The 56,441-nt window shown below is 60.1% G+C and carries 55 protein-coding genes and 2 pseudogenes (2 of these 57 cut by a window edge); 30 read left to right on the top strand and 27 right to left on the bottom strand.

The annotated features are described in order from the left end of the window. Nucleotides 1-844: the 3' portion of a dicarboxylate/amino acid:cation symporter gene (locus CKW21_RS20785; RefSeq protein ID WP_095195789.1), read on the top strand. It extends 488 nt beyond the left edge of the window; the window shows 844 of its 1,332 coding nt (coding positions 489-1,332); its start codon lies off the left edge, out of view; it ends in the stop codon at nt 842-844. A 143-nt stretch (nt 845-987) separates the two neighbouring features. Then, entirely contained in the window at nt 988-2,169 is a 1,182-nt protein-coding gene (locus CKW21_RS20780; protein ID WP_095195788.1) for a CaiB/BaiF CoA-transferase family protein, read from the top strand. 120 nt (nt 2,170-2,289) lie between these two features. Here the strand turns inward: CKW21_RS20780 and CKW21_RS20775 are convergent, their stop codons facing one another. Together CKW21_RS20775 and CKW21_RS20770 are read right to left on the bottom strand one after the other, a co-directional pair. Next, entirely contained in the window at nt 2,290-2,784 is a 495-nt protein-coding gene (locus tag CKW21_RS20775; RefSeq protein WP_095195787.1) for a SprT family zinc-dependent metalloprotease, read from the bottom strand. 159 nt (nt 2,785-2,943) lie between these two features. After that, nucleotides 2,944-3,546: a Yip1 family protein gene (locus tag CKW21_RS20770; protein WP_095195786.1), complete on the bottom strand. Its 603-nt coding sequence runs from the start codon at nt 3,544-3,546 to the stop codon at nt 2,944-2,946. 278 nt (nt 3,547-3,824) lie between these two features. Here CKW21_RS20770 and ttcA point away from each other — a divergent pair, with 278 nt between their 5' ends. Then, the gene (gene ttcA / locus CKW21_RS20765) at nt 3,825-4,649 is read left to right on the top strand and encodes a tRNA 2-thiocytidine(32) synthetase TtcA (RefSeq protein ID WP_047532261.1); all 825 of its coding nucleotides are present in this window, start codon (nt 3,825-3,827) and stop codon (nt 4,647-4,649) included. A gap of 147 nt (nt 4,650-4,796) precedes the next feature. Further along, on the top strand, nt 4,797-5,471 hold the full coding sequence (locus CKW21_RS20760) for a DNA-3-methyladenine glycosylase I (RefSeq protein ID WP_095195785.1): 675 nt from the start codon (nt 4,797-4,799) through the stop codon (nt 5,469-5,471). A gap of 99 nt (nt 5,472-5,570) precedes the next feature. Here CKW21_RS20760 and CKW21_RS20755 read toward each other — a convergent pair whose 3' ends face one another. From CKW21_RS20755 to arsC, 3 genes are read right to left on the bottom strand one after another with little or no spacing between them, the layout of a single operon-like run. Beyond that, complete coding sequence (locus CKW21_RS20755) at nt 5,571-5,996, bottom strand: DUF2069 domain-containing protein (RefSeq protein ID WP_095195784.1); 426 nt, start codon at nt 5,994-5,996, stop codon at nt 5,571-5,573. Between the two features lie 2 nt (nt 5,997-5,998). After that, nucleotides 5,999-6,595 (bottom strand): NAD(P)H:quinone oxidoreductase, encoded by a 597-nt coding sequence (wrbA, locus tag CKW21_RS20750; RefSeq protein WP_095195783.1) that lies wholly within the window; start codon nt 6,593-6,595, stop codon nt 5,999-6,001. Beyond that, nucleotides 6,592-6,945, bottom strand: coding sequence for an arsenate reductase (glutaredoxin) (gene arsC, locus CKW21_RS20745; RefSeq protein ID WP_095195782.1), 354 nt, complete (start codon nt 6,943-6,945; stop codon nt 6,592-6,594). Before arsC ends, wrbA begins: the two co-directional genes overlap by 4 nt. Before the next feature lie 114 nt (nt 6,946-7,059). Between arsC and CKW21_RS20740 the strand changes: the two genes are divergently transcribed. Beyond that, nucleotides 7,060-7,527 carry a TlpA disulfide reductase family protein gene (locus CKW21_RS20740; protein ID WP_095195781.1) on the top strand — a complete coding sequence of 156 codons (468 nt, stop codon included), beginning with the start codon at nt 7,060-7,062 and terminating at the stop codon, nt 7,525-7,527. 194 nt (nt 7,528-7,721) lie between these two features. Here CKW21_RS20740 and CKW21_RS20735 read toward each other — a convergent pair whose 3' ends face one another. The 4 genes from CKW21_RS20735 to CKW21_RS20720 form a co-directional block, all read right to left on the bottom strand. Beyond that, a complete protein-coding gene (locus CKW21_RS20735) occupies nt 7,722-8,126 on the bottom strand; it encodes an META domain-containing protein (RefSeq protein ID WP_095195780.1) in 405 nt (134 codons plus the stop codon). Continuing rightward, nucleotides 8,126-8,560 carry a hypothetical protein gene (locus CKW21_RS20730; RefSeq protein WP_095195779.1) on the bottom strand — a complete coding sequence of 145 codons (435 nt, stop codon included), beginning with the start codon at nt 8,558-8,560 and terminating at the stop codon, nt 8,126-8,128. The genes CKW21_RS20735 and CKW21_RS20730 overlap by 1 nt, the downstream gene beginning before the upstream one ends. A 77-nt stretch (nt 8,561-8,637) precedes the next feature. Further along, complete coding sequence (locus CKW21_RS20725) at nt 8,638-9,630, bottom strand: 2-hydroxyacid dehydrogenase (RefSeq protein WP_095195778.1); 993 nt, start codon at nt 9,628-9,630, stop codon at nt 8,638-8,640. A 178-nt stretch (nt 9,631-9,808) separates the two neighbouring features. Continuing rightward, nucleotides 9,809-12,562, bottom strand: a complete 2,754-nt coding sequence (locus CKW21_RS20720; protein ID WP_095195777.1) for a response regulator — start codon at nt 12,560-12,562, stop codon at nt 9,809-9,811. A 215-nt stretch (nt 12,563-12,777) separates the two neighbouring features. Here CKW21_RS20720 and CKW21_RS20715 point away from each other — a divergent pair, with 215 nt between their 5' ends. The 8 genes and pseudogenes from CKW21_RS20715 (at nt 12,778) to CKW21_RS20680 (ending at nt 21,948) form a co-directional block, all read left to right on the top strand. Beyond that, nucleotides 12,778-13,497, top strand: coding sequence for a response regulator transcription factor (locus CKW21_RS20715; protein WP_095195776.1), 720 nt, complete (start codon nt 12,778-12,780; stop codon nt 13,495-13,497). Then, complete coding sequence (locus CKW21_RS20710; RefSeq protein ID WP_095195775.1) at nt 13,487-14,890, top strand: sensor histidine kinase; 1,404 nt, start codon at nt 13,487-13,489, stop codon at nt 14,888-14,890. Before CKW21_RS20715 ends, CKW21_RS20710 begins: the two co-directional genes overlap by 11 nt. 177 nt (nt 14,891-15,067) lie before the next feature. After that, nucleotides 15,068-15,664, top strand: a pseudogene (locus CKW21_RS20705) (DUF1016 N-terminal domain-containing protein); the annotation flags it as partial. 125 nt (nt 15,665-15,789) lie between these two features. After that, nucleotides 15,790-16,692 carry a cysteine synthase CysM gene (cysM, locus tag CKW21_RS20700; protein WP_095195774.1) on the top strand — a complete coding sequence of 301 codons (903 nt, stop codon included), beginning with the start codon at nt 15,790-15,792 and terminating at the stop codon, nt 16,690-16,692. Beyond that, nucleotides 16,692-18,044, top strand: a complete 1,353-nt coding sequence (rlmD, locus tag CKW21_RS20695) for a 23S rRNA (uracil(1939)-C(5))-methyltransferase RlmD (RefSeq protein ID WP_095195773.1) — start codon at nt 16,692-16,694, stop codon at nt 18,042-18,044. Before cysM ends, rlmD begins: the two co-directional genes overlap by 1 nt. 123 nt (nt 18,045-18,167) lie before the next feature. Beyond that, complete coding sequence (gene relA, locus CKW21_RS20690) at nt 18,168-20,411, top strand: GTP diphosphokinase (protein ID WP_095195772.1); 2,244 nt, start codon at nt 18,168-18,170, stop codon at nt 20,409-20,411. Between the two features lie 132 nt (nt 20,412-20,543). Continuing rightward, the gene (gene mazG / locus CKW21_RS20685; RefSeq protein ID WP_095195771.1) at nt 20,544-21,377 is read left to right on the top strand and encodes a nucleoside triphosphate pyrophosphohydrolase; all 834 of its coding nucleotides are present in this window, start codon (nt 20,544-20,546) and stop codon (nt 21,375-21,377) included. A 28-nt stretch (nt 21,378-21,405) separates the two neighbouring features. After that, a complete protein-coding gene (locus tag CKW21_RS20680; RefSeq protein ID WP_095195770.1) occupies nt 21,406-21,948 on the top strand; it encodes a DUF2058 domain-containing protein in 543 nt (180 codons plus the stop codon). A 144-nt stretch (nt 21,949-22,092) separates the two neighbouring features. Here the strand turns inward: CKW21_RS20680 and CKW21_RS20675 are convergent, their stop codons facing one another. From CKW21_RS20675 to CKW21_RS20650, 6 genes are all read right to left on the bottom strand, one after another. Further along, complete coding sequence (locus CKW21_RS20675; protein WP_095195769.1) at nt 22,093-22,281, bottom strand: hypothetical protein; 189 nt, start codon at nt 22,279-22,281, stop codon at nt 22,093-22,095. Between the two features lie 386 nt (nt 22,282-22,667). Further along, a complete protein-coding gene (gene fabB / locus CKW21_RS20670; RefSeq protein WP_095195768.1) occupies nt 22,668-23,888 on the bottom strand; it encodes a beta-ketoacyl-ACP synthase I in 1,221 nt (406 codons plus the stop codon). Nucleotides 23,889-23,899: 11 nt separating this feature from the next. Continuing rightward, a complete protein-coding gene (fabA, locus tag CKW21_RS20665; RefSeq protein ID WP_095195767.1) occupies nt 23,900-24,415 on the bottom strand; it encodes a 3-hydroxyacyl-[acyl-carrier-protein] dehydratase FabA in 516 nt (171 codons plus the stop codon). 247 nt (nt 24,416-24,662) lie between these two features. Then, nucleotides 24,663-26,564 carry an ATP-binding protein gene (locus tag CKW21_RS20660; RefSeq protein WP_095195766.1) on the bottom strand — a complete coding sequence of 634 codons (1,902 nt, stop codon included), beginning with the start codon at nt 26,562-26,564 and terminating at the stop codon, nt 24,663-24,665. Further along, entirely contained in the window at nt 26,561-27,493 is a 933-nt protein-coding gene (locus tag CKW21_RS20655) for an ABC transporter substrate-binding protein (RefSeq protein WP_095195765.1), read from the bottom strand. The genes CKW21_RS20660 and CKW21_RS20655 overlap by 4 nt, the downstream gene beginning before the upstream one ends. Then, nucleotides 27,494-29,617, bottom strand: a complete 2,124-nt coding sequence (locus CKW21_RS20650; RefSeq protein ID WP_095195764.1) for a TonB-dependent siderophore receptor — start codon at nt 29,615-29,617, stop codon at nt 27,494-27,496. Between the two features lie 195 nt (nt 29,618-29,812). On the opposite strand from CKW21_RS20650, the gene CKW21_RS20645 reads away from it, so the two are divergent. The 10 genes from CKW21_RS20645 to CKW21_RS20600 all read left to right on the top strand — a co-directional run bounded on the left by CKW21_RS20645 (nt 29,813) and on the right by CKW21_RS20600 (nt 38,579). Then, the gene (locus CKW21_RS20645) at nt 29,813-30,838 is read left to right on the top strand and encodes an NAD(P)H-dependent glycerol-3-phosphate dehydrogenase (RefSeq protein WP_095195763.1); all 1,026 of its coding nucleotides are present in this window, start codon (nt 29,813-29,815) and stop codon (nt 30,836-30,838) included. 30 nt (nt 30,839-30,868) lie between these two features. Then, a complete protein-coding gene (locus CKW21_RS20640; protein ID WP_095195762.1) occupies nt 30,869-31,216 on the top strand; it encodes a DUF4389 domain-containing protein in 348 nt (115 codons plus the stop codon). Next, complete coding sequence (gene sixA / locus CKW21_RS20635; RefSeq protein ID WP_095195761.1) at nt 31,213-31,668, top strand: phosphohistidine phosphatase SixA; 456 nt, start codon at nt 31,213-31,215, stop codon at nt 31,666-31,668. Before CKW21_RS20640 ends, sixA begins: the two co-directional genes overlap by 4 nt. 233 nt (nt 31,669-31,901) lie before the next feature. Next, on the top strand, nt 31,902-33,569 hold the full coding sequence (locus tag CKW21_RS20630; protein ID WP_095195760.1) for an AMP-binding protein: 1,668 nt from the start codon (nt 31,902-31,904) through the stop codon (nt 33,567-33,569). 32 nt (nt 33,570-33,601) lie between these two features. Further along, nucleotides 33,602-34,045, top strand: coding sequence for a hotdog fold thioesterase (locus tag CKW21_RS20625; protein ID WP_095195759.1), 444 nt, complete (start codon nt 33,602-33,604; stop codon nt 34,043-34,045). A 231-nt stretch (nt 34,046-34,276) separates the two neighbouring features. Further along, nucleotides 34,277-35,080, top strand: a complete 804-nt coding sequence (locus tag CKW21_RS20620) for an alpha/beta fold hydrolase (RefSeq protein WP_095195758.1) — start codon at nt 34,277-34,279, stop codon at nt 35,078-35,080. Then, complete coding sequence (locus CKW21_RS20615; RefSeq protein ID WP_095195757.1) at nt 35,077-35,931, top strand: alpha/beta hydrolase; 855 nt, start codon at nt 35,077-35,079, stop codon at nt 35,929-35,931. Before CKW21_RS20620 ends, CKW21_RS20615 begins: the two co-directional genes overlap by 4 nt. Nucleotides 35,932-35,981: 50 nt before the next feature. Then, nucleotides 35,982-36,641: a glutathione S-transferase family protein gene (locus CKW21_RS20610; protein ID WP_095195756.1), complete on the top strand. Its 660-nt coding sequence runs from the start codon at nt 35,982-35,984 to the stop codon at nt 36,639-36,641. Between the two features lie 8 nt (nt 36,642-36,649). Beyond that, nucleotides 36,650-37,456, top strand: a complete 807-nt coding sequence (locus CKW21_RS20605; protein ID WP_095195755.1) for a DUF4892 domain-containing protein — start codon at nt 36,650-36,652, stop codon at nt 37,454-37,456. Between the two features lie 70 nt (nt 37,457-37,526). Further along, nucleotides 37,527-38,579 carry an AI-2E family transporter gene (locus CKW21_RS20600; RefSeq protein WP_095195754.1) on the top strand — a complete coding sequence of 351 codons (1,053 nt, stop codon included), beginning with the start codon at nt 37,527-37,529 and terminating at the stop codon, nt 38,577-38,579. 135 nt (nt 38,580-38,714) lie between these two features. Here CKW21_RS20600 and CKW21_RS20595 read toward each other — a convergent pair whose 3' ends face one another. After that, a complete protein-coding gene (locus CKW21_RS20595; protein ID WP_095195753.1) occupies nt 38,715-40,040 on the bottom strand; it encodes a putative porin in 1,326 nt (441 codons plus the stop codon). Between the two features lie 283 nt (nt 40,041-40,323). Here CKW21_RS20595 and CKW21_RS20590 point away from each other — a divergent pair, with 283 nt between their 5' ends. Beyond that, nucleotides 40,324-41,448, top strand: a complete 1,125-nt coding sequence (locus CKW21_RS20590; RefSeq protein WP_095195817.1) for a GNAT family N-acetyltransferase — start codon at nt 40,324-40,326, stop codon at nt 41,446-41,448. A 128-nt stretch (nt 41,449-41,576) separates the two neighbouring features. Here CKW21_RS20590 and CKW21_RS20585 read toward each other — a convergent pair whose 3' ends face one another. From CKW21_RS20585 to CKW21_RS20570, 4 genes and pseudogenes are all read right to left on the bottom strand, one after another. After that, nucleotides 41,577-43,409 (bottom strand): ABC transporter ATP-binding protein, encoded by a 1,833-nt coding sequence (locus CKW21_RS20585; protein WP_095195752.1) that lies wholly within the window; start codon nt 43,407-43,409, stop codon nt 41,577-41,579. Nucleotides 43,410-43,501: 92 nt separating this feature from the next. Then, entirely contained in the window at nt 43,502-44,059 is a 558-nt protein-coding gene (locus tag CKW21_RS20580; RefSeq protein WP_095195751.1) for a peptidylprolyl isomerase, read from the bottom strand. Between the two features lie 3 nt (nt 44,060-44,062). Beyond that, nucleotides 44,063-44,868, bottom strand: a pseudogene (locus tag CKW21_RS20575) (alpha/beta fold hydrolase). Nucleotides 44,869-44,882: 14 nt separating this feature from the next. Then, on the bottom strand, nt 44,883-45,806 hold the full coding sequence (locus CKW21_RS20570; RefSeq protein ID WP_095195749.1) for a LysR family transcriptional regulator: 924 nt from the start codon (nt 45,804-45,806) through the stop codon (nt 44,883-44,885). 50 nt (nt 45,807-45,856) lie between these two features. On the opposite strand from CKW21_RS20570, the gene CKW21_RS20565 reads away from it, so the two are divergent. From CKW21_RS20565 to CKW21_RS20555, 3 genes are all read left to right on the top strand, one after another. After that, nucleotides 45,857-46,171, top strand: coding sequence for a 3-phosphoglycerate kinase (locus CKW21_RS20565; RefSeq protein WP_095195748.1), 315 nt, complete (start codon nt 45,857-45,859; stop codon nt 46,169-46,171). Nucleotides 46,172-46,321: 150 nt separating this feature from the next. Continuing rightward, nucleotides 46,322-46,921 (top strand): FMN-dependent NADH-azoreductase, encoded by a 600-nt coding sequence (locus tag CKW21_RS20560; protein ID WP_095195747.1) that lies wholly within the window; start codon nt 46,322-46,324, stop codon nt 46,919-46,921. Nucleotides 46,922-47,267: 346 nt separating this feature from the next. Then, the gene (locus CKW21_RS20555) at nt 47,268-48,134 is read left to right on the top strand and encodes a carboxylate/amino acid/amine transporter (protein ID WP_095195746.1); all 867 of its coding nucleotides are present in this window, start codon (nt 47,268-47,270) and stop codon (nt 48,132-48,134) included. 108 nt (nt 48,135-48,242) lie between these two features. Here CKW21_RS20555 and CKW21_RS20550 read toward each other — a convergent pair whose 3' ends face one another. Further along, on the bottom strand, nt 48,243-49,541 hold the full coding sequence (locus CKW21_RS20550) for a mechanosensitive ion channel family protein (protein WP_095195745.1): 1,299 nt from the start codon (nt 49,539-49,541) through the stop codon (nt 48,243-48,245). Nucleotides 49,542-49,732: 191 nt separating this feature from the next. Between CKW21_RS20550 and CKW21_RS20545 the strand changes: the two genes are divergently transcribed. Together CKW21_RS20545 and arfB are read left to right on the top strand one after the other, a co-directional pair. Then, nucleotides 49,733-51,073 (top strand): DEAD/DEAH box helicase, encoded by a 1,341-nt coding sequence (locus CKW21_RS20545; protein ID WP_095195744.1) that lies wholly within the window; start codon nt 49,733-49,735, stop codon nt 51,071-51,073. Nucleotides 51,074-51,160: 87 nt separating this feature from the next. Next, entirely contained in the window at nt 51,161-51,574 is a 414-nt protein-coding gene (gene arfB / locus CKW21_RS20540; RefSeq protein WP_095195743.1) for an alternative ribosome rescue aminoacyl-tRNA hydrolase ArfB, read from the top strand. On the opposite strand, the gene CKW21_RS20535 is transcribed toward arfB, so the two are convergent. From CKW21_RS20535 to phhA, 6 genes are all read right to left on the bottom strand, one after another. Continuing rightward, a complete protein-coding gene (locus tag CKW21_RS20535) occupies nt 51,571-52,770 on the bottom strand; it encodes an MFS transporter (protein WP_095195742.1) in 1,200 nt (399 codons plus the stop codon). The two genes, arfB and CKW21_RS20535, sit on opposite strands and share 4 nt — an antisense overlap. A 103-nt stretch (nt 52,771-52,873) precedes the next feature. Beyond that, complete coding sequence (locus CKW21_RS20530; RefSeq protein ID WP_170948697.1) at nt 52,874-53,110, bottom strand: hypothetical protein; 237 nt, start codon at nt 53,108-53,110, stop codon at nt 52,874-52,876. Between the two features lie 36 nt (nt 53,111-53,146). Further along, complete coding sequence (locus CKW21_RS31900; RefSeq protein ID WP_256590294.1) at nt 53,147-53,278, bottom strand: hypothetical protein; 132 nt, start codon at nt 53,276-53,278, stop codon at nt 53,147-53,149. 275 nt (nt 53,279-53,553) lie between these two features. Further along, nucleotides 53,554-54,747 (bottom strand): amino acid aminotransferase, encoded by a 1,194-nt coding sequence (locus tag CKW21_RS20525; protein WP_095195741.1) that lies wholly within the window; start codon nt 54,745-54,747, stop codon nt 53,554-53,556. Then, complete coding sequence (locus CKW21_RS20520; protein ID WP_095195740.1) at nt 54,747-55,103, bottom strand: 4a-hydroxytetrahydrobiopterin dehydratase; 357 nt, start codon at nt 55,101-55,103, stop codon at nt 54,747-54,749. The genes CKW21_RS20525 and CKW21_RS20520 overlap by 1 nt, the downstream gene beginning before the upstream one ends. Nucleotides 55,104-55,207: 104 nt before the next feature. Further along, complete coding sequence (phhA, locus tag CKW21_RS20515) at nt 55,208-55,999, bottom strand: phenylalanine 4-monooxygenase (protein WP_095195739.1); 792 nt, start codon at nt 55,997-55,999, stop codon at nt 55,208-55,210. Nucleotides 56,000-56,370: 371 nt separating this feature from the next. Between phhA and CKW21_RS20510 the strand changes: the two genes are divergently transcribed. Continuing rightward, nucleotides 56,371-56,441, top strand: the start of a protein-coding gene (locus CKW21_RS20510) for a sigma-54-dependent transcriptional regulator (RefSeq protein ID WP_095195738.1). It continues 1,489 nt past the right edge of the window; only the first 71 of its 1,560 coding nucleotides appear in the window; the start codon lies at nt 56,371-56,373; its stop codon lies beyond the right edge, outside the window.

The following is a 56,441-nucleotide window of genomic DNA, read 5'->3' as shown; positions in this document are numbered from 1 at the left end:
TTTCGCCCTGCATCGCCTGGGTGCCTACGGCAAGCCGCTGCTGGACTTCATTGATCGCTTCGCCCACGTGATGTTCAACATCATCAACATGATCATGAAGCTCGCGCCGATCGGTGCCTTCGGTGCCATGGCCTTCACCATCGGTGCCTACGGTGTCGGCTCGCTGGTGCAACTGGGTCAGTTGATGGCCTGCTTCTACATCACTTGCCTGCTGTTCATCCTGATCGTGCTGGGCGGTATCGCTCGCGCTCACGGCTTCAGCGTACTGAAACTGATCCGTTACATCCGTGAAGAACTGCTGATCGTGCTGGGTACTTCTTCTTCGGAATCGGTACTGCCACGCATGCTGATCAAGATGGAGCGTCTGGGCGCGAAGAAATCCGTCGTGGGTCTGGTGATCCCGACCGGTTACTCGTTCAACCTCGACGGTACCGCGATCTACCTGACCATGGCGGCCGTGTTCATTGCCCAGGCAACTGACACTCACATGGACATCACGCACCAGCTCACTCTGTTGGTCGTGCTGCTGCTGTCGTCCAAAGGTGCCGCGGGTGTGACCGGTTCGGGCTTCATCGTACTGGCCGCCACCCTGTCCGCTGTTGGCCATCTGCCGGTTGCCGGCCTGGCGCTGATCCTCGGTATCGACCGCTTCATGTCCGAAGCACGTGCCCTGACCAACCTGATCGGTAACGCTGTTGCCACCGTGGTTGTTGCCAAGTGGGTCAAGGAACTGGACACCGACGTACTGCAAGCCGAGCTGGCCTCGGGCGGTCGTGGCATCTCTAACGAGCGTGAAGAAGACGACCTGGGTGTGGCCGAAGGCCAGGCCTCGAACGTCAAGTAAGACCTCGTGAAATGAAAAACCCGCTTCGGCGGGTTTTTTATTGCCTGCGACTTGAGCGTAACGGTCAGCGTCACTGGCGCATACGGTGATTGCTCCCGCGCGTTCGCCTGCCTAGTCTGGGGGCAACTTAGGGGGAGAATTTCATGCTCGGTCCACTGGCATCACTCAAGGTTCTGGATTTTTCGACACTGCTGCCGGGGCCGTTCGCCTCGTTGTTGCTGGCAGACATGGGCGCCGAGGTGCTGCGCATCGAATCGCCATCGCGCATGGACCTCGTTCGCGTGCTGCCACCCCACGATCAGGGCGTATCGGCCAGCCACGCCTATCTCAATCGCAACAAACGCAGCCTGGCCCTGGACCTCAAGCAGCCTGCGGCGCTGGAGGTGATCAAGCAGTTGCTCACGGAGTACGACATCGTGCTGGAGCAGTTCCGCCCCGGCGTCATGGAACGCCTGGGCCTGGGTTATGAAGCCTTGAAGGCGATCAATCCCAGGCTCATTTATGTGTCGATCACCGGCTACGGGCAGACCGGTCCTTACAAAGATCGCGCGGGCCATGACATCAACTACCTGGCGCTGGCCGGGCTGGCGAGCTACACCGGCCGCGTCGACAGTGGTCCGCTGCCCTTGGGCGCGCAGGTGGCGGATGTCGCCGGTGGTTCGCTGCATGGCGTCATCGGCCTGTTGGCGGCAGTGATTGCCCGGCAGCACACCGGACAGGGGCAGCATCTGGATGTGAGCATGACCGACTGCGCCTTTAGCTTGAACGCCATGGCCGGTGCCGGGTACCTGGCGTGCGGCGTCGAGCCGGGGCGGGAGGACCAGATGCTCAATGGCGGCAGCTTCTACGATTATTACCGTTCGCGGGATGGGCGCTGGTTGTCGGTGGGCAGCCTGGAGCCGGGCTTCATGAAACAGCTGTGTGCGGCGTTGGGCGTGGAAGAATTGGCGAGCCTGGGGCTGTCAGCCCAACCGGCACAGCAGAAAAAGCTCAAGGACGCGCTGAGGGTTGAGTTCGAGAAGCATGACTTCACCGAGCTGTGCGCCTTGTTCTCCGAGCTGGATGCCTGTGTCGAGCCGGTATTGAGTCTGGGGGAGGCGGTGCGGCATCCGCAGTTTCAGGCGCGCAAGCTGGTGACAGATGTGCCGCGCGGTGATGGCTCGACGCAGGCGCAGATGGCTTGCCCATTGAAGTTTTCCAATGGCTTGCCCGAGCCGAAGCATATTGGTTCGGCGCTGGGGGAGCATACGGATCAGGTGTTGGGGGCGTTGGGGTTCAGTGCTGAGCGGGTTGAAGAACTGCGGCGTGCCAAGGTAATTCTCTAGCGCCTGTCAGGCCGCCTTCGCGAGCAGGCTCGCTCCCACAAAGGATCCATGTCGCACTGGACAGCCCCTGTGGGAGCGAGCCTGCTCGCGAAGGGGCCAGCCCAAACACCACAAGTCCAACTACTCGACCCTCATCTCCCCACTGAATATCAACGTACTGCGACACCGCCGACACAAATATCGCCGCCCCTGTCGTACCAGGCCATGGCGCTGCGCTGAAAACGGGAAATCGCTGTCCGGGCAAGGGCATCTGTAGATATAGCGGGTCACGCTGCGGCGTTTGACGTCGTAGGTGTGGCATCGGTTGGGCGGCAGTTCGTACACGCCGCGCATGATCAATTGCCACTCTTCGCCATGGGGCTGGATACGGTCGCCGAACAGTTGATGGGCGATCAGGTGGGCGACTTCGTGAGCCACGGTTTGCTTGAGGAAGTCTTCGGTGTTTTCCCGGTACAACTGCGGGTTGAAGCGCAGCAGGTTCTCGTGCAAATGCGCGACACCGGCTTTTTGCCCGCGCAGCTTGAGGCTCACCACCGGGCGTTTGAAAGGTCGTTTGAAAAAGGATTCAGCTTGTTGGAAACAGTCTTCGACGCGGGTATTGAGTTGCTCGGGCATGCTTGATGGATCTCCAGAGACGTCGAGTATGCCGCAACCCTCGGGCCTTGCGAATCGCTCAAGTGCCGAATGGTCGTTGCCGTTCCAGTTGCTCAAGCATTGAAAGGCCGCCTTGCGGCGGCCTGTGTTGGCAGATCTAGTTTTTTGGGTGGTGAGTTGCTAATTGGTATAGACCGGCCCCACGCCGAGTCCCCAGACAATCACGGTAAACGCCATGATGGCCACCAGCACCACCAGGCCTACCGCGAGCACCGAGCTTGAAAACAGGAATCCCTCGTCCGATGGAATGTTCATGAATGTCGGTAGCCCGACGTACAGCAGGTAGACGGTGTAGCAGATCGCCGCGGTGCCGACGATCATCCCCAGCCACAAGTGCGGATACAGCGCCGCTATGCCGCCAATGAACAGCGGAGTCGCGGTATAAGTCGCAAACGCGACGCAGCGGGCCAGGCTCGGGTTGGCGTCATAGGTGCGGGCCATCCAGTGGATGAATGCGCCCATGACCGCAACGCCGCCGAGCATTGCCAGGTACGACATGATCGACATCCAGAGTGCGCTTTCCATGGTCAGCATCACGGGCGCTCGATTGCCGATGACCCAACCGACCTGGGTCGTGCCGATAAACGCCGACACTGCAGGGATCGCCGCCAGAATCAGCGTGTGAGTCAGGTACATGTGGCTGATGCTTTCCTCCTGGTCGCCACGGATTTCTTTCCATTCCTGGTCAGGGTGGGTGAAGAGCCCCACTACGTGATGGATCATGCCAGTCACTCCTCTTGTTTTTACCGTCGCCCCCCAGTGGAGCGCCTACGGGCCAAATTGGCCAAGTCAGTAATAGGTCTGGTTATGTCTGCGACCTTATGACGCAGTATAGGAAGGAGTTAACCCTACAGGTGGTAGGGCTTAGAGCAAATTGCGCTGTAAAGCGCTGGCTTAATCGCACTTGTGTCTGTAAGGCAGCAATCTGTCAGGACGCTTCGCCCCCGAAGGGTTTTTGCGTAAAATGCCCGCCTTTCGTCACACCTCACGGATTTCGCGTCATGGGCACTCTTACGGTCAACCAGAACAAACTGCAAAAGCGCCTTCGCCGCCAGGCCGGTGAGGCTGTCGCCGACTTCAACATGATTGAAGACGGCGATAAGGTCATGGTCTGCCTGTCCGGAGGCAAGGACAGCTACACCATGCTTGATGTGCTGATGCACTTGCAGAAGGTCGCACCGATCAAGTTCGAGATCGTGGCCGTGAACATGGACCAGAAACAGCCAGGCTTTCCGGAGCACGTGCTGCCGGCCTACCTCAAGGAACTGGGCATCGAGTACCACATCGTCGAGAAAGACACCTACTCGGTGGTCAAGGAACTGATTCCCGAAGGCAAGACCACCTGTTCGCTGTGCTCGCGCCTGCGTCGCGGTACGCTCTACACCTTCGCCGACGAAATCGGCGCGACCAAGATGGCGCTCGGTCACCATCGCGACGACATCGTCGAGACCTTCTTCCTGAACATGTTCTTCAACGGTTCGCTCAAGGCCATGCCGCCGAAACTGCGCGCCGACGATGGTCGCAACGTGGTGATCCGCCCGCTGGCCTACTGCAACGAGAAAGACATCCAGGCCTATTCGGACCTCAAGCAATTCCCGATCATCCCGTGCAACCTCTGCGGTTCCCAGGAAAACCTGCAACGTCAGGTGGTCAAGGAAATGCTGCAAGACTGGGAACGCAAGACCCCTGGCCGTACCGAGAGCATTTTCCGCAGCCTGCAGAATGTGATTCCGTCGCAATTGGCCGACCGCAATCTGTTCGACTTCACCAACCTGAAGATCGACGAGACGGCGGCTTCGCGCTTCGTCAACGTGGTGAACCTTTAAGCAAGATTAAATGTGGGAGCGAGCCTGCTCGCGAAGGCGTGGTGTCAGCCGACATCAATGTTGAATGACACACCGCCTTCGCGAGCAGGCTCGCTCCCACAGGTTTTTTGTTCACAGGTATAGGTTTTTAGTTTCCCGGGAGAGGGCATGCGCGACTACAAGTGGCTGAACGAATACTGCTTGAACCGCTTCGGTTCGGCGGCTGAACTGGAAGCCCATCTGCCCGTTCCCAAGACGGCGGCGCAATTGCGCGACATTACCGACGATCGCTACCTGTCGACCATGGCGCTGCGCGTGTTTCGCGCGGGTCTCAAGCACAGCCTGGTGGACGCCAAGTGGCCGGCTTTCGAGGAAGTGTTCTTCAAGTTCGACCCGGAGAAAGTCGTGCTGATGAGTGCCGAACACCTGGAGCGCCTGATGCAGGACGCGCGGATCATCCGCCATCTGGGAAAGCTCAAGAGCGTACCGCGTAACGCGCAGTTCGTGCTGGACGTGGCCCATGAACAGGGCAGCTTCGGCGCGATGATCGCCGATTGGCCGGTGACCGATATCGTCGGGTTGTGGACCTTGCTGAAGAAGCGTGGCCATCAATTGGGCGGCCTGTCGGCTCCGCGTTTTCTGCGGATGGTCGGCAAGGACACCTTCGTGCCGAGTTATGACGTGGTGGCGGCGTTGAATGCACAGGACATCATCGACAAGGTGCCGAGCAGTCTGCGCGACCTGGCGTTGGTGCAGGACGTGTTCAACCAGTGGCATGCAGAAAGTGGCGGACGGCCGATGAGCCAGATCTCGATGATGCTGGCTTACACTGTGAATCACTAAGACCGAGTCGCCCCATTCGCGAGCAGGCTCGCTCCCACAGGGGACTTGTGTACGGCACAGATCCAATGTGGGAGCCAGCCTGCTGGCGATTGCAATCTTTCAGGCGACTGAGGGGGCGCCCTCGCCAGCCAACCTGCGATTCAACTGATACCGCCACCGCACGTACAACAGCGCCGAGCAGAACACCGCCAGGCTTGCCCCCATTTCCAGCAAGCCGAACATCTGCCGGTTCGGGTCATACGCGGCCAGTGCGCCCTTGATGAAATACAGGTTCACCACAAAACACATCCACGAATGCCCGCGGGGGCTGCCGATGATCATGCCAGGTGCCAGCAACAGCAACGGCACCAACTCGATCAGCAAAATCACCCATGGCCGGGCGCCGTGCAGGTCGGCCAACAGCAGGTAGTAGATACACAGCAAGCCCACCAGGCCGAAAAAACACAGCAGACTGATGACGCGCATGGCCCGGACACGGGGTTCAAGCCATTCGATGGCGGGCAGGATCTTCGGCTTCTTGGCCACTCTCAACCCTCCAGTTTCTGCGCCGTTTTGGCCAGGCGCATGCCCAGTGCGCGGCACAGCGCCACTTCATGGGCATCCAGACCGCTTTTGCCATCGGCACCGGCGTGGTGGCTGGCGCCATAAGGCGTGCCGCCACCCTGGGTTTCCAGGAGCGCGGACTCACTGTAGGGCAGGCCGGTGATCAACATGCCGTGGTGCAGCAGCGGCAACATCATCGACAGCAACGTGGTCTCCTGGCCGCCGTGCAGGCTCGCGGTGGAAGTGAACACGCCGGCCGGTTTGCCCACCAGGGCGCCGGTCAGCCACAGGTTGCTGGTGCCGTCGAGGAAATACTTGAGTGGCGCCGCCATGTTGCCGAAGCGGGTCGGACTGCCCAGGGCCAGGCCAGCGCAGTTTTTCAGGTCGTCGAGGCTGGCGTAGAGCGCGCCTTCTTCCGGAATATCCGGCGCCACGGCTTCGCATTCAGTGGAAATCGCCGGCACGGTGCGCAAGCGCGCTTCAAGCCCCGCCTGTTCCACGCCACGGGCAATCTGCCGGGCCATTTCATTGGTTGCGCCGCTGCGGCTGTAATACAGCACCAGAATGTACGGCGCGCTCACGGCAACAGCTCCAGGATTTGCTCCGGTGGACGACCGATGACGGCTTTGTCGCCGACTTCGAGAATCGGTCGCTCCATGAGTTTCGGGTGAGCGGCGATGGCGGCGATCAATTGCGCCTCGCTCAGGCTGCTGTCGGCCAGGTTGAGGGTTTTGTACTCGTCCTCGCCAGTGCGCAGCAATTGTCGGGCGCTGATGCCCAGCTTGGTCAGCAGGCTCTGGATTTGCTTGGCGTCCAGCGGGGTTTCCAGGTAGCGGACCACGGTCGGCGTCAGGCCACGGACTTCGAGCAGTTCGAGCGCACCGCGGGATTTCGAGCAGCGCGGGTTGTGATAAAGCGTCAGATCGGTCATGAGCGGGTCGCATCTTGCGTAAGGTGGCGGCTATTCTAACTGTGCAGCGCGTAATCCAGAACCTCGGGAGGCGATGGGTCGCAGGCGCATTCAATTTTTGACAAGGAACACGACATGACTAGGCGACTGGCAGCGGCATTGACGATCATCGGGACGTTGATGCTGGGGGGCTGCGGTAACGACTACGGGATCGATCAGAGTGGACAGAAAGTCGCTGCCGAGCGTCTGGATAAACAATGGCTGGTGCTCAATTACTGGGCCGAATGGTGCGGCCCGTGCCGGACCGAGATCCCGGAATTGAACGCGTTGGCCGAGCAGCTCAAGGACAGGAAAATCGGTGTGTTCGGGGTTAACTTCGACAATGTGCAGGGCCAAGAGCTGAAAAGCGCCAGCGAGAAGCTCGGGATTAAGTTCACCGTGTTGGCGCAGGACCCTGCCGAGCTGTTCGAACTGCCGCGCAGTGAGGCGTTGCCGGTAACCTACATCATCGATAACAAGGGCAAGGTGCGGGAACAGTTGATGGGCGAGCAGACAGCGGCGGGGGTGATGGCGAAGCTGGAGGCGTTGCAGGCTAAAAACTGATCAGGATGCTGGTCTATGGCTTAGAGTTTTTTGTGGCGAGGGAGCTTGCTCCCGCTCGGTTGCGGAGCAATCGTAAAACCAGTGCATGTGGTGTATCTGTCGAAACGAGTTGGCCGGGTTTAGGGCTGCTTCGCAGCCCGGCGGGAGCAAGCTCCCTCGCCACAGTCATTTGCCAGGAGGCAGAGGAGGGTCAATCAACCCTCTTCAAGCCACCAGCGCAGCGGCTTGCCTTCAGCCGGCCAGAAGCGCATCTGGTCGATCGATGAAACGTCCCAGCGCTGCACGTTTTCCAGGGCCTGGAGGAAGCGTTTTTCCTGCTCCATCAGTGCTGGGGCGCAGAGTTTGCGGGTGCTGCCGATCTTGCCGAAGCTCAGCTTGTTACCTTCCAGGGTATATGGCGCAAACCAATGGTTGCAGCCGCCGCTACCGTAGGCGCGACCGTCCTCATCGAGCGTGATGGTCAGGTGGCTGTAATCCATCAACGGCCGTTCGCCGATCCACTCCAGGATGTAGCTGCGGTTTTGTTGCAATTGCACAGGCTCGGCGGCGCAACCCAGCAGGCTTGCACCGACCATGCCGGCCAGAGCGAGGCGTTTCATCACGCGGGCTCCTGGCATTTCGGGCACAGGTGTTTCTCGCCGACGGTGCTCCAGCCCAACTCGGTAATCCGCGCGGTGGCGGCAGGCTTTTCGGCCTTGTTGCCCAGTTTGGCGTCGACCGCGAACTCGAAGCTCAGCTCCTTGGCGCAGTTGTCGCAGTTCACTTTCCACGTATGGATCGCCAGTTCGCCGAACACCGGACCACTGGCCACCGCGACCCATTGGCCGGGCGGATTGATCAAGTGGCGAACCGTTTCGACGGTCAGGCGCATGGACAAGTCCTTGGCGCCCTTGAGGGTCACGACCAGCACGTCATTGTTGCGAATCGAGCCGCCGTTGCCGGTGACTTGATAACGCCCCGGTACCAGGGCGCGGCATTCGGTGAGGGTGTGTTGCGGGTTCATCAGGCTGTAGCGGAAATCGTGTTCGACCATGGGTCCTCCAAATATGCGCGATATGCTAGCACGGGCATACGCGCAGCATGGCGCGGGCAGATGACCTTCGATCAGGTTCAGTCGTCCGTTACACGATTCTCGGGGGTGCCCGCCATCCAGGCCGCGATATTGCGCAAGGTGGTGGTGGCAATCGCGCCGAGGGCTTCGCGGGTCAGGAAGGCCTGGTGTGCGGTGACGATCACGTTAGGAAAGGTCAGCAGGCGTGCCAGTACATCGTCCTGCAGCGGCAGGTCGGAACGGTCTTCAAAGAATAGCTGTGCTTCCTCTTCATACACATCCAGTCCCAGATAACCCAGCCGACCTTCCTTCAATGCGTCGATCAGCGCAGGCGTGTCCACCAGGCCGCCGCGGCCGGTGTTGATCAACATCGCACCCGGTTGCATGTGCGCCAGCGATTCGCGGTTGATCAAATGTTTGCTCTGTTCGTTGAGCGGACAGTGCAGGCTGATGATCTGCGATTCGGCCAGCAACTGCGGCAAGCTCAGATAGTGCGCACCCAGGGCTTCGACCTGCGGGTTCGGGTAAGGATCGTAGGCCAGCAACCGGCAACCGAATCCGTTCATGATTTTGGCGAAGGTCGCGCCGATCTGCCCGGTGCCGACCACGCCGACGGTCTTGCCCACCAAGTCGAAACCGGTCAGGCCATGCAAACTGAAATCGCCTTCGCGGGTACGGTTGTAGGCGCGGTGCAAACGGCGGTTCAGCGCCAGGATCAGCGCCACCGCGTGCTCGGCCACGGCATGGGGCGAGTAGGACGGGACGCGCACAACCGCCAGCCCCAGGCGTTTCGCCGCCGCCAGGTCGACATGGTTGTAACCGGCCGAGCGCAGGGCGATCAGGCGCGTGCCGCCGGCCGCCAGGCGTTCGAGTACCGGGGCGCCGAGGTCGTCATTGATGAAGGCGCAGACCACCTCGTGATGCTCCGCCAGCGCCGCCGTATCCAGGCTCAGTCGCGCCGTTTGAAAGTGCAGTTCAATGCCGGCCGGCAGGTCGGTGGCGAGGAAACTGTCGCGGTCGTAGCTCTGGCTGCTGAAAAGTATCGTGCGCATGCGGTCCTCCTGGCAATTAAATCTTCAAGGCTTTCCCCCAACCCTGTGGGAGCTGGCTTGCCAGCGAAGAGGCGCTTAAATCTTGTGTTGTTCTTGAGGGTGCCTTCGCTGGCAAGCCAGCTCCCACAGGGATGAGGGTGAGCTTAGCGCCTGGTACTCACAGCGTCATTGCGCCATATCAAGCATTGATACGTGCCTGCGCGGCGAGGCGATTGATCGCCCGGTCGAGTTCTTCGAGGGCGCCGAAGGCTTTCGGGTCCTGCTGCTTGAGCAGGGTTTCGCTGCGTTGGCAGGCAGCGCGCAATTGCGGTACGCCGCAATAGCGGGTGGCGCCATGCAGGCGATGAACCCGTTCGATCAGGGCATTGTGGTCGTGGCTTTCCTGCGCCTGGCGGATCGCTTCGCGGTCGGCCTCCAGCGATGCCAGCAACATCGCCAACATGTCCGCCGCCAGATCGGCCTTGCCGGCCGCCAGGCGCAAACCTTCTTCGTGATCCAGCACCTGCAGTTCGTAGGCGCCGCCGTGGCTTTCGCCGGAGCGCTCCGGACCCTGGTTGCGCAGCGCCAGGCCGCTCCATTTCAATACCACCTGGGCCAGTTGCCGCTCGCTGATCGGCTTGGTCAGGTAGTCGTCCATGCCACTCTGCAACAGCGCACGTTTTTCGTTGGCCATGGCGTGGGCGGTGAGGGCGACGATCGGCAGCGGCGTGCAATGCCGTTCGCTTTCCCACTGGCGGATGGCTTCGGTGCTCTGGCGTCCGTCCATACCGGGCATCTGCACGTCCATCAGCACCAGGTCGAAGGTCTCGCTCTGTACGGCCCTGACAGCTGCGTAACCGCTTTCCACTGCAAGTACTTTGGCCCCCATGTCTTCGAGCAGGGTTTGTACCAGCAGCAGGTTGGCCGGGTTGTCGTCGACGCACAGCACTTTCGGTGCGCGGCTCGAGACCGGTTCACCGGGTTCGTTGCGGGGCTGGCGCGGGTTGACCAGATCGGACAGCGCCCGCCGCAATTTGCGCGTGCAGGCCGGTTTCGCCTGGAGCTGGCTGTGAGGGTTGGGCACCGAAAGGTGGAACAGCGTCTGTTCCGTGGTCGGGCACAGCACCAGCACTTTGCAGCCCAGGTGTTCGAGGTCCCAGATGTACTGGTTGAGGCGCTCCGGCGGCATGTCGTTACTGGTGACACCCAGCACCGCGAGGTCGATCGCCTGATCGGTCTGATGGGCGACGGTCACGCCGTTGGTCAGGCTTTCCAGGTTAGTGAACGGGGTGACAGCCAGGCCGCAGTCCTCCAATTGGTGCTGCAGCGCCTGGCGCGCCAGTTCGTGGTTTTCCAGCACCGCCACGCGGCGCCCGGACAACGGCGGACCGGGCAGGTCTTCAGTATCGTCGCGGGTTTTGGGCAGGCTAAGGCTGATCCAGAACTCCGAACCTTCGCCCGGCGTGCTGTCGACACCAATCTCACCGCCCATTTGTTCGATCAACCGTTTGGAAATCACCAGCCCCAGACCTGTGCCGCCGGGTTGCCGGGACAGCGAGTTGTCGGCCTGGCTGAATGCCTGGAACAGCGCGCGCACGTCCTGGTTCGACAGGCCGATGCCGGTGTCCTGGATGCTGATGCGCAGTTGCACGCTGTCTTCGTGTTCTTCTTCGAGCATGGCACGGGCAACGATGGTGCCTTCGCGGGTGAACTTGATGGCGTTGCTGACCAGGTTGGTGAGGATCTGTTTGAGCCGCAGCGGATCACCCACCAGCGACAGTGGCGTGTCGCGGTAAACCAGGCTCACCAGTTCCAGCTGTTTGGCGTGAGCGGCCGGGGCGAGGATGGTCAGCGTGTCTTGCAGCAGGTCGCGCAGGTTGAACGGAATATGATCGAGCACCAGTTTGCCGGCCTCGATTTTCGAGAAGTCGAGAATCTCGTTGATGATTCCCAGCAGGCTGTCGGCGGACTTTTCGATGGTGCCCAGGTAGTCGAGCTGGCGCGGGGTCAGCTCGCTTTTCTGCAGCAGGTGGGTGAAGCCGAGAATGCCATTGAGCGGCGTGCGGATTTCGTGGCTCATGTTGGCGAGGAATTCGGACTTGATCCGGCTCGCCTCCAGGGCTTCCTTGCGCGCCAGATCGAGCTCGATGTTCTGGATCTCGATGGTTTCCAGGTTCTGGCGTACATCTTCAGTGGCCTGGTCGATGCTGTGCTGCAATTCTTCCTGGGCGTTCTGCAAGGTGCCAGCCATGCGGTTGATGCCGGACGCCAGTTCATCCAGTTCCTGGCTGCCGAGGGGCGGCAGGCGGGTTTCCAGATGGCCGTCCTTGAGCTGTGCCACGGCTTGTTTGATCTGGCTCAAGGGGCGATTGATCGTGCGACCCATGCGCAACGCCAGCAGCGCCGCGCCCCCCAAACCTGCGAAGATCATCAGCAGGCTGGCGAACAGGCTGCGGTAACCGCGCAGCAGCATGCCGTTGTGGGACAGTTCGAGTTCGACCCAGCCCAGCAGGCGGTCGGCCTCATCGGGAATCACATCGCCCGCCAGATTGCGGTGTTTACCGAACACCGGCAGCAAATAACGCGTTGCATCATTGCCACTGCGGCGCAGCATCTGCGAGCTATCGCCCAGTGGCGCCTGATTGAGCATGATGGGGCCGGCGTGGGCGAGCAGCGAGCGGTCCGGTGCGAGGAAGGTCACGGCACGCACGTCCTGTTGTTCCAGGGACTCGGTGGCAATCCGCTCCAGCAGCTCGTTATTTTTGTGCCCCATGGCCGGCGCCACCAGCGGCGCGAGCTGCTCGGCGATCATTTCGCCGCGTTGCATGAGTTGGGCTTGCAGGTCGGATTGCTGCATCCAGGTAAAATAGCCACCCAGGACCAACGCCATCAGGCTGGTCGGCAACAGGGTCAGCAACAGCACGCGGCCTTTAATTCCCAGTTTCTTGAGCACGCATCTCTCCTGCTTCCAGCGATCGATAGACCTGCACATGCGTCCCGCACGCGCCACTTGCGCAGTGTAGCGATTTGCAGGCAGGCAATCCTCGTAAAATTGAAGTCGTCATTCGTCGGTCGGTTCGACACTTTTGCGCGCAGGACACCCCCCCGGGTTGCCCTGTGCCGCGCAATCTTGAATAATTATCAACTGAGAATTATTTGCAGATACTCATGACTCCCATCACTGCCGACCATCCCCGTATCCTCTCCATCGAAGACGACCTCGTGCTCGGTGCCTATGTGCATGAGCATCTGGGGCGTAGCGGCTTTCAGGTGACCTGGTGCCAGAATGGACAGGAAGGCCTGGACGCTGCCCGTCGGCAAGCCTTCGATGTGGTGCTGATGGACATCCTGCTACCTGGCCTGGATGGGCTTTCTGTGTTGACGCAACTGCGCCAGAGCCATTCCACCCCGGTGCTTCTCATGTCGGCGCTTGGGGCCGAGGCGGATCGCATCAGCGGTTTTCGCCTGGGGGCCGATGATTACCTGCCCAAGCCTTTCAGCATGGTCGAGTTGCGGGTGCGCATCGAAGCGATTCTGCGTCGGGTGGCGCTGGATCGTCGGCCGACGCCGGTGGCCGTTGCTCCGGCGGCGGACAGTCTGCGTTTCGACGATGAGCTGTTCGAGGTTTTCTATGGCGAGCAGGCGGCCGGGATGACCCGCAGTGAGTATCGGCTGCTGGAAACCCTGAACCGCAACGGCGATGAAGTGTTGAGCAAAGCCTTCCTTTATCAGCATGTGTTGCAGCGTGGCTACGCGGCCCACGATCGTAGCCTGGACATGCACATCAGCCAGATCCGTCGCAAGCTCAAGGCCATCGGCTATACCGAGCGCGAAGTGCGCACGGTATGGGGCAAGGGTTACATCCTGAGTGCCGGCGATGAAATGTAAGCTGCCGGGGCGGCATTCGCTGTTCTGGAAGCTGGCCTGTCTGCTGGTGGCGTTCTGTCTGCTGATGATCTGGCTGAGCTGGTCCTGGGGGCGCTACATGGAGCAGCGCAACCAGTTCCTGTCGGATGAAGCGCGCGGCACCCTGACGCGCTATGCCGCCGAGGCCGAGCAAGCGTGGCGGCAGCGCCAGCAGGAGGGCGTCGATAACTGGCTGCAGAGCATGTACCAACGCGAAACGGGTTGGGTGGGTGTCATTGGTGGTGATTTACAGTCGTTGAGCAGCTATACGCTGACGGACAGGGAAATCGAGCGACTGACCTTTCTTCGGGGTCTGGATTGGCCCATCCACAAAAAAGGGCGGCCATGGATGCGTGTACCGTTTCCGGGTGACTCGTCTGCCGGCAGCCTGGTGATCGAGCTGCCCGAACGTTTTGTACCCGGGCGCTATCGGGTGTTCTGGCGAGTGATCACCAACGGTGTGATTCCAGGGCTGTTCACCTTGTTGCTCTGTGTCGGCCTCTATCGTTTGCTGGTGGTGCCGCTTAACCACCTGCGCGCCCAGGCCAATGCCTGGCGCGCCGATCAGTTGAATGTGCGGTTGTCGCGTCGCACCACCAACCGTTCCGATGAATTGGGTGAGCTGGGCAGGGCGTTCGATCACATGTCCGAACGCCTGCAAAGTACCGTGGCGTTGCAACAGCAACTGCTGCGCGACTTGTCCCACGAGTTGCGCACGCCGCTGAGTCGCCTGCGGGTGGCCAGTGAAAGCGAGCAGGGGCTGGACGCCTTGCGCGAACGTATTGGCCGTGAGGTCGATGGGATGCAGCGGCTCGTCGAAGACACGCTGCAACTGGCCTGGCTCGACACCGAGCGCACCCGTTTGCCCGACGAAGCGATCCAGGTCCAGGCCCTGTGGGAAATGCTCACCGAAAATGCGTGTTATGAAAGTTGCTGGCCGCAAGGGCAGTTGCAGTGCTCGGTGGATTCCTCCTGCTGGGTGCGCGGCCATCTCAATACCCTGGCCCAGGCCCTGGAAAACATGCTGCGCAACGCGATTCGACATTCACCCGAAGGTGGTGTGGTCACGCTGGGTGGTCGACGTGATGGCAAATACTGGCATTTATGGCTGGAGGATCAGGGTGGCGGTGTGGCGGAAGCTGATCTGGAGCGGATTTTCCTGCCCTTCACCCGTCTTGATGGCTCACGGCCGGGGGATGGTGGATTTGGCTTGGGCTTGAGCATTGCGAGGAATGCGGTGCAGCGTCAGGGCGGCAGGCTTTGGGCTGAAAACACCGGGAGCGGGTTGCGGATGAATATGCGGTTGGTGGCGCAGGGCGCCTTCGCGAGCAGGCTCGCTCCCACCCTGGACATTGATTGCCCGCAGATTACGTGACCGACCCCCATCCCGGCGGGAACGAGCCTGCTCGCGGCCCACCCAACAACGACCGTTCTGATTTTGCCAGAGCGTTCCCGAGATTCTGTACGACTTTTCCCAAAGGGTATCACCGGTCATTTCAAACATCCTTGGCGGTTTAAGCTCACGCTTTTACTCATGTTCAAGGAGTCATGCATGACTGTACCCCAGGCGCCCGGTAGCAGAACCGACGACCGTTTCAATGAAGTGCTTGCACTGATTCAAAGCGCCAGACGACAGGCCATGCAGGCGGTGAATACGCAACTGATCGAGTTGTACTGGCAGGTTGGTGCTTATATCAGCCGTAAGCTGGAGAAAGCCGAATGGGGCGATTCCGTGGTCGGTCAACTGGCCGAGCATCTGGCTCAGACTCAACCGGGGCTGCGTGGTTTTACCCGGCCTAATCTGTTTCGCATGCGTCAGTTCTACGAGACTTACCGGAGCCACGAGAAAGTCTCACCGCTGGTGAGACAATTACCCTGGACCCATAATCTGGTCATTTTCAGTCAAAGCAAACACCCGGAAGAGCGGGAATTTTACTTGCGAATGGCTATCCAGGAGAAATGGTCGAAGCGCGAGCTGGAACGCCAGTTCAAGGCTGCGCTCTTTGAACGCAGCGTGACCGAGCCGGCAAGAGTCTCCGCAGTTCTGAAACAGACTCACCCCTCAGCACTTGAGATATTCCGTGACGCCTACATGGTCGAGTTTCTCGACCTGCCCACCGCCCACGCCGAAACGGATCTGCATCGGGGACAGACAGAGAAGGCTGAATCAGTCGCTTATTCCCATAAACCATAAGCACCACACTTTGCGTGATATGGGCTTGCGAGGTTTGCCGGTATGATAGGCGCCCCCGCAGTCTGGATTGCGAATACGCCATGACCTTGCAGTACCCAACCATCGCCGATTGCGTCGGCAACACTCCGCTGGTCCGTTTGCAGCGCCTGCCCGGCGAAACCAGCAACACCCTTTTGCTCAAGCTCGAAGGGAACAACCCGGCGGGTTCGGTCAAGGACCGTCCGGCGCTGTCGATGATCACCCGTGCCGAGTTGCGCGGGCAGATCCACGCCGGCGATACGCTGATCGAAGCGACCTCGGGTAATACCGGGATCGCCCTGGCCATGGCTGCCGCGATCAAGGGTTACAAGATGATCCTGATCATGCCGGACAACTCCAGTGCCGAACGCAAGGCCGCCATGACCGCCTACGGTGCCGAGCTGATTCTGGTCAGCCAGGAACAAGGCATGGAAGGCGCCCGAGACCTCGCGCAGAAGATGGAAGCCGAAGGCCGCGGCAAGGTACTGGATCAGTTCGCCAACGGTGACAACCCGCAAGCGCACTACACCACCACCGGCCCGGAAATCTGGCGCCAGACCGAAGGCACCATTACCCATTTCGTCAGCTCCATGGGCACCACCGGTACCATCATGGGTGTTTCGCGCTACTTGAAAGAGCAGAACGAAAACGTGCAGATCATCGGTCTGCAACCCATGGAAGGTTCGGCGATTCCGGGTATCCGTCGCTGGCCTCAGGAATACCTGCCGAAGATTTACCAGGCCGATCGTGTGGATCGCATCGTCGACATGGCCCAGAGCGAAGCCGAAGACGTGACCCGTCGCCTGGCCCGCGAAGAAGGCATCTTCTGCGGCGTGTCGTCGGGTGGTGCAGTGGCCGCCATGCTGCGTCTTTCGAAGGAAGTTGAAAACGCGGTGATCGTCGCGATCATCTGCGACCGTGGCGACCGTTACCTGTCGACCGGCATTTTCGACGCGCCCAACTGATGGCCAAACATGAGAGAGGCTTGCGTTTCCAGCCCACGGGCGGCAGCAAGGCCCCGCAAGTCCCGACCGGCAAAAAGCAGCGCCTGACCATCGAGCGCCTGGCCAATGACGGTCGTGGTATCGCGTTTTTCGAAGGACGTACCTGGTTCGTCATCGGCGCATTGGCCGGTGAAGAAATCGAGGCGCGCGTGCTCGGTGCCCACGGCAAAGTGGTCGAGGCGCGTACCGAGCGGGTGTTCAAGGCCAGCGAACTGCGTCGCCCGGCGCCGTGTGCCCATGCCGGTCGCTGCGGCGGTTGCAGCGTGCAACATTTGCCTCACAGTGAACAGCTCGCCCTGAAACAGCGCATGCTCGCCGAGCAATTGACCCGGGTCGCCGGTGTAGAACCCGAAGAATGGGCGGCGCCTTTGAGCGGTCCGGAATTCGCTTACCGTCGCCGCGCCCGGGTAGCGGTGCGCTGGGACATGAAGGCGAAAAAACTCGAAGTCGGTTTCCGCGCGGCCGGCAGCCAGGACATCGTCGCCATCGATGAATGCCCGGTGCTGGTACAGCCCTTGCAACCCATCATGACCCGCTTGCCGGAGATGCTGCGGCGCTTGAGCAAACCCCAGGCGCTCGGGCACGTGGAGTTGTTCAGCGGTTCATCGCTGGCGGTCTTGCTGCGACACATGGCGCCGCTGTCGGAAAGTGACATGACCATCCTCAAGGATTTTTGCGCGTTCCATGAAGCCCAGTTGTGGCTGCACGGCGATGGCGAGCCGCATCCGGTCGAAGCCGATCAATCCTTGGGCTATCGTCTGGAACAGTGGAACCTGGAGTTGGCATATCGACCCGGAGATTTCGTCCAGGTCAATGCGGGGGTCAACGAAGCCATGGTGGCCCAGGCTCTGGACTGGTTGAAACCGACAGCGGATGAGCGAGTACTCGATTTGTTCTGTGGCCTGGGCAACTTTGCCTTGCCGCTGGCCCAGGCCGTTCGTGAAGTGGTGGCGGTGGAAGGCGTGGAGGTGATGGTCGAGCGGGCAGCCGCGAATGCCGTCAGCAACAATCTGAATAATGCGAAGTTTTTTCAGGCCGATTTATCCCAGCCTCTGACCGATGCCGAATGGGCGCGTGAAGGCTTTTCTGCGGTACTCTTGGACCCACCGCGTGACGGTGCTTTCGAGGTGGTGCGCAAGCTCAAGTCCCTGGGCGCCGAACGGTTGGTGTATGTGTCGTGCAACCCGGCAACTCTGGCGCGCGACACGGTCGAATTGATCAAGCAGGGCTACCGGTTAAAACGTGCCGGGATTCTCGATATGTTTCCTCAAACGGCGCATGTCGAAGCCATGGCGTTATTTGAAGCGAGCTAGGAAGGCTCGTCTGGTCCGACTGACCAGTCCGTGCAGCCGCGTACCAGTCCGGCGTGGGCTCACGGGCAATGAAGGTCAGCGATTCTGACGCATTGAATCTGCGTCGTAGGGAAGGTAAGCAAGATGGTACAGGTGAGAGCACACCAGCCGATCAACACCGACGGCAGTATCAATCTCGAGGCTTGGCTCGATCATGCGGTCAGTGTCGATCTGGCACTGGATCGCGAAGCCTTGAAGGAAGCCTGCGAGTACGCTCGCGAGGCGGAACAACAAGCCAATGCGGCAAAGAATTTGTGGTCCGAAGGCAACTCGAGTTTCCGCACCGGCCTTGAAATCGCCGAGATCCTCGCCGATCTCAAACTCGATCAGGATTCGCTGGTCGCCGCGGTCCTCTACCGGGGTGTGCGCGAAGGCCAGATCCAGTTGCCGGCGGTCAGCCAGCGCTTCGGTCCGGTGGTGGCCAAGCTCATCGACGGCGTGCAGCGCATGGCGGCGATCAGCGACAGCCTGAGCCCGCGTAAATCCCTGGTGCTGGGCACCCAGGGCCAGGTGGAAAACCTGCGCAAGATGCTGGTGGCCATGGTCGACGACGTGCGCGTCGCCCTGATCAAACTGGCCGAACGCACCTGCGCGATCCGTGCGGTGAAAACCGCCGATGACGAAAAGCGCAACCGCGTGGCCCGCGAAGTGTTCGACATTTACGCGCCACTGGCCCATCGCCTGGGTATCGGTCACATCAAATGGGAACTGGAGGACTTGTCCTTCCGTTACCTGGAGCCTGACCAGTACAAGCAGATCGCCAAGTTGCTCCACGAGCGGCGACTGGATCGCGAGCGCTTCATCAGCGACGTGATGAGCCAACTGAAAAACGAATTGCAGGCCACCGGCGTCGAGGCCGACATCAGCGGTCGGGCCAAACACATCTATTCGATCTGGCGCAAAATGCAGCGCAAGGGTCTGGAATTCAGCCAGATCTACGACGTGCGCGCCGTTCGCGTGCTGGTGCCGGAAATGCGCGACTGCTACACCGCGCTCGGCATCGTCCACACCTTGTGGCGGCACATCCCCAAAGAGTTCGACGACTACATCGCCAACCCGAAAGAGAACGGCTACCGCTCGCTGCACACGGCGGTGATCGGACCCGAGGGTAAGGTGCTGGAAGTGCAGATCCGTACCCACGCGATGCACGAGGAAGCGGAGCTGGGTGTTTGCGCGCACTGGCGCTACAAGGGCACCGACGTCAAGTCCGGCTCCAATCACTACGAAGAGAAAATTTCCTGGCTGCGCCAGGTGCTCGAGTGGCATGAAGAGCTGGGCGACATTGGTGGCCTGGCGGAACAGCTGCGAGTCGATATCGAACCTGATCGCGTCTACATCTTCACGCCGGACGGTCACGCCATCGACTTGCCGAAGGGCGCGACGCCGCTGGACTTCGCCTACCGCGTGCATACCGAAATCGGTCACAACTGCCGCGGCGCCAAGATCAACGGGCGCATCGTGCCGCTCAACTACAGCCTGCAAACCGGTGAACAGGTCGAGATCATCACCAGCAAGCACGGCACGCCGAGCCGCGACTGGCTGAACCCGAACCTGGGTTACGTCACCACCTCGCGGGCACGGGCGAAGATCGTTCACTGGTTCAAGTTGCAGGCGCGCGACCAGAACGTTGCTGCCGGTAAAACCCTGCTTGAGCGTGAGCTCAATCGCCTCGGTCTGCCGGCGGTGGATTTCGACAAGCTGGCCGACAAGGCCAACATGAAAACCGCCGAGGACATGTTTGCCGCGTTAGGTGCCGGCGACTTGCGCCTGGCGCAACTGGTCAATCTGGCGCAGCAACTGGTCGAACCGGAGCGCGGCAATGAACAGCTGGAACTGATTCCGCGCAAGGCCACCGGTTACAAGCCGGGCAAGCGTGGCGACATCCAGATCCAGGGCGTCGGCAACCTGATGACCCAGATGGCGGGCTGCTGCCAGCCGCTGCCGGGGGATGCGATCGTCGGTTACATCACCCAGGGCCGTGGCGTGAGCATTCACCGCCAGGATTGCGCCTCGGTGCTGCAACTGGCCGGGCGCGAGCCGGAGCGGATCATCCAGGTCAGTTGGGGACCGGTGCCGGTGCTCACCTATCCGGTGGACATCATCATCCGCGCCTACGACCGTTCGGGACTGCTGCGTGACGTTTCCCAAGTGCTGCTCAACGAGCGGATCAACGTGCTGGCGGTCAACACCCGCTCGAACAAGGAAGACAACACCGCGTTGATGTCCCTGACCATCGAGATTCCGGGGCTGGATGCGCTGGGGCGGTTGCTGGGGCGAATTTCCCAATTGCCGAACATCATCGAAACGCGGCGTAACCGTACCCCGTGATGATTGGCGCCGATCCAATGTGGGAGCGAGCCTGCTCGCGAAGAGGGAGTGCCAGCCGACATCAATGTTGTCTGACATACCGCTTTCGCGAGCAGGCTCGCTCCCACAAGGGTTTTGCAGTGAGAGTGACCGATGTACAGCCTTGAAGACCTGCTGCACCTGATGAACCGCCTGCGCGACCCGCAGTTCGGCTGCCCGTGGGACATCAAGCAAACCTACGCCACCATCGTCCCGCATACCCTTGAAGAAGCCTACGAAGTCGCCGACGCCATCGAGCGCGGTGACTTCGATCACCTGCAAGGTGAGCTGGGCGATCTGCTGTTCCAGGTGGTTTATTACAGCCAGCTGGCGCGGGAGGAAGGGCGCTTCGAATTCGACGGTGTGGTCGACAGCATCACCCGCAAGCTGATCCGTCGTCATCCCCATGTGTTCCCCACCGGCGATCTGTACGCGCCGCTGGATGTGCCGCGTCTGAGTGAAGAACAGGTCAAGCAGCGTTGGGAAGAGATCAAGGCCGAAGAGCGCGCGGAGAAATCCGACGCTCCGCAACAACTGTCCTTGCTCGATGACGTCCCCGCCGCGTTGCCGGCGTTGTCCCGCTCGGCCAAGTTACAAAAGCGTGCAGGGCAAGTCGGTTTCGACTGGCCCGATGCGCTGCCGGTGCTGGACAAGGTCCGTGAAGAGCTCGATGAAATACTCGAAGCGATGGCCGACAACGACCCGACGGCGATTGCCGATGAGGTCGGCGATCTGCTGTTTTCCGTGGTCAATCTGGCGCGACACCTCAAGGTCGACCCGGAAACTGCGCTGCGTGGCGCCAACAGCAAGTTCGAACGACGCTTCCGTTTTATCGAACAGGCATTGCGCGACACCCACCGTCCCATGGAAGATTGCACCCTCGAAGAGTTGGACGCCCTATGGGGCGAAGCCAAACGTCAGGAAAAGAATGTGCCCAGCTGCGGTTGAGCAGTTGCCTAAGTGAGTAATAAGCACCATGAGCATTTCCCTTCGCGACCAGTTGCTCAAAGCAGGGCTGGTCAACCAGAAGCAGGCCAAGCAGGTCAGCAAAGAAAAGCAGAAACAGCAGCGCCTGGCCCACAAAGGTCAGATCGAATTGGATGATTCCCAGCAGCGTGCCGCCCAGGAAGCCATGGCCGAGAAGGTCAAGCGCGATCAGGAGCTCAACCGCCAGCAGCAGGAAAAAGCCGAGGCCAAGGCCCGTGCCGCGCAGGTCAAGCAATTGATCGAAGCCACACGCCTGCCGAAGTTGACGACCGAGGACTACTACAACTTCGTCGACGACAAGAAGGTCAAGCGCCTCTCGGTCAACACGCTGATGCGCAACAAGCTCAGCAATGGATCATTGGCCATCGTGCATCACGCCGGCGGTTATGAAGTGATCCCGCGTGAAGCAGCCCTGAAGATCCAGGAGCGCGATCCGCAGCGCATCGTGCAGATGAACGTCAAGACCGAAGAGGTCAGCGCCGAGGACGATCCGTACGCGGCGTACCAGATCCCTGATGATCTGATGTGGTAAACCGCTGAGGACGGCTACAACGACAAACCCCGTCATGGATGTGGTTTTGTGTAGGAGCTAGCTTGCTCGCGATGGTCGTTAACGATTACGCGTGTTTACTGGCTAAGCGCAGCGCTCTTGAGTCCATCGCGAGCAAGCTCGCTCCTACGCGGAGCGTAGCGCTCGTTGCTGCTCCAGAACTTCCAGTTCGGCCTTGTAGTTGTGGGCGTCTTTCTCGGAATGGAACATCCCGACCAGCAGGTCCTGTTGGTACACATCCCAGATCCGTACACCGGCGGCTACGCCTTCATGGGACATGTGTGAATCGTCGCGTTCAGTTACTTTTACAGTCATCTGCTAGCTCCAATCTCTGTTATCTGCAGCAAGGCGTGTGCAGGACTCTGTTATAGGTTTTGTTAGCCTGCTAAGTAAACGACTGAGTTTGGATAGGGTTTTTTGCAAAAATGGAAACAGTCCTGCAGCCCGCGAAATCCGTGGCATTCAGTCGCAGGGCGTTTGGTTTCATGACAAAAGCTTCATGTTGAACAGACGATTTCAATCCTGTGGGAGCTGGCTTGCCAGCGATAGCGATGTGTCAGGCGACGCTGATACTGGCTGTGCCGACGTCATCGCTGGCGAGCCAGCTCCCACAGGTTTTGTGCTCAGTGGTAATTTCAGTGCGAAAAAAAAACGCCCCGAACCAGTCGGGGCGTTTTCATGTGCGGCTCAGCGGCGGGGTATTACTTACCCTGCCAGCGCTTCAGTACCAGGGTGGCGTTGGTGCCACCGAAACCGAAGCTGTTGCTCATCACGGTATCGATCTTGGCGTTTTCCTGGGTCTTGGTCAGTACCGGCAGGTCGGCCACTTCAGGGTCCAGCTCATCGATGTTGGCGGAGCCGGCAATGAAGTTACCTTCCATCATCAGCATGCAGTAGATCGCTTCGTGAACGCCGGCGGCGCCCAGGGAGTGACCCGACAGGCTCTTGGTGGAGCTGATGGCCGGAGCCTTGTCGCCGAACACTTCACGCACACCTTTCATTTCCGCGACGTCGCCGACCGGGGTCGAGGTGCCGTGGGTGTTCAGGTAGTCGATCGGGGTGTCGACGGTGGACAGCGCCTGCTGCATGCAGCGGATCGCGCCTTCGCCACTTGGGGCAACCATGTCGTAGCCGTCGGAGGTCGCGCCGTAGCCGACGATTTCCGCGTAGATCTTCGCGCCACGGGCCAGAGCGTGTTCCAGCTCCTCGACCACGACCATGCCGCCGCCGCCAGCGATGACGAAACCGTCACGGTCGGCATCGTAGGCACGGGAGGCTTGTTGCGGGGTGTCGTTGCGCTTGCTGGACAGGGCGCCCATGGCGTCGAACAGGAACGACTGGCTCCAGTGTTCTTCTTCACCGCCGCCGGCAAATACGATGTCCTGCTTGCCCATCTGGATCTGTTCCATAGCGGTACCGATGCAGTGAGCACTGGTGGCGCAGGCAGAGGCGATGGAGTAGTTCAGGCCCTTGATCTTGAACGGGGTGGCCAGGCAAGCGGAAACGGTGCTGCTCATGGTCCGCGTTACACGGTATGGGCCGACGCGCTTGACGCCTTTCTCGCGCAGGATGTCCAGCGCTTCCATCTGGTTCAGCGTGGAGGCGCCACCGGAACCGGCGATCAGGCCGGTACGCGGGTTGGAAACCTGCTCTTCGGTCAGGCCGGAGTCAGTGATGGCGTCTTTCATGGCCAGGTAGGCGTAAGCCGCCGCGTGGCCGACGAAGCGATAGATCTTGCGATCGATCAGTTCTTCAAGGTTGAGGTCAATGGAGCCGGAAACCTGGCTACGCAGACCCATTTCGGCATATTCCGGGTTGAACCGGATGCCAGGGCGGCTTGCACGCAGGTTAGCGGAGACGGTCTCTTTGTCATTGCCCAGGCACGAAACAATGCCCAGACCAGTGATAACGACGCGGCGCATGCGAATAACCCTTAGAAGTTGTCAGTGGAGGTGAACACGCCGACCCGGAGGCCTTCGGCGGTGTAGATTTCGCGACCGTCGACAGTGACCGAACCGTCGGCGATGGCCAGGTTCAGCTTGCCCTTGAGGACGCGCTTGATATGAATGTTATAGGTGACTTTCTTGGCGGTCGGCAGGACCTGGCCGAAGAATTTCACTTCGCCCGAACCCAGGGCGCGACCGCGGCCTGGCAGGCCTTGCCAACCGAGGAAGAAGCCGACCAGTTGCCACATGGCGTCGAGGCCCAGGCAGCCCGGCATCACCGGATCGCCTTCGAAGTGGCAGGCGAAGAACCACAGGTCCGGAATGATATCCAGCTCGGCGACCAATTCACCTTTGCCGTACTTGCCACCCTCTTCGCTGATCAGGGTGATGCGATCAACCATCAGCATGTTCGGGGCGGGCAGTTGCGCGTTACCTGGGCCGAACAGCTCACCGCGACTGCAGCGCAGCAGGTCTTCCCGGGTAAAGGCGTTTTGTTTGGTCATGCGAGCTCCTCAATAGTCCCATGCGGCAGGTGGGGCAAATCTTCCCGGCCGATCGAAGCGTTCATGCCTCGAACCGGCAGCCTACTCATAGACTATTGCGTTGTGGTGAAAGTCACAGCACCAAGGACATGAATGTACACTTGTGCACTGAAATTTTTATTCAAGCCCCTTTTCGGGCCTGTTCGGGTGCCTAAGACTGCCGCACTTTCGCCTTTCACGCCAGTCGCAGATGCTCGAAAGGCCTGTACTACTGCACCCAACGCTGCAGAATTTGCTGAAGATCAGTACGTTTGAAGGGCTTGGCCAGGTAATCGTTCATCCCCGCCGACAAACAGGCTTCGCGATCCCCCTGCAGGGCATTGGCGGTCAGGGCGATGATCGGCAAGTCGGTGCAACCGGGCAGCTGGCGAATCTGCCGGGTGGCCTCGTAACCATCGATGACCGGTAATCGGCAGTCCATCAGGATCGCTTCGAAAATCAGGGTCTCGGCACTGCGCACCGCCTGCGCGCCATCGGCGGCGACGCTGACAGTAAAGCCCAGGCTGCGCAACATGGCTTCGATGACCGTCTGATTGACCGGGTTGTCCTCGACCAGCAACACATTGCGACCTTCGCCATCATCATTACCGGTGGGCGCTCGCGGCGTCAGCACCGGCAGTGGCTGCTGATAAATCGCCAGCGGGATTTCCAGCGTGAACACCGAGCCACGACCTTCTTCGCTCTGCGCTCGCAGGGTACCGCCCATGCGTTCGGCCAGGGTGCGGGCAATCGGCAGGCCCAGGCCGGTGCCGCCGTAACGTCTTGAAATAGAACTGTCGGCCTGTTGAAACGCGTTGAACATCAATTCCAGGCTCTCGGCCGCAATGCCGATTCCGCTGTCGCGCACGGTACAGGTGAACCACAACAATTCGTGATCCAGTGACTGCCACTGCGGTTCGATGGACACACGGCCCTGCTCGGTAAATTTCAGCGCGTTGCCGATCAGGTTGACCAGAATCTGCCGGATTCGTGTCGGATCGCCTTGCACCTGCAACTCCCGCATATCCTCCGGAATGTGCAATTGCAGATCCAGGCCGCGTTGGGCCGCGCTGTGCTGGAATGACTGCGCACAGGCGCCGATCAGGTCGGCGAGGTTGAACGGAATGTGCTCCAGCTCCAGTTCCGAACGTTCGATGCGCGAGAAATCCAGAATGTCGTTGATGACTTTGAGCAAATGCTCGGTGGACTCCGAAGCCAGCGCCGCGTATTCGACCTGCTCCGGCGTCATATCCGTGGTCTCAAGCAACTGAAGCATGCCCAGCACGCCATTCATCGGCGTGCGCAGTTCGTGGCTCATCATCGCGAGGAAGTCGGACTTGGCCTTGTTGGCCTTTTCCGCTTCTTCGCGGGTCTGGATCAACTGTGCCATGGCCTGGTGCTGTTCGCGGCTGGCCTGTTCGAGGCCGCTGGCGAGGTTATTGATGTGCTGCGACAGTGCACCCAGCTCGGTGTCATCGACAATGGGCAGCGGCGTTTTGTAGTCGCCGTCCTGGATTGCCTTGACCGCGTTGCCGATGTCGCGGATCGGTTGCGACAGGCTGCCCGCCAGGCGCCGGGCGAGGATGAAGGTAAACAGCAGGGCGAACAGGGCCAGGATCGCGGCCTTGAACAGGATCTCCTGCTGGCGCTGACTGAACGCATCGTTGGACAGGCCGACGATCACCCGGCCCAGATAGTCCTCGGCGGGGGCGTTGGTGGCGACCTTGTTGTTCTGGAAGAAATCGTTGTGCAGGGGGATCCGCTGCAATCGCACCGGCGCCTGGAACACTTCGACCTGATGCGGGCGGGCGTGGTTGGCCGACGGTTGTTCGACATACACCAGAATCCGGTTGGCACTGTCCTGGATTTCCAGGAACCGTACGTTGGGCGTGGCCAGTGTGGCCTTGAGCAAGCTTTCCAGCACTTCGTTGTTGCCGGAAATCACCCCGTATTCGGTGGCCGGGGCCAATTGGTTGGCGATGAGTTGCCCGGTGTGGTTGAGCTCCTGGCGCAGATCCTGGATTCGCACAAAGGTAAAGAAGCTGATCAACAGCAATGTCAGCAGCAGGGCAGGGCCGAGGCTGATGAGCTGGGTCCGGGTGTTGATGTCCCAACGGCGGCGGAAGGTCATGGGCGGCGTTCTCTTTCAGCCAACAGTGTTGCGACAGACGCTTCGTTTATCTGTTCAATACCTAATGAACGAGCCACCTGCGGGTTGCTTGAGACTTTGAAGCGAAGCGGGTAGTACGTGCGCGGCCAGGTCGAGGGTGGCAAGTCGAGCAATTCATCGAGAATGGTCAGCCAGTCGTTCTGATCGCTGTAGGTGCTGGCCAGGCTCCCGGCTCTGACGAAGCCGGCGTTGGGGCCGATCAGTGCCCGTTGTCGTGAGTAACTGCTGAGCAGCAGGTTTTTGGCGGTTTTCGGGTTGTACAGATCGGGGTCATCCAGGCCCAGCAGCACATCGCTGTTGTTCAGCAAGGTTTGCAATGGACGGCTGTCGTGGATGTTGTCCCAACGCTCGGTAACCACTTCAAGCCCAAGGGGATGAGCGGCCCGGCGCAGTTCTTTCAATAGAAACTCGCTGTGTTCGTCGTACAGCACGCCGACCCGTTTGACTTGGGGCAGGAGCAGTCGGGTCAGGCGCAATTGACGCTCCAGCGGCGGGTCGCTCCAGAGCAGGCTCAGGTGCTCGGGCAGATTGTCGCCCAGGTGTTGTCGAGCTTGCAGGCGGCTGATGCGCAACACCAGTGTCGCCGGGCCTTGGTCGTCTTGCAGGCGCCAATCGAGGCTCGGCAAGTCGAGCAGAATCAAGCGGATGTCGTCCGACAGTTTTCCCGGTGACGGCAGGTCGGCCAACGGCTGGAAGCGTACGCGATCGCCAGGGCGCAATTCGCGCAGGGCCTGGACGAAGGTTTGCACGCCGGGACTGTCTTCGGCACCCGTCAATAGAATCTCCGCGGCATTGGCCGACAGGTTGCCCAGCCAACCGCTGACCACCAGGCACAGCATCGCCAGCAGGCGACCAATGCCTGGCGTCTTGCGTGGCGGACAATGTGCCATTTAAAACGCCAGCTCCGCACTGAAGTACATCACCCGACGCTCATCGTAGTTGTTGTCGACGAAAGTGGCAGGCTGATGATCGAGGCGTTGCTGGAGTACGCCGGCCAGTTCCAGGCTGGCCTTGCCCAGGCCGATACGTTTGGCGATGCGGGTGTCGACCCGCTCGAAGCGGTAGCCATTGAGTGCATCGTCGCCATAGTAGAAAAGTGCAGTGTTCCAGCCATGGCCCCAGTCCCGCATCCAGCCGGCGGAACCGCTGTTGCGCGCGGTCTGTCGTGCGTCTTGGGGATCGCTTGCGTCGGCATCGACGTAGGCATAGGTCAGGCGCAATCGATCGGTATTGCCGATTCTCCAGTCGAGTTGGGTTTCGGCACCCGAAAAGCGCGCCGTGTTGCTGTTACTGGCGATGAACTGATTGTTGCGCAGCGGTTCGCTGATCATGCCGGTGATTTCGTCATGGAACAGCTTCACATCGATCGCCAGCCCCCACTCGGCAAAATAGCCGTTGTAGCCCAGTTCCCGCGATCGCATGTGTTCTTGATCAAGGTCACCAGGGCCACGGGTCTTGACGAAATAGCGGGCGCTGGACTGGCCATAGGCAGCGGGTTGCAGGTTGGTGACCTGGTAACTCCAGTTGACGCTGTTCTCGAACATGTCCGGCGAACGGATAGCTTCGGAATACACCGCGCGCAAACCGTGGCGCGGGTTGATCAGGTAATTGACCGCCACCCTCGGGGTCAGCGAGCTGCCGATCAACTGCGTGTCTTCGAACATGGCGCCGCCTTGCAGCAACCAGTGTTCACTGGCACGCCATTCGAGCTGGCCGAATGCACGCCAGGTGGTGTCATCGAGGGTGCCATTGAAGTAGGTCTCGGAGTCTGCACGGTCGTAACGATAGTTCAAGCCGCTGACCAGACGCAGGCTATCGGACAGGCTCAGGGTGTCCTGCAGTTCGAGGTCGTAGCGTGTCTCCCGGGTGCTCTGGTCGATGTCGCCGCAAACCGTCTGCCGGGCGCCGTTGCGCCATTGGTCGAGTACCTGGTTGGCCAATACCTGCTGGCCGGGACCGCCGGCGGGTGCACCGGGACCGGTGAAACGCTCGATGTTGCGTGCCAGACGCTCGGTGTAGTTCGGGTTGAGCTGCCAGAGTTCGGTCAGCTGCGGGCTGAACGACACTTCGGCATCACAGGCGCGCCAGGTTTGCTGTCGATCCCAATGCTGCGCCGAGCCCTGGATGTACAGGCTGTGATCGGGATTGATGTCGAAGTTCCAGCGCAGCGAGCCGGCGTAGTCCTTGGCGGTGACGTCGGAATTGTTTCCTGAACTGGTAATCCCGGAAAACACCGGTCGGTAGGTATAAGGCCGCTGGTTGCTGCCTTCCTTGGCGTTCAATTGCCAATCGATGCTTTGCCGCTCGTTGAGTGCCTGACTGACGGCCAGGTTGAAGCGGTTCAGGCGGCGACTGTCGCGGTAATCGGCGCCGTTGCGATCGGTGTCGAAGCCATCATCCTGCTGGCCGGACAGCGACAGGCGCAAGTCGCCGTCATCCCATCCCACGCCCTGGCTGGCATAAAAGTCGTTGATGCCGCGTTGGCCTCGAGTGACTTTCATCCGCGTACCGTGGCTGTCGGCCGGATTGCGCGTGATGATGTTGACCACCGCCATCAGCGCATTGGCGCCATAGCTGACGGTGTTCGGGCCGCGGAAAACCTCGATGCGCTCGATGTCTTCCATGGCCACCGGAATATCGCTCCAGTCCACCGTGGACAGGCCGGCACGGTAGACCGAACGACCATCGATCAAGACCTGCATGCGTCGCGCTTCGGTGGCATTGGTCCCGTGATAGTTCACCACCGCCTGATTGCCGCTGATGTTGCCGACCATCATGCCCGGCACCAGCCGCAGCACTTCGCCGATGTCGCGGGCACCGCTGGCGTTGATCAGGGCATTGTCGATCACCGTCATGCTCCCCGGCACGGCGGCCGGCGACTGTTTCAGGCGCGTGGCCGTGAGCACTTGCGGCAGCGGATCGCTGTCGAGGAACAGATCGTCGGCCAGCAATGGCGAGCTGAAGACCAGCGCCAGTACCAACGGCGAGCGGGGTGAAGGCGAACCCAATGGCACAACACATCCTTGTTATTAATTGTTGGCGCGCATGTTAACCGAGCTGAATGACTTTTCCAGTCACGATGTCAGCACTTTCCTCGGTTTTATCGGACTTCTATGCTTGTGCGCGGGTAATTGACGCGGGGGCTGGCCGCTACTGGGGCGCTCCGTATAATGCCGACATCGCCACTGGTATGGATTAACGGATTGCATATGACTGAACAGCGCCCGATTGCGGTCCTGGGAGGCGGAAGTTTTGGTACCGCCGTGGCTAACCTGCTGGCTGAAAACGGACATCAGGTCCTGCAGTGGATGCGTGACCCCGAACAGGCCGAGGCCATCCGGGTCAACCGCGAGAACCCGCGGTATCTCAAAGGCATCAAGATTTTGCCGGGCGTGACCGCGGTCACCGACCTGCAAGCCACCCTGGAGGCCTGCGACCTGAGTTTCGTCGCATTGCCGTCCAGCGCATTGCGCTCGGTGCTGGCGCCACATGCCGAACGGCTGAGCGGCAAGCTACTGGTGAGCCTGACCAAGGGCATCGAAGCCCACACCTTCAAACTGATGAGCCAGATCCTCGAAGAGATCGCCCCGCAAGCACGTATCGGCGTGTTGTCGGGGCCGAATCTGGCCCGTGAAATCGCCGAGCACGCGCTGACCGCCACGGTGGTCGCCAGTGAAGACGAAGAACTCTGCGAACGGGTTCAAGCCGTGCTGCATGGCCTTACCTTTCGTGTGTACGCCAGCGGCGACCGTTTCGGCGTGGAGCTGGGCGGGGCGTTGAAAAACGTCTACGCAATCATCGCCGGCATGGCGGTGGCAATGGGCATGGGCGAAAACACCAAGAGCATGCTGATCACCCGGGCTCTGGCGGAAATGACCCGCTTCGCGGTGAATCAGGGCGCCAACCCGATGACTTTCCTCGGTCTGGCGGGCGTGGGTGACTTGATCGTGACCTGCTCATCGCCCAAAAGCCGTAACTATCAGGTCGGGTTTGCCCTCGGCCAGGGGCTGAGCCTGGAAGAGGCGGTCAACCGTCTGGGCGAAGTGGCCGAAGGCGTGAACACCCTCAAGGTACTCAAGGCCAAGGCCCAGGAAGTGGGCGTGTACATGCCGCTGGTCGCCGGGCTGCACGCGATCCTGTTCGAAGGGCGCACGCTTGAACAGGTGATCGGGCTGCTGATGCGCGGCGAACCGAAAACCGACGTCGACTTTATTTCCACCAGCGGCTTCAACTGAGCCCTCAACGCAACAGGAACGGAGCGAAACATGAGCGATCAAAAAGTAGAAGCCAAATACGAGTCCATCCTGCTGCGGGTGTTGTGGATGATCGTCTTTGTGCTGGTCTGGCAAGTGGCGCAATTCATCCTTGGCGCCTTGGTGCTGGTGCAGTTGATCTATCGTTTGATCTATGGCGCCCCGAGCGCCAGCCTGATGAACTTCGGCGACAGTCTGAGCCAGTTTCTGGCGCAGATCGGTCGTTTCGGCAGTTTTCACAGCGACCAGAAGCCTTGGCCGTTCGCCGATTGGCCAGCGCCGCGTACGCCGGAAGGTGAAGCGCCGCACGTCGTGGCACCCGCCCCGCATCCGGCCCGAGATGAGGAACCCAAGCTATGAAACTCTGGGTATTGCGTCATGGTGAAGCCGAGCCACACGGTTCCAAGCCCCACGATTCGGAGCGGGAACTGACTGCCAATGGTCGTGAAGAAGTACTGCGTGCCGCCGCCAACCTGATTGGCCAGCCGCTGACAGCGATTTATGCCAGTCCTTACACGCGAGCGCAGCAGACTGCGCAACTGGTAAAAGACACCTTGGGTTTCGAACCGGAGATTCGCACTGTTGAGTGGCTGACCCCGGATTTCGATCCCGACAGGGTTACCGACCAGCTGAAGTCGGTGACCAATGTGCTGCTGGTTTCTCATAATCCGCTGGTAGGGCATCTGCTCAGTTACCTGCAACATGGTGCAGGTCATCCGCCGGAGAGGCTCAGCACCGCCGGCCTGGCCGAACTGGAAAGCAATGAACTGCTGATCGGGGCGATGAAGCTCAACAGCATCAAGCATCCTTAACTCAGCTTCAGGGTTCACTACCTCCCCTGAAAAAGACCGATCACTGTGGGAGCGAGCCTGCCCGCGATGAGGGAGTGTCAGTCGCCATCAATGTAGCCTGACACGCCGCTTTCGCGAGCAGGCTCGCTCCCACAGGGGAGATCAGTGTTTGAAAAAAATTGTATGAAATAGCTAACCAAGCACTTGCTTGGTTAGCTACGCTTGCTCCACAACAAAAAAAAGGAGCGAGTCGCATGTCTGCTGCTTTCCGTTTGCCGCTGGACGTGTTCTACGAGCGTGAGGCCCGTCACCCCCGTCAACGCTTTCTGGTCCAGCCCATCGGCGGCGGACAGGTCGAGACACTGACCTGGGCCGACGTCGGTCATCAGGCCCGCTGCGCGGCGCACTGGCTGCGGTCGCGGGAACTGCCCCAGGGCAGTCACATCGCCCTGATCTCGAAAAACTGTGCGCACTGGATCATTGCTGACCTGGCGATCTGGATGGCCGGGCATGTCTCGGTGCCGCTGTACCCGAACCTTACCGCCGAGTCCGTGGCCCAGGTGCTGGAACATTCGGAAGCGGCGCTAGCCTTTATCGGCAAACTCGATGACTGGTCCGGCATGTCCCGTGGGGTCAGCCCGGACCTGGTGACCATCAGCCTGCCGTTGCATCCACCGGGCGACTTCGATTTCAGCTGGGCCGATCTGCAACACAGCACGCCGATCCAGGACGACCCGAAACCCGGCGCCGACCAACTGGCGACCATCATCTACACCTCCGGCACCACCGGCATGCCCAAAGGGGTGATGCACAGCTTCGGCACCCTGGGATTCGCCACCACCCGCGGCACGCAGCTGTTCGGCCTGAGTGAGTCGGACCGACTGCTGTCTTATCTGCCTCTTTGTCATGTTGCCGAGCGAATGTTCGTCGAACTGGCGTCGATCTACACTGGACAAACCGTGTTCTTTGCCGAAAGTCTCGACACCTTCCTCGACGATCTGCGGCGCGCCCGGCCGACGGCGATGTTTGGTGTGCCGCGCATCTGGACCAAATTCCAGATGGGGGTGTACAGCAAGATTGCGGCAAAACGCCTCGACTTCCTGCTTGGCCTGCCAATCATCGGCAAGCGCGTCGGGCACAAAGTCCTCGCCGGGCTGGGGCTCGATGCCTTGCGCGTGGCGTTGTCCGGCGCCGCGCCAGTGCCGCTGACGTTGTTGCGCTGGTATCAGAAGCTTGGGCTCGACGTGCTGGAGGTCTACGGCATGACCGAAAGTTGCGGCTATTCGCACATCTGCCTGCCGGGTCAGTACAAGGAAGGCTGGATCGGCAAGCCCTGCCCGGAAGTCGAAGTACGAATCGATGAGTCGGGTGAGGTACAGGTGCGCAGCGGCGCGACCATGCTCGGGTACTTCAAGGATCCGCAGAAAACCGCCGAGACCATCACCGAGGACGGTTTCCTGCGCACCGGCGACAAAGGTGAAGAAGACGTTGAAGGCAACCTGCGCCTGACCGGGCGCCTGAAAGAAATCTTCAAGACCAGCAAAGGCAAATACGTGGCGCCGGCACCCATCGAAAATCGCTTGGCGGTGCATTCGCGTATCGAGCAGGTATGTGTGGTCGGCGACGGCTTGAGTGCGCCGCTTGGCCTGTGCGTACTGTCTGCGGTGGGGCAGCAGGACGCGGGCGGTACGGCGCGCGCCGGCTTGCATTCGAGCCTGGAGAAACTGCTGGAAGAGGTCAACGCGGCCCTTGATAAGCACGAGCGCTTGCGGCGGCTGGTGGTGGTCAAGGACAGTTGGGCCGTGGAAAACGGCTTCCTCACGCCGACCCTGAAGATCAAGCGCAATGTGATCGAAGCGGCCTATGGTGCCCGCTTCGAAGAATGGAGCGAGCGCAGCGAAGTGGTGCTGTGGCAGGATTGAGACACGAACAAAACCAACAAGGAAAATCGGCGATGAGTCTGTGGCGCACCCTTCCCAACATCGAACAGTTGAATGCTTTCCAGAAAAACACCATCGGCGAAGTGCTGGATATCCGTTTCGAAGCCGTCGATGACGATTCTTTGACCGCAAGCATGGTCATCGATCACCGCACCCATCAGCCTTACGGCTTGCTGCATGGCGGTGCCTCGGTGGTGCTGGCCGAGACCGTCGGTTCCATGGCCAGTTTCCTGTGCATCGACTCCAGCAAGTTTTACTGCGTGGGCCTGGAAATCAACGCCAACCATCTTCGCGGCCTGCGCAGTGGAAGGGTGACGGCAGTGGCCAGGCCGATCCACATCGGCCGCACGACCCATGTCTGGGATATCCGTTTGACCAGCGACGAAGGCAAGGCCAGTTGCGTCTCGCGGTTGACCATGGCGGTGGTGCCGTTGGGTGAGAATCCGCCGGCGCGCTGACCAACGAAGCCCTGTAGGAGCGAGCTTGCTCGCGATGGTCGTTAACGAAAACCCGGGGAGCCTGGTACCCCGCGGCGTTCTTGAATCCATCGCGAGCGAGCTCGCTCCTACAGTACAAGGATCGGCATTCGCATGACCGGACTGTCATCATTCCTGTCAGTTACGGTCATTGCCGCAGGACGCGGTCTTACGGACAATCAACACCTGTTTTCGCTCATGGATTTGCCGGTTATGTCGCAACAGATATTTTTCGCCCATGCCAATGGATTCCCTTCGGGCACCTACGGCAAGTTGTTCGCGGCGCTGGCGCCCGAGTATCAGGTGACGCATCTGGAGCAGCACGCCCATGACCCGCGTTTCCCGGCGGACGACAATTGGTACAACCTGGTGGATGAGCTGATCCATCACCTGCGCCAGCAAGCCGAACCGGTGTGGGGCGTCGGCCATTCCTTCGGTGGTGTGCTGCACCTGCATGCCGCGTTGCGTTGCCCCGAGCTGTATCGCGGGGTGGTGATGCTCGATTCGCCGGTATTGACCCGTGCCGATCAGTGGGTGATCCGTGCCGCCAAGCGCTTGGGCTTCATCGACAAGCTGACGCCCGCTGGCCGTACGCTGGGACGACGCGAAGAATTCGCCGACCTCGAAAGCGCCCGTCGCTATTTCGCCGGTAAAACCCTGTTTCGCGGTTTCGACCCGGACTGTTTCGATGCTTACCTGCAATACGGTTTGCAGCAGGTTGGCGACAAGCTGCGCCTGCGCTTCGATCCGGCCACGGAAATCAGCATCTATCGGGGCGTGCCCCACACCAGCCCGGGCCGTGCCCGGCAGTTGAAAGTGCCGCTGGCGGTGGTTCGCGGGCACAAGAGCAGGGTGGTGATGCGTCATCACGCCAGTTCGGTCGGGCGCATGCCGCTCGGCGAAGCCCTGACCATGCCCGGTGGTCATATGTTTCCCCTCGAACGCCCTCAGGATACTGCCGCGATGTTGAAGAACCTGTTCAGTCGCTGGGACGGTCGCCAACAGGACTGCGCATGAGCAGCGTCGTCGAAGAGGTTCGCCTGAGCCTGCCGCACATCGAGCTGGCGGCACACCTGTTCGGTCCCGAAGACGGTTTGCCGGTGATTGCCTTGCACGGCTGGCTCGACAACGCCAACAGTTTCGCCCGGCTGGCACCGAAGCTCAAAGGCCTGCGCATCATTGCCCTGGACATGGCCGGTCACGGTCATTCCGGGCATCGCCCGAGCGGCGCCGGCTACGCCATGTGGGACTACGCACACGATGTGCTGCAAGTCGCCGAACAGCTTGGCTTGCGCCGATTTGCGCTGATGGGGCATTCCATGGGGGCGATCGCTTCCTTGATCATCGCCGGTTCGCTGCCGGATCGGGTCACACATCTGGCGTTGATCGACGGCGTCATTCCTCCTACAGACAAAGGCGAAAATGCTGCCGAACGCATGGGCATGGCCCTGCAGGCGCAGCTGGATTTGCGGGGAAAACGCAAACCGGTCTACAACACGCTCGAACGGGCCATCGAGGCGCGCATGAAGGGCTTGGTGGCGGTCAGTCGCGAAGCCGCGGAGTTACTGGCCCAGCGCGGCTTGATGCCGGTGCCGGGAGGTTACACCTGGCGCACCGACAACCGTCTCACACTGCCATCGCCGCTACGCCTGACCACTGAACAGGCCATGGCCTTCGTCCAGCGCATCAGTTGTCCTGCAAAACTGGTGGTGGCTGCCGACGGCATGCTCGCCAAACACCCCGAATTGCTGGAGCGTCTACCCTTTAGCCGTGAACAGCTGCCAGGTGGCCATCATTTGCACCTGAATGACGAGTCCGGTGCCGATCTTGTCGCAGACTGTTTCAATCGGTTTTTCGCCGTTCCTTGACTTGCGCCGGGCAACTGTCGAGGCTGGGCGGGTTGAAATGGGAGACAACCATGATAGATCTGTACACCGCTGCGACCCCGAATGGCCACAAGGTCTCTATCGTGCTCGAGGAACTCGGCTTGCCTTATACGGTGCACGCCTTGAGTTTCGACAAAAAGGAACAGAAGTCCCCGGACTTCCTCAAGATCAACCCCAACGGCCGGATTCCGGCGATTGTCGACCGCGCCAACGGCGATTTCGCCGTGTTCGAATCCGGCGCCATCCTGATTTACCTCGCTGAAATGACCGGCAAACTGTTGCCCGCCGACCCCAAGGGGCGCTCGGTGGCGTTGCAGTGGCTGATGTTCCAGATGGGCGGGATCGGCCCGATGCAGGGGCAGGCCAACGTGTTTTTCCGTTACTTCCCGGAAAAACTCCAGGGCGCCATCGACCGCTATCAACATGAAACCCGGCGCCTCTACGAAGTGCTCGATACGCGTCTGCAAGACGTTGAGTATCTTGCCGGCGAGTACAGCATTGCCGATATTGCGACGTTCCCCTGGGTGCGTGGCTACGAGTGGTCCGGTGTTCCGGTGGATGGCCTGACGGCGTTGCAGCGCTGGATGGCAACCATGGAGGCGCGGCCGGCGGTGCAGCGCGGGTTGCTGATTCCTGAACGCACCGATGACGAAAGCGTCGTCAAGGGTGCCCAGGCCATGCTGATCCGATGAGTCTATCGATGCGTTCTCTCAGTCTGCTGGCGCTGTGCAGTTTCAGTCCCTTGTTGTTTGCCGCTGATATTCCAGGCAGTCAGGACCTGCCGATCGTGCCGCGCATGGTCGATGCGCAAATCGTCGACTATCGCCCGGCGACCGAACTTGAGCGGATTTATCCCCTGGGTTCGATCCGCAAGATCAGCGGCCAGTTGCGCTTCGATGGCCAGGTCAGCGCCCGTGGCAACGCCACCTCGGTGACTTATGAACTGCCACCGGAGCATTCGGCGACGCAAGCTTTCACCGCTGCCCGCGAAGCCTTGCAGAAGCAGGACGCCCAGTTGCTGTTCTGGTGCCAGGCCCGCGATTGCGGCGAAAGCAGCCTGTGGGCCAATGAGGTGTTTGGCAACGCCAAGCTCTATGGCTCGGATAATGAGCAGGCGTACCTGCTGTTGCGTCTGGCGGCGCCGAAGGACAACACGCTGGTTGCGCTCTACAGCATCACGCGCGGCAATCGCAAAGCTTATCTGCATGTCGAACAGTTCGAGGCCGCGGCACCTCTGGGCGATTTGCGGCCGACGTCCGCGACTTTGCTGCGTGAACTCAAAAGCACTGGCGAACTCGACTTCCCCAAGCTGACCAGTGCACCCGATGACACCTGGTTGCGCTTGATCTCCCGTGGCTTGAACCTGGACACGACGCTGAGGGTCAGTGTTTCCGGTCCGACTGCCGAAGCCTGGCGTCAGGCGCTGATCGAACAGGGCGTGCGTGCCGCGCGACTGGAAACCGGTAGCATCGAAGGCTCTGGCCTGCACATCCAACTGTTGCGATAAGCTTTATCGGGCGAACGCGTATCGAAGCGTTCGCCTACTCTTTTGCTGACTGATTTATTCGAGATTTCAAATGATCAATAACGATCGGCTGTTGGTGCAGATCCTGCTCCTGGTGCTGTTTGGCGCGAGCTTCTGGGTGATGGCACCGTTCTGGTCGGCGCTATTCTGGGGGGCGGTGCTGGCGTTCGCCAGTTGGCCGCTGATGCGCCTGCTGACCCGCTGGCTCAATGGTCGCGAGTCCCTGGCGGCAGCAGTGTTGACCGTGGGCTGGATGGTGCTGGTGGCGGCGCCACTGGTGTGGCTGGGATTCAACCTGGCGGATCATGTACGTGATGCCGTGGCGTTCATCAAGGATGTGCAGATGGATGGCCTGCCGGAAGCGCCGGACTGGCTGGGCGGTATTCCGTTGGTGGGCGGGCGTCTGATGGGGATCTGGAACAGCATCGACCAGCAGGGTGCGGCGATGATGGTGTCACTCAAGCCCTATTTCGGGCAGGTCGGTAACTGGTTGCTGGCGCGCAGTGCGCAGATCGGCGGCGGCATTCTCGAACTGACCTTGAGCATTGTCTTCGTGTTCTTTTTCTATCGTGACGGGCCACGGTTGGCGGCGTTTGTTCATAGCCTGCTGGAGCGCCTGATCGGCAAGCGTGCAGGGTACTACATCGAACTGGTGGCGGGCACGGTGCAGCGGGTCGTTAACGGGGTGATCGGCACGGCGGCGGCCCAGGCGGTATTGGCGTTGACCGGGTTCCTGATTGCCGGGGTGCCGGGGGCGCTGGTACTCGGTATCGTGACGTTCCTGCTCAGCCTGATTCCCATGGGGCCGCCGCTGGTGTGGATTCCGGCCACGGCCTGGCTGGTCTGGCAAGGCGAGTACGGGATGGCGGTGTTCCTCGGGATCTGGGGCACATTCATCATCAGCGGCGTGGACAACGTGCTCAAGCCGTACCTGATCAGTCGCGGCGGGAACTTGCCGTTGGTGATCGTGCTGCTGGGGGTGTTTGGCGGTTTGATCGCGTTCGGTTTCATCGGATTGTTCATCGGTCCGACTTTGCTGGCGGTGGCGTACAGTTTGTTGACCGACTGGAGCAAGAGTCAGGCCCGGGTCGAAGACCGTCGCTGATTCGAGGAGGGATTGCGAGAGGGCAGGAATACAGACTCGCGTTGGTCCGGCGGACGGATGATGGGGACCGTCAGACCAACGCCAGGCTGTAAAAGCGGCTCGGGCTTCCTTGCCCGAGTCGTGTAGCGGGGTCAATCAGAACTTGGCTTCGGCATCCAGTTGCAGGGTGTTGATGTCCGAATCCTTGAGGGTGGCGTTGGTGTAGTCGGAGTTCGCCATGAAGTACGTCGCACCCAGGGTGAAGTTCTTGTCCAGCTCGTAGCTCACTTTCAGCTTGCTGCCGCGCGAACCGGTGAAGCCGTTGGCGAAGTCGGAGTCGGTGAACGCACCCACAACGGCGTTACGCTGTACATCGCGGTAGTTGTAATCCAGACCGAAGCCATAGACCTTGGTTTTGACACCGGCCAGCCAGCCCATGTCCTGGTCGTTGCTGGCATCGTCGTTGTTGACGACTTGACCGTACAACGACAGCGGCATTGGCAGGCCGCCGATGTCGATCTGACCAAAGCCTTCGTACAGTTTGAACTGCTCGCCCGGGCTGTTGCCGTTGACGGCCAGTGCGCATGGCGCGGTGACGGTGCCGGAGGTAGGGCAGGCGCTGTCCTGGTCGTTGTCGTAGGCGTAGATGCTGCCACCCAACGTCATTTTCAGGTTGTCGGTGATGGCGAAGCGTGCGCCCAACTGGCCGGCGTAAAGACGCAGGTCGTGCTTGAACTGCACGCCTTCGCCGTCGACGTTGTCCTTGAGGGTGTAGTGACCGGCGCTACCGAACAACTCGGTGGAGCCGCCCAACGGGTATTTGTAAGTGACTGCCAGACCTTCCGGGTTGATGTCGCTATCCCAGATGATGTCGCCCATGCTTACCCATGGTTGTGGCATCTTGCCGCCGATCAGGTGCAGGTTCTTGATGGCGTCGGGGTGGTAGTCCACGTAGCCCTGGTCCAGCCAGATCTGCTTCTTGTCGAAGTAGTTGTTCAGGTCCTGGTTGGTGGAGCGGGCGTCGTCGCTGCTGCCGGTGGCGATACGGATACCGGTGTCGACCTGGGAGTTGATCTCGGTGTAGGCACCCAGACGGGCACGAATGCGTTGGCGATCCGAGTCTTTGTTGTTGGAGACGCCGTCGTTCTTGATGGTTTCCTGACGGAAACGCACGTCGCCCTTGAATTGGGTCTTGGCGGCCCAGGCCAGTTTCTGGTCGAAGGTGCTCAGTTCGTTGGTTTTCTTCGCGGTGGCCGCGATCTGCTCGTTGGTCTCTTGCTGAGCCTGGCGGGCGATTTGCTGTTCTTTCTGATCCCTGGCCAGCTCAGCTTGCAGTTCGCTGTACTGCGCGTTGGTAATCGAGCCGTTAGCCTTGAGCATGTCGAGCAGTTTGGCGTCGACTGCGGCGCTGGCAGGAACACTCATGGCCAGCAACAGACCACCACACAGGGCTGCCGCAGTTTTCGTGGAAGCAAGACGCATATCAATCTCCGAAGATGAGAGTGGATGACTGAGCCATCCCGGGCACAACCGACCATTGATGGACGGAAAACAGTGGCCGGGCTATAACCCGGCGCTCTAAAAACAGGCGCCAGTATCGCGACGGTTTATGACAGGGCGGTGGCAATGTGATGGCATGTCGATGACGATACGAAGTCTTCGCGAACTATTGAGCTAGAGCGCTGTCGTCGATTTGATCGTGTGCAATGGATGGCGATGCGCGATACTCGCGAGGCTTTCACGCCATGAATGAGTGAGGATGGTGATGCCGTTGCAACGCCTGCAAAGTCTGTCCGAAATCGTCCCGCACACGTGGGACGCCCTGGTGCCCGAGAATCAGCCGTTTCTGTGCCACGCATTCCTCAGCGCGCTGGAGGACAGTGGTAGCGTCGGTCCCCATTCCGGTTGGCAGCCTGAACATTTGCTGCATGTCGAAGGCGATCGACTGATCGCCGCATTGCCCAGCTACCGTAAATGGCATTCCTACGGTGAGTACGTGTTCGATCACGCCTGGGCTGATGCCTGTGAGCGTGCCGGTATCGATTACTACCCCAAACTCTTGACCGCCGTGCCATTCAGCCCGGTCAGCGGCCCGCGTTTGCTGGCAGCCAGCGTCGAGGACGGCTTCGAACTGTTGAAAAGCCTGCCGGGCTATCTGGAGATCGAACAACTCTCCAGTGCCCACATCAACTTCACCGACCCGTTCACCGATGCGGCATTGGCCGAACAACCGGGTTGGTTGCAACGCATCGGCTGTCAGTACCATTGGCAGAATCGCGACTATCGGGACTTCCAGGATTTCCTCGACGCCCTGAGTTCGCGCAAACGCAAACAGATGCGCAAGGAGCGCGAGCAAGTGGCGGGGCAGGGCTTCGAATTCGAATGGCTTGAAGGTCGGCAACTGACCCAGGCACAGTGGGATTTTGTCTATGCCTGCTACGCCAATACCTACGCGGTGCGTCGGCAAAGGCCTTACCTGACGCGAGCGTTTTTCAGCTTGCTGGCCGAGCGCATGCCGCACTCGATTCGCGTGGTATTGGCCAAACAAGGTTCACGGCCGGTGGCGATGGCGTTCAGTCTGGTGGGGGGAGACAGTTTTTACGGTCGTTACTGGGGGTGTCTGGCGGAGTTCGACCGCCTGCACTTCGAAACCTGTTTCTACCAGGGCATGGACTATGCGATTGCCAACGGCTTCCAGCGCTTCGATGCCGGCGCCCAGGGTGAGCATAAATTGATCCGTGGGTTTGAACCGGTGATCACCCATTCCTGGCATTACCTGCGCCACCCCGGGCTGAAGGCCGCGGTCAAGGACTTCCTGCATCAGGAACGGGTTGGGGTGCTGGCGTATGCCGAGGATGCGCGGACGGCGTTGCCCTATCGGCAGGAGTGATCGGGGATCACTAACCCTGTGGGAGCGAGCCTGCTCGCGAAGACGAAGTGTCAGACAACAAATTTGTCAGCTGATACACCGCCTTCGCGAGCAGGCTCGCTCCCACAGGTTTTATGTGAACTCCGTATCTAGTCGATTCCGACAAACCCACCTGTCTGGTGCTGCCATAACCGCGCATACAAACCGCCATGGGCCAGCAGTTCGGCGTGGCTGCCGGTTTCGGCGATCTTGCCGTTTTCCAGCACCACCAGGCGGTCCATGCGGGCGATGGTCGAGAGCCGGTGGGCGATGGCGATCACGGTTTTGCCCTGCATCAGGGTTTCCAGGCTTTCCTGGATCGCCGCTTCCACTTCCGAATCCAGTGCCGACGTGGCTTCGTCCATGATCAGGATCGGCGCGTCCTTGAGCAACACGCGGGCAATGGCGATCCGCTGACGCTGGCCGCCGGAGAGTTTCACCCCGCGTTCACCGACGTGAGCATCGAAGCCGGTGCGGCCTTCGGCGTCCGACAGGGTAGGAATGAAACCATCGGCCCGCGCCTTGTGCACCGCTTCCCAGAGTTCGGTGTCGGTGGCGTCGGGTTTGCCATACAGCAGATTGTCGCGGATCGAGCGATGCAGCAGGGACGTATCCTGGGTGATCATGCCAATACGTTCGCGCAAGCTTTCCTGGCTGACGTCGGCAATGTTCTGGCCATCGATGAGTATTTTCCCGCCCTCCACGTCGTACAGGCGCAGCAGCAGGTTGACCAGCGTCGACTTGCCGGCGCCGGATGGACCGATCAGGCCGATCTTTTCACCGGGTTTGATCGTCAGGTTGAGCCCGCCGATGATCCCGCTCTGCTTGCCGTAGTGGAAGTCCACGTCCTCGAAACGCACTTCGCCACGGGCCACGGCCAAGGGTTGGGCCTGGTCGCGGTCAGTCACGCTGACCGGTTGCGAGATGCTCTGCAAACCGTCCTGAACCATGCCGATGTTTTCGAAGATGCCGGTCACCACCCACATGATCCAGCCGGACATGTTGACGATCCGGATCACCAACCCGGTGGCCAGGGCGATCGCGCCCACGGTGATCAGCGATTGCGTCCACAGCCACAGCGCCAGCCCGGTGGTGCAGACGATCAACAGGCCGTTCATGCTGGTGATGACCACATCCATGCTGGTGACGACACGACCGGCGAGCTGGGCTTTTTCGGTTTGTTCCTTGATCGCTTCGCGGGCGTACTGTTGTTCGAAGTTGGTGTGGGCAAACAGCTTCAGGGTGGTGATGTTGGTGTAGCCATCGACGATCCGCCCCATGAGTTTGGAGCGCGCATCGGAGGCAACCACCGAGCGATCCTTGACCCGTGGTACGAAGTAGTAGAGGGCGCTGATAAAGGCGACGATCCAGGTCAGCAACGGGATCATCAGGCGCCAGTCGGCTTCGGCGAACAGCACCAGCGAACTGATGGCGTAGATCAGCACGTGCCACAGCGCATCCACCGCTTGCACCGCTGAATCGCGCAGGGAGTTGCCGGTTTGCATGATGCGTTGGGCGATGCGTCCGGCGAAGTCGTTCTGGAAAAAATTCAGGCTCTGCTTGAGCACGTAACTGTGGTTTTGCCAGCGGATCAGGCTGGTCATGCTGGGGCTCAGGGTCTGGTGCACCAGCAAGTCATGCAGGCCGACGAACACCGGGCGCAGGATCAGCGCCACCACCACCATCCAGGCCAGTTCAACGCCGTGTTCCTTGAAAAAGTCGGCGTTTGGAGTGCCCTGGGCCAGGTCGATGATGCGACTCAGGTAGCTGAACAGTGCCACTTCAATCAGCGCGCCGAACAGACCGACGATCAGCAGGGCAACGAAACTCGGCCAGACCTGCTTGAGGTAATAGGTATAGAAAGGCAGGACCCGGTCCGGCGGTGCGGCAGTCGGGGCGTCGCGAAAGATGTCGATCAGTTTTTCAAAACGGCGATAAAGCATCGGTTTTTCACCCGCGAACGGGTACTCCTTCAACGGTTTGAGCGTTGCCGGTCAAACCGGCAAACGCTCGGACATCCCTGGCCAGCTTAGTCTCAGTCGATGCGCTTGGCCGACTTGATGAACACCGGGTCGGCCGGTACATCCTTCATGCCGCCGCGCACGGTGGTTGGCGAGTTGACGATGATATCGACCACATCCATGCCCTTGACCACTTTGCCGAACACCGCGTAGCCGTCACCCTGGTCAAGGAAATCGTTGTCCTTGACGTTGATGAAGAACTGACTGGTGGCCGAATCCGGCACCGAAGTGCGCGCCATGGACAAGGTGCCACGAACGTTGACCAGGCCGTTCTTGTGCTCGTTCTTGATCGGCGCCTTGGTTTCCTTTTGCTGCATTTGTTGGGTGAACCCGCCGCCCTGGACCATGAAGCCCGGAATCACGCGGTGGAAAATCGTGTTGTTGTAGAAGCCGCTGTCCACGTACTCAAGGAAATTCTTGGTACTGATCGGGGCCTTGACCGGGTCCAGTTCGATTTCGATCTGGCCGTTGGTGGTTTCCAGCAGCACATGCGGCGCCTTGGCAGGCGTTGCCGCCATCAGGTTGGCGGCAAACAGAACGGAGCCGGCGGCGAGGGCGATTTTTTTCAGCATGGGTCAGTGATCCTGAGTGTGGTGGTATCGACTGCGGTGAGAAACTCGAGCAGTGTCTGGTTGAAGTGTTCGGGCTGGTCCAGCGGGGTGGCGTGACGGGAGTCGGCAATCACCACCAGCCGCGCATCGGGCAGCAGTTTTACGTAGTTTTCCTTCAGTGCGACCGGTGTGTAATCACGGTCGGCGCTGACGATGAGGGTTGGACAGGACACTTTCGAAAGTCGTTCCTGAACTCCCCAGCCAACGATTGCATCGAAGCTGGCGAGATAAGCATGTTTGTCGTTTTTTGCCCAGCGTTCGGCCATTTTTTGTCGCAAATCCGCCTGATCGGGCTTGGGGAACAACTTGCCACCCAAGGCCTTGCCAATGGTGCGCAGGCTGAGGACGCGCATCAGGCTCCAGCGTTTGAACCACTGCCAGTAGTCGTCACGGCTGCGCAGTTTGACCTCGGGCGCGCTGTTGACGATGCACAGGCTCTTGAGCAGATGCGGCTGATCCACAGCCAGTTGAAAACCGATCATGCCGCCCATGGACAGGCCCACAAAATGGGTCGGCCCGAGGTTCAAATGCTCGATCAGTGCGACCAGGTCTGCGCTGAAACCGGCGATGCTGTAGCGCTCGCGGGGTTTGTCGGAGCGCCCGTGACCGCGCACATCGGGAACGATCACCCGATAGCGCGTGGCCAGTGCGGGGATCTGTTTTTCCCAGTCCAGGGTGCTGGAACCCAGGCCGTGGACCAGCAGCAGCGGTGTGCCGTGGCCATATTCCTCATAGTGCAGGTTACAACCTTCGTGTTCGAAATAGGCCATGGGTACACTCCGTGTCAGGCTTGTTCAGGGGCCGCGAAAGGTGCGTCCAGCGGCGCGGTGTCGAAAGTGCGCAGCAGTTCGATGAGGATCTGTGTGGCCGGCCCCAGTGGTTTGTCCTTGTTCGAATACAGGTAAAAACTCGGGTTGCGGCTACCGCCCTGATCCAACGGTAGCAGCTTGAGCGTACCTTCTCGCAGTTCCCGTTCGATCATGTGCCGCGGCAACCAGGCAAACCCCAGGCCACTGCTGACGAAGGTCGCGGCGGTGGCCAGGCTGCCGACGGTCCAGCGTTGTTCGGCGCCGAGCCAGCCGACGTCCCGTGGTTGCTGGCGACCGGAGTCGCGGATAACCACTTGCATCTGGCTTTCCAGGTCCTGGAAATTCAGCTCGCGGTTGAGGCGGTGCAGGGAGTGTTCCGGATGGGCGACCGCCACGAATTCGACATCGCTCAACTCCGCTCCCAGGTAACCGGGAATGCTGAAGCCGGTGATGGCCAGGTCGGCCACGCCTTCGAGCAGCACTTCTTCCACACCCGACAACACCTCTTCGCGCAGCCGCACCCGGCAGCCACGGCTTTGCGGCATGAACGCGGTCAGCGCACGGACGATGCGGGCGCTGGGGTAGGCGGCGTCGACCACCAGGCGCACTTCGGCTTCCCAGCCTTGTTCCATGTGGTGGGCCAGATCTTCCAGCTGGCTGGCCTGTTTCACCAGTTGCCGGGACCGGCGCAACAGCACGCCACCGGCTTCGGTGAGCACCGCTTTGCGCCCGTCGATGCGCAGCAGTGGCACGCCGAGCTGGTCCTGCATGCGCGCCACGGTGTAGCTGACTGACGATTGCGAGCGGTGCAGCGCTTCGGCGGCCTGGGCGAAACCTCCGTGGTCGACCACGGCCTGAAGCGTTCGCCATTGATCAAGGGTCACGCGGGGCGCTTTCATGATGGGCTCCTATTGTCCTAAGCTGCGCAGTTCTTATTGGAGACTGCTGAATGAAAAAAATCGTTTGTGTCCTGCTGGCGATGTTGCCGCTGACTGCGTTTGCTTATCCGATCGATGTACAAAAAGAACTCAATGGGTTGAAGATCGACTTCACCACCTACGCCTCCGATTACGATCTGGGCTCGATCACCCTGAACAACTACGGTGATACCGCTGCCGAGTGCGCGGTGGTGTTTCGCAATGGCCCGGAATCGCCCAAGACCCGCAGGGTCAATCTGGATGCCGGCAAAAGCGCCGACCTCTCAGCCAAGTTCAATCGCAAAATCATCAAGCTGTACATCAGCATGACCTGCAAGCCGAAATGACCCTCAGCGGAGCAGGCCCATCGGCCATGCTCCGCTTATAAACGAATTTATTGATCGGTTATAGCAGTTATTTGCGCTTTTTGATCGATACGACACTGTTTAACCTTCACTCCATCGCCTTACAGCATTCTCAGATGGAGCCTACATCCCATGTCCCGCGTTCTGATCATCGAAAGCAGTGCCCGCCAGCAAGACTCGGTTTCCCGTCAACTGACCCAGACCTTCATCAACCAATGGAAAGCCGCGCACCCGAACGATCAGATCACCGTTCGTGACCTGGCCGTCAACCCGGTGCCACACCTGGACATCAACCTGCTGGGCGGCTGGATGAAACCCGCCGATCAGCGCAGCGACCTCGAACAGCTGTCCCTGGAACGCTCCAACCAATTGACCGACGAACTGCTGGCCGCCGACGTGCTGGTGATGGCCGCGCCCATGTACAACTTCGCCATTCCGAGCACCCTCAAAGCCTGGCTTGACCATGTGCTGCGTGCCGGCGTGACCTTCAAGTACACCGAAACCGGTCCCCAGGGTTTGCTCAGCGGCAAGCGTGCCTACGTCCTGACTGCTCGCGGCGGCATCCACGCCGGCGCCCCGTCGGATCACCAGGAACCGTACCTGCGTCAGGTCATGGGCTTCATCGGCATCCACGACGTCACGTTCATTCACGCCGAAGGCATGAACCTGGGCGGCGGCTTCCAGGAGAAAGGCCTGAACCAGGCGAACGCCCGGCTTTCGCAAGTCGCCTGACCGGTTAATCGCCAGATAATCGCTGGATGGTCTAGTGACCTGGCGCAACCCTTCAAGCCTGTACGCGCATCGAACCTCCCTTTGCACTTATTGCTCCTGAGTGCCGTAGCCCGATTGAACGCATTTGCGAGATCGGGCTTTTTTTTGCCCGCTATTTTCTGATTGCACACAAACCCCTTGTGGGAGCGAGCCTGCTCGCGAATGCGGTGGGTCAGACAACAATGATGTCGACTGACACTCCCACCTCGCGAGCAGGCTCGCTCCCACAGAGATTTGTATGCTGTCTGACGATTCGCAGTGAATGACAAAACCCGTTATCTTCGCCGCCATTCGAAACGAGGCGAGCATGGGCTATCTACTTTTTGTCACGCTGATCCAGGCGTTTTCCTTCAGTTTGATCGGCGAGTACCTGGCTGGCCATGTCGACAGTTACTTCGCGGTACTGGTGCGGGTATTGCTGGCGGGGCTGGTGTTTATTCCACTGACGCGCTGGCGTTCGGTGGAACCGGCTTTCATGCGTGGCATGTTGCTGATCGGCGCGTTGCAGTTTGGCGTGACTTACGTCTGCCTGTACTTGAGCTTCCGCGTGCTGACGGTCCCGGAAGTGTTGCTGTTCACTATTCTCACACCGTTGCACGTGACCCTGATCGAAGACGCGTTGAACCGCCGGTTCAATCCCTGGGCGTTGATCGCGGCGCTGGTGGCGGTGGCGGGCGCGGCAGTGATTCGCTTTGATCGCATCAACCCGGATTTCTTCATGGGGTTCCTGCTGCTGCAGCTGGCCAACTTCACCTATGCCGCCGGACAAGTGCTCTATAAGCACCTGGTCGCACGGCATCCGAGCGACCTGCCGCATTACCGGCGCTTCGGCTATTTCTACCTGGGTGCGCTGGCGGTGGCGTTGCCGGCGTTCCTGCTGTTCGGCAAACAAAACTTCCTGCCTGAAGCACCGTTGCAATGGGGCGTGCTGCTGTTCCTCGGCCTGGTCTCGACGGCGCTGGGGCTGTATTGGTGGAACAAAGGCGCGTGCCTGGTCAATGGCGGGACGCTGGCGGTGATGAACAACCTGCACGTGCCGGTGGGATTGCTGGTCAATCTGCTGATCTGGAACCAGCATGAAGAGTTGGGACGGTTGCTGCTGGGCGGGTCGGTGATATTGATGGCGGTGTGGATCAGTCGGTTGGGTATACGCCAACCTGCAGTCGCACACTAAGCCCTTGTGGGAGCGACCTGCTCGCGAAGACGGAGTGTCAGATAACAGATATGTCGACTGATGCACCGTCTTCGCGAGCAGGCTCGCTCCCACAAGGAGATCGTGGGGTTACATGATGTGTTTTTCCGGCTCGGGGATATGGCTCGCACCCAACACCGCCGGTAACAGCCCGGCCCTTAGATCCGTACCGCTGGGCTGCTGATAGAGGCTTAAGCCGAACTCCGGCAGCACCGCCAGCAAGTAATCGAAAATATCCCCCTGGATCCGCTCGTAATCGGCCCACGCCGTGGTGCGGGTGAAGCAGTAGATTTCCAGCGGGATGCCCTGGGCCGTGGTCTGCATCTGCCGAACCATGCAGGTCATGTTCGGCTGAACCTCGGGATGGCTTTTCAGATACGCCAGCGCGTAGGCGCGGAATGTTCCGATATTGGTCATCCGTCGACGGTTGGCCGACATGGCCGCGACATTGCCCTGGGCTTCATTCCAGGCCTTGAGTTCAGCCTGCTTGCGGCTGATGTAGTCAGTCAGCAGATGCACCTGGGACAGTTTCTGCTCTTCATCATCGCGAATGAAGCGCACGCCGCTGGCGTCGATGAACAGGCTGCGCTTGATCCGGCGGCCACCGGACTGCTGCATGCCGCGCCAGTTCTTGAACGACTCGGACATCAGGCGCCAGGTCGGGATCGAAACGATGGTCTTGTCGAAGTTCTGCACCTTGACCGTGTGCAGGGTGATGTCCACCACATCGCCATCGGCGCCGACCTGCGGCATCTCGATCCAGTCGCCGACCCGCAGCATGTCATTGCTGGTCAGCTGCACGCTGGCGACAAACGACAGCAAGGTGTCCTTGTAGACCAACAGAATCACTGCCGACATGGCGCCAAGACCCGACAGCAGCAACAGCGGCGAACGGTCGATCAGCGTGGCGACGATGATGATTGCGCCGAACACGTACAAGACCATTTTTGCCAGTTGCACGTAGCCCTTGATCGAGCGGGTGCGGGCGTGTTCGGTGCGGGCATAGATGTCGAGCAAGGCGTTGAGCAGGGCACTGATGGACAGCACCAGGAACAGAATGGTGAAGGCCAGTGCCACGTTGCCGAGAAAAACCATCGCGGTTTTACTCAGCTCCGGCACCAGGTGCAGGCCGAACTGGATCACCAGTGACGGCGTCATTTGTGCCAGGCGCTGGAAGACCTTGTTGTGGCGAAAGTCGTTGATCCAGTGCAGGGCAGGCTGGCGACCGAGCATTCGGCTGGCATGCAGGATCACGTAGCGTGCCACTCGTCCGAGCACCAGGGCGATCACCAGCAACAGTACCAGGGCCAGGCTGGCGTGCAGGAGAGGGTGCTGATCAAGGGCACCCCAAAGGTCTTGGGCGTTGAGCCAGAGCTGTTTGATATCCATGGGAGAAACGATTCTTCTGTAAGACGCGACGGGCAATTAGAGCATTTAAGACGCTTTGTATTACGTTTGGGGACAAATCAGGCAACAAAAAAGCCACTGTTTGCGGTCGATTGCATAAAGAAACTCGGCCTTCGCGCTCGAAACCGTTACCCTATGCAGCTGATTTTTTGCATTTCTTCGAGGTAGCACCCGTGTTTTCCGAATTCGCCCTGCACGAACGCCTGCTCAAAGCCGTGGCCGAACTGAAATTTGTCGAGCCGACGCCTGTGCAAGCAGCGGCTATTCCGCTGGCGCTCCAAGGGCGTGACCTGCGGGTGACGGCGCAAACCGGCAGCGGCAAGACCGCCGCTTTCGTCTTGCCGATCCTCAACCGCCTGATCGGCCCGGCCAAGATCCGTGTCAGCATCAAGACCCTGATCCTGCTGCCGACCCGCGAACTGGCCCAGCAGACCTTGAAAGAAGTTGAACGCTTCTCGCAGTTCACCTTCATCAAGTCCGGCCTGATCACCGGCGGCGAAGACTTCAAGGTCCAGGCTGCCATGCTGCGCAAGGTGCCGGACATCCTGATCGGTACGCCGGGCCGGATGATCGAGCAACTGAACGCCGGCAACCTCGACCTCAAGGAAGTCGAAGTGCTGGTGCTCGACGAAGCCGACCGCATGCTCGACATGGGGTTCGCCGAAGACGTACAGCGTCTGGTAGACGAGTGCACCAACCGCCAGCAGACCATGCTGTTCTCCGCCACCACCGGTGGTTCGGGCCTGCGCGAGATGGTCGCCAAGGTCCTGAACAACCCTGAGCACTTGCAGCTCAACGCGGTCAGCCAGTTGAACGAAACCACCCGTCAGCAAATCATCACCGCTGACCACAACCAGCACAAAGAACAGATCGTCAATTGGCTGCTGGCCAACGAGACTTATCAGAAGGCCATCGTCTTCACCAACACCCGGGCCATGGCCGACCGTATCTACGGCCGCCTGGTGGCACAGGAATACAAGGCGTTCGTCCTGCACGGTGACAAGGACCAGAAGGATCGCAAGCTGGCGATCGACCGTCTGAAGCAGGGCGGGGTGAAAATCCTCGTGGCGACCGACGTTGCCGCTCGCGGCCTGGACGTCGACGGCCTGGACCTGGTGATCAACTTCGACATGCCGCGCAGCGGCGACGAATACGTACACCGTATCGGTCGTACCGGTCGTGCCGGCAACGATGGCCTGGCCATCTCGCTGATCTGCCACGGCGACTGGAACCTGATGTCGAGCATCGAGCGCTACCTCAAGCAGAGCTTCGAGCGCCGTACCATCAAGGAAGTCAAAGGCACCTACGGCGGACCGAAAAAGGTCAAGGCCTCGGGCAAGGCTGTCGGCGTGAAGAAGAAAAAGACCGACGCCAAGGGCGACAAGAAAAAAGTCGCCGCCAAGACCCCGACCAAGCGCAAGAGCGTCAATCGACCGAAGAGCGATTCCCTGGTCAGCAAGGACGGCATGGCTCCGCTCAAGCGCCGCAAGCCAGAGGCCCCGGCTGCTGAATAAGCGCTTTGGCTGAACAAAAAATGCCCGTATCGTCAGATACGGGCATTTTTGTTTAGATGTCACATAGTCCTGAGGAAGTGATTTTCCATGCTGGTGATTTCCAACAACGTGCAGATACCGGATGCCGAGATCGAGTTGACCGCCATTCGCGCCCAGGGCGCCGGTGGGCAGAACGTCAACAAGGTTTCCAGCGCCGTGCACTTGCGCTTCGACATACCGGCCTCGTCCTTGCCCGAGTTCTACAAGGAACGGCTGTTGGCGCTGCGCGACAGTCGCATCACCAGCGAAGGCGTGTTGATCATCAAGGCCCAGCAATACCGCACCCAGGAACAGAACCGTGCCGATGCGCTGGAGCGTTTGACCGAACTGATCCTGAGCGCCACCAAGGTCGAGAAGAAACGCCGCCCGACCAAACCAACCCTCGGTTCGAAGACCCGCAGGCTTGAATCCAAAAGCAAGCGCGGCAACATCAAGGCCGGGCGCGGCAAGGTGGATTTCTAGCGGGTTTCCCGCGTCTGGCGATGTTTCGGTGCCTGCCGGTACAGGTAGATGCAGAGCATCAAACTGCTGAGGGCGGCCAGTGCGGCGAACAGGAAGATCGACGCAAAACCGAACCCCGCCGCCACCGCGCCGGCCAATGGCCCGGTGATCCCCAGTGACAAATCAATGAACAGTGAATAAGCGCCGACCGCCGCGCCTCGACTGGAGGCAGGCACCAGGTTGACCGCTTCAACTCCCAGCGCCGGAAACACCAACGAGAAGCCGAAACCGCTCAGCGCGGCACCCGCCAGCGCCCAATGAGCATCCGGTGCCAGCCACAGCAGCAACAGGCCCAGGGTTTCCACCGAGAGGCAGGCAATCGCCACGCGAAAGCCACCCAGGCGATTGATCAGGTTACCGAACAACAGCCGCGCACCGATGAAGCTGGCGCCGAACAGGCTCAGGCACAGCACTGCGTTATCCCAGTGTTGGGTGGCGTAATACAGGGTGATAAATGTAGCGATGGTGCCGAAACCGATGGAGCCCAACGCCAGGCCGCAGCCGTGGGGCAGTACCCGCCCGAGTACGTGCATGAACGGCAGGCGTTCACCGACCACGATCGGTGCGGCGGTTTTCGGCCAGGCCAGTACCAGGCCAAAAGCCGCCAGCAGCACAATGCTCACACCCATGCTCCACAAGCCCAACTGACTGACCAGCCACACCCCCAGCGGCGCGCCGACCGCCAGTGCGCCGTAACTGGCGATGCCGTTCCAGGAGATGACCTTGGCGGTGTTCGCCGCGCCGACCCGGCCGATGCCCCAGCCAATGGAACCGGAGCCCACCAGGCTTTCCGCGCTGCCGAGTACCAGGCGACCGATGAACAGGCTGATCAGGCTCAGCATCGGCAGGCTTTGGGTCCAGGCCGAAATCAGCATGAACACGCCGCTCAAGCCGCAACCGGCCAGACCATACATCACCGCCAGTTTACTGCCCTTGTTGTCGATGATTTTCCCGGCGTAGGGACGGCTGAGCAGGGTGGCGAGGTATTGCACGCTGATCACGAGCCCCGCAATCACTGCACCGAAGCCCAGATCGCTGTGGACGTACCCGGGCAGTACCGCCAGGGGAATGCCGATATTCAGGTAGCCGATAAAGGTGAACAGGACGATGGAAACAACTTGCAGCGTGACCGCCAGGGGGCGCTGGTTTTCAGACATGGGTAAAGGTCCACGGAGAAGCAGGATTAGATAGGCTGCTTATGATAACGGTGCTAGCGTTCGTGGGTTGTGAAAAAGTAAAACTATTTGCCGGGCGGGGCCGTCAGGGCTTGGCAGGCGCCACCAGTTGCGTGGTGACCAAAGCGGCCAACGCATTTTCCTCGCTGCCGAAACGGGCGAGCAAAGCGGCTTGTTTCTCGGGGGAGAGGCGATTCCAGATCTCGATCATTTTCTCGGCGGTGCCGATCAAAACGCTGGCCGCCTGCTGTTCATTGAAAGTTTCGCTGAATTCATCGGTCATGGGGCTGGGCTCACGGTTCAGGCAGTGTGGAAAGCGCATGTTAGCGCTTTCCACACGGTCTGTACGGCGGGTGTTTCAGTCTTCGCTGTCAGCTTGGCGGCTGCCAGTGGCTTCTTTCGGCTCGGGCTGTTGGGCACCGGCTTGTTGCGTGGTCGTCTGCTCAGGTTCGTGCAGGCTTGGGAAGGGGAGATTAGGAATCTCGTGCATAGTCGCGCTCCTCGCTAAGTCTGTTGATAGATCTGGTAGATCCGCGCTTTTGAAAAAGCCTGCGCAGGATACAGCACGAGAAATGACAAACAGACTTTTATATCCATTTGTTTCGACGAATGGGGTTGTCTAGACAGGTAAGGAGTAGTGGCACAAAAACAACTGTGGGAGCGAGCCTGCTCGCGAAGGAGGCGTGACAGTCGAGGTGTATGTTGACTGACACACCGCTTTCGCGAGCAGGCTCGCTCCCACAGGGGGCTACAAAGTTCTGTAGGTTATTTGCAGACCTTGGCGATGGCTTCGGCCAGCAGATCCAGGCGCGTCGCATCAATCCCGGCCACGTTCGCCCGACCTGTGCCGACCATGTAAACGCTGTGATGATCGCGCAGCTGTTTGACCTGATCAGGCGTCAACCCGGTGTAGGAAAACATCCCGCGTTGTACACCAATGTGCGCAAAGCGCTCACGCAAACCATGCGGCTCCAGTGCCTCCACCAGACCGCTGCGCAGTTGGGCAATCCGCAAGCGCATGGCTTCCACTTCGTCGGCCCAGAGTTGTTTCAATTCCGGATCGCCGAGGATGGTCGCCACCACGGCGGCACCATGATCCGGCGGTGTCGACCACAGGTTGCGGGCGATGTTGGCCAGTTGGCTGCGAATGTCCACCAGCTTGTCTGCGGTTTTCGCGCAGACAATCAGCGCACCGGTGCGGTCGCGGTACAGGCCGAAGTTTTTCGAGCAGGAACTGGTAATCAGCACTTCCGGCAACTCGGCGGCGAACAGCCGGGTCGACCAGGCGTCCTGTTCCAGGCCATCGCCAAAGCCCTGGTAGGCGAAGTCGATCAGCGGCAGCAGTTCACGCCGACGCACCACCTCCAGCACCCGACGCCAGTCGTCATGGGACAGATCGAAACCGGTCGGGTTGTGGCAGCAGGCATGCAGCAACACCACATCGCCCTTGGGCGCTTCATTGAGCACGGCGAGCATCGCCTCGACGTCGAGACGGTTGTCGCTGCCCACGTACGGGTAGTGACTGACCTTGACCCCGGCCGTGGCGAAAATGGTTTCGTGGATCGGCCAGGTCGGATTGCTCAGCCACACACCACGGCCCGGCAGGCATTGGGCGATAAAGTCCGCACTCAAGCGCAACGCACCGGTGCCACCCGGTGTCTGGGTGGCGCCGGCGCGTTTTTCGCTGATCAGCCTTGAGTCGGCGCCGAGCACCAACTCACTGATGGCTTTGCCGAACGCAGGCTCACCGTGACCGCCAATGTAGGTCTTGGTGGTCTGACGATCCACCAGTCGCGTCTCAGCCAGTTTCACCGATTGCGGAATTGGCGTCAGGCCTTGGGCGTCCTTGTAGACACCCACGCCAAGGTCGAACTTGCGCGGGTTCGGGTCTTGCGCATAGGCCTCCATCAGGCCGAGGATCGGGTCGCCGGGCACCCGGCCGATGGTGTCGAAATGCATTACTTGCGGCCCTCGGCGTCCTTGGCCACTTCGTCAGTGCGCGCGGCCATGATGAAGTCGTTGCGGTGCAGGCCCTTGATCGAGTGGCTCCACCAGGTCACGGTGACTTTGCCCCACTCGGTCAACAGACCCGGGTGATGACCTTCGGCCTCGGAGATTTCGCCGACAGCGTTGGTGAACGCCAGGGCGTGTTTGAAGTTTTTGAACAGGAAGATTTTTTCCAGCTGCATGATGCTGTCGCGTACTTCGATGTTCCAGTCCGGGATCTGCTTGATCAGGATCGGCAGTTCTTCGTCGCTGACTTGTGGGGCATCGGCGCGGCAGGCTTCGCAGTGGGCTTGGTTCAATGTGGACATGATGGATTCCTGAAATCGAATAAATGGAAATCAGCTGTCAGTGTGACCACGCTAAAGCAAAGCGTGGCGTTCTGACAGACTCACTTGATCGTAAAAGCAGCGGTTCAGGCGGCTTTTGGTTTTGGCGGAAATTTCGGCGCGTGCAGACCCATCTGCATGGCTTGCTTGACCATGCCCATGATGTCTTCGTGGGCCAGGTCGAACAGGCGCTTGAGGTTCGGCAAGACGAAATACAGGGGTTGCAGAATGTCGATGCGGTATGGGGTGCGCATGCATTCCAGCGGATCGAACGCTTGATGCTCAGGTTCGTCCGACAGGCAGTACACGGTTTCTTTCGGCGAAGACAGGATGCCGCCACCGTAGATGCGCTGGCCTTGCGGGGTGTCGAGCAGGCCGAACTCGATGGTCATCCAGTACAGACGCGCCAGGTACACACGTTCTTCCTTGGAAGCCTGCAGGCCAAGTTTGCCGTAAGTGTGGGTAAATTCGGCGAACCAAGGGTTGGTCAGCAGCGGGCAGTGGCCAAAGATCTCATGGAAAATGTCCGGCTCTTGCAGGTAATCCAGTTCTTCGCGGGTGCGAATGAACGTGGCCACTGGAAACTGCTTGCTGGCGAGCAATTCAAAAAAGGTCTGGAAAGGGATCAGCGCGGGAACGCGGGCGACCTGCCAACCGGTGGTTTCACCGAGAACCTTATTGATCTCGCCCAGTTGCGGAATGCGGTCGTGGGGCAGACCGAGTTTTTCGATACCGTCCAGGTATTCCTGGCACGCACGCCCTTCGACCACTTTCAGTTGACGAGTGATCAGCGTGTTCCACACCGCATGCTCTTCGGCGGTGTAGTCGATAAAACCTTGCGCATCGGGCTCGCGAGCCACGTATTGCGTCTGCTTCATGCTGCTCTCCTGCGAGGGGATTCGTTCTTGTTATGTACTGCTATGGACCTAGAAATACTCCATGAATTGCGGTTTTGCAGCCGGAGAGAGGCGACACACGTGGGAAATCCCGGCGTTAATCGTAAAGTTTTCGTTACGTATCGCTGGCTGTCGCGCAGGTATTGCGATTGACGGGTGGGAAAAGCCGTTTGACTGTCACATAATCTTGACGACTATCTGAGCGCCGAATCAGAAAAGTCGGGCACTAACCCTGTGGGAGCCAGCCTGCTGGCGATAGCGGTATGTCATTCGACATCAACTTCACCTGATGCGACGCCATCGCCAGCAGGCTGGCTCCCACAGGTCAATCATCGTCTACCAGGTCTATTTATATGCGTATCAAAGTCCACTGCCAGAACCGCATCGGCATCCTGCGCGACATTCTCAATCTGTTGGTGGAATA

This window comes from Pseudomonas sp. Irchel 3A7, assembly GCF_900187565.1.
Classification (GTDB): domain Bacteria; phylum Pseudomonadota; class Gammaproteobacteria; order Pseudomonadales; family Pseudomonadaceae; genus Aquipseudomonas.
The sequence above is the reverse complement of the archived record's forward strand: the minus strand, read 5'-3'. Positions and strand labels throughout refer to the sequence as shown.

Coding starts and splice junctions, on each gene's coding strand:
- CKW21_RS20735 (WP_095195780.1), bottom strand. CDS start 8,126: ATGAAACGCCTCGCTCTGGCCGGCATGGTCGGTGCAAGCCTGCTGGGT.
- fabB (WP_095195768.1), bottom strand. CDS start 23,888: ATGCGCCGCGTCGTTATCACTGGTCTGGGCATTGTTTCGTGCCTGGGC.
- arsC (WP_095195782.1), bottom strand. CDS start 6,945: ATGACCGATCTGACGCTTTATCACAACCCGCGCTGCTCGAAATCCCGC.
- CKW21_RS20730 (WP_095195779.1), bottom strand. CDS start 8,560: ATGGTCGAACACGATTTCCGCTACAGCCTGATGAACCCGCAACACACC.
- CKW21_RS20715 (WP_095195776.1), top strand. CDS start 12,778: ATGACTCCCATCACTGCCGACCATCCCCGTATCCTCTCCATCGAAGAC.
- arfB (WP_095195743.1), top strand. CDS start 51,161: ATGCTGGTGATTTCCAACAACGTGCAGATACCGGATGCCGAGATCGAG.
- CKW21_RS20625 (WP_095195759.1), top strand. CDS start 33,602: ATGAGTCTGTGGCGCACCCTTCCCAACATCGAACAGTTGAATGCTTTC.
- CKW21_RS20525 (WP_095195741.1), bottom strand. CDS start 54,747: ATGCATTTCGACACCATCGGCCGGGTGCCCGGCGACCCGATCCTCGGC.
- CKW21_RS20565 (WP_095195748.1), top strand. CDS start 45,857: ATGAAAAAAATCGTTTGTGTCCTGCTGGCGATGTTGCCGCTGACTGCG.
- CKW21_RS20605 (WP_095195755.1), top strand. CDS start 36,650: ATGCGTTCTCTCAGTCTGCTGGCGCTGTGCAGTTTCAGTCCCTTGTTG.
- sixA (WP_095195761.1), top strand. CDS start 31,213: ATGAAACTCTGGGTATTGCGTCATGGTGAAGCCGAGCCACACGGTTCC.
- ttcA (WP_047532261.1), top strand. CDS start 3,825: ATGGGCACTCTTACGGTCAACCAGAACAAACTGCAAAAGCGCCTTCGC.
- CKW21_RS20780 (WP_095195788.1), top strand. CDS start 988: ATGCTCGGTCCACTGGCATCACTCAAGGTTCTGGATTTTTCGACACTG.
- CKW21_RS20600 (WP_095195754.1), top strand. CDS start 37,527: ATGATCAATAACGATCGGCTGTTGGTGCAGATCCTGCTCCTGGTGCTG.
- relA (WP_095195772.1), top strand. CDS start 18,168: ATGGTACAGGTGAGAGCACACCAGCCGATCAACACCGACGGCAGTATC.
- CKW21_RS20760 (WP_095195785.1), top strand. CDS start 4,797: ATGCGCGACTACAAGTGGCTGAACGAATACTGCTTGAACCGCTTCGGT.
- CKW21_RS31900 (WP_256590294.1), bottom strand. CDS start 53,278: ATGCACGAGATTCCTAATCTCCCCTTCCCAAGCCTGCACGAACCTGAG.
- CKW21_RS20770 (WP_095195786.1), bottom strand. CDS start 3,546: ATGATCCATCACGTAGTGGGGCTCTTCACCCACCCTGACCAGGAATGG.
- CKW21_RS20740 (WP_095195781.1), top strand. CDS start 7,060: ATGACTAGGCGACTGGCAGCGGCATTGACGATCATCGGGACGTTGATG.
- CKW21_RS20610 (WP_095195756.1), top strand. CDS start 35,982: ATGATAGATCTGTACACCGCTGCGACCCCGAATGGCCACAAGGTCTCT.
- CKW21_RS20580 (WP_095195751.1), bottom strand. CDS start 44,059: ATGCTGAAAAAAATCGCCCTCGCCGCCGGCTCCGTTCTGTTTGCCGCC.
- CKW21_RS20570 (WP_095195749.1), bottom strand. CDS start 45,806: ATGAAAGCGCCCCGCGTGACCCTTGATCAATGGCGAACGCTTCAGGCC.
- CKW21_RS20630 (WP_095195760.1), top strand. CDS start 31,902: ATGTCTGCTGCTTTCCGTTTGCCGCTGGACGTGTTCTACGAGCGTGAG.
- CKW21_RS20585 (WP_095195752.1), bottom strand. CDS start 43,409: ATGCTTTATCGCCGTTTTGAAAAACTGATCGACATCTTTCGCGACGCC.
- CKW21_RS20645 (WP_095195763.1), top strand. CDS start 29,813: ATGACTGAACAGCGCCCGATTGCGGTCCTGGGAGGCGGAAGTTTTGGT.
- cysM (WP_095195774.1), top strand. CDS start 15,790: ATGACCTTGCAGTACCCAACCATCGCCGATTGCGTCGGCAACACTCCG.
- CKW21_RS20590 (WP_095195817.1), top strand. CDS start 40,324: ATGCCGTTGCAACGCCTGCAAAGTCTGTCCGAAATCGTCCCGCACACG.
- CKW21_RS20655 (WP_095195765.1), bottom strand. CDS start 27,493: ATGGCACATTGTCCGCCACGCAAGACGCCAGGCATTGGTCGCCTGCTG.
- CKW21_RS20640 (WP_095195762.1), top strand. CDS start 30,869: ATGAGCGATCAAAAAGTAGAAGCCAAATACGAGTCCATCCTGCTGCGG.
- CKW21_RS20775 (WP_095195787.1), bottom strand. CDS start 2,784: ATGCCCGAGCAACTCAATACCCGCGTCGAAGACTGTTTCCAACAAGCT.
- CKW21_RS20680 (WP_095195770.1), top strand. CDS start 21,406: ATGAGCATTTCCCTTCGCGACCAGTTGCTCAAAGCAGGGCTGGTCAAC.
- CKW21_RS20520 (WP_095195740.1), bottom strand. CDS start 55,103: ATGTCCACATTGAACCAAGCCCACTGCGAAGCCTGCCGCGCCGATGCC.
- CKW21_RS20555 (WP_095195746.1), top strand. CDS start 47,268: ATGGGCTATCTACTTTTTGTCACGCTGATCCAGGCGTTTTCCTTCAGT.
- CKW21_RS20710 (WP_095195775.1), top strand. CDS start 13,487: ATGAAATGTAAGCTGCCGGGGCGGCATTCGCTGTTCTGGAAGCTGGCC.
- CKW21_RS20620 (WP_095195758.1), top strand. CDS start 34,277: ATGTCGCAACAGATATTTTTCGCCCATGCCAATGGATTCCCTTCGGGC.
- rlmD (WP_095195773.1), top strand. CDS start 16,692: ATGGCCAAACATGAGAGAGGCTTGCGTTTCCAGCCCACGGGCGGCAGC.
- CKW21_RS20595 (WP_095195753.1), bottom strand. CDS start 40,040: ATGCGTCTTGCTTCCACGAAAACTGCGGCAGCCCTGTGTGGTGGTCTG.
- CKW21_RS20535 (WP_095195742.1), bottom strand. CDS start 52,770: ATGTCTGAAAACCAGCGCCCCCTGGCGGTCACGCTGCAAGTTGTTTCC.
- CKW21_RS20675 (WP_095195769.1), bottom strand. CDS start 22,281: ATGACTGTAAAAGTAACTGAACGCGACGATTCACACATGTCCCATGAA.
- CKW21_RS20560 (WP_095195747.1), top strand. CDS start 46,322: ATGTCCCGCGTTCTGATCATCGAAAGCAGTGCCCGCCAGCAAGACTCG.
- CKW21_RS20660 (WP_095195766.1), bottom strand. CDS start 26,564: ATGACCTTCCGCCGCCGTTGGGACATCAACACCCGGACCCAGCTCATC.
- phhA (WP_095195739.1), bottom strand. CDS start 55,999: ATGAAGCAGACGCAATACGTGGCTCGCGAGCCCGATGCGCAAGGTTTT.
- fabA (WP_095195767.1), bottom strand. CDS start 24,415: ATGACCAAACAAAACGCCTTTACCCGGGAAGACCTGCTGCGCTGCAGT.
- mazG (WP_095195771.1), top strand. CDS start 20,544: ATGTACAGCCTTGAAGACCTGCTGCACCTGATGAACCGCCTGCGCGAC.
- CKW21_RS20615 (WP_095195757.1), top strand. CDS start 35,077: ATGAGCAGCGTCGTCGAAGAGGTTCGCCTGAGCCTGCCGCACATCGAG.
- CKW21_RS20725 (WP_095195778.1), bottom strand. CDS start 9,630: ATGCGCACGATACTTTTCAGCAGCCAGAGCTACGACCGCGACAGTTTC.
- CKW21_RS20550 (WP_095195745.1), bottom strand. CDS start 49,541: ATGGATATCAAACAGCTCTGGCTCAACGCCCAAGACCTTTGGGGTGCC.
- CKW21_RS20530 (WP_170948697.1), bottom strand. CDS start 53,110: ATGCGCTTTCCACACTGCCTGAACCGTGAGCCCAGCCCCATGACCGAT.